Origin of the sequence: Legionella cincinnatiensis (assembly GCF_900452415.1) — a bacterium.
Classification (GTDB): domain Bacteria; phylum Pseudomonadota; class Gammaproteobacteria; order Legionellales; family Legionellaceae; genus Legionella; species Legionella cincinnatiensis.
The window spans coordinates 749728-806231 of record NZ_UGNX01000001.1; the positions used below are offsets into that span (position 1 = coordinate 749728).

Genomic DNA, 56504 nt, shown 5'->3' on the forward strand with positions numbered 1-56504 from the left:
TGCTCTCCACTATAGTGGCTCTAATTTTAGCGAATTCTCCTTGGTCTGAATCTTTTTTATCTATTTGGAAAATATCTTTAGGAATTCACCTGGGGAGTTTTGAGTTTGCTCGTCCAATCCATGGCTGGATAAATGATGGACTAATGACCTTATTTTTCTTTTTTGTGTCTTTAGAATTAAAAAGAGAATTGGTGTTAGGTGAACTACGAAATCCTAGAATGGCAGCACTTTCCATTATCGCGGCTATTGGTGGGATGATTGTCCCAGCCTTATTTTACTTCCTGCTCCAACTAGGTGAACCAGGACAAAATGGCTGGGGTACAGTTATGGCAACGGATACCGCTTTTGTGATTGGATGCTTGGCTTTATTGGGTAAACACATTCCTCAAAGTCTGCGAATATTCATGTTGTCATTAGCTATTATTGATGACATTGGCGCAATCCTAATTGTTGCTATTGGTTATAGCCAGGGGGTTTCTTGGATGGCTCTTGCAATATCAATATTAGGGTTTACTCTCGTGTACCTGATGAAAAAAATAGGAATTCGCAGCATAACTGTATTTTTTTGTATTGGAGTCCTGACATGGATTTCAATTGATGCATCTGGTATTCAACCCACCATTACTGGCGTTATTCTTGGATTAATGACCCCAACTGGTGCATGGGTAAATGATACACGATTACATAAAATTTTAGAGCATATGGTTTCTTATCCTCCAGGAGAGCATTGGAGTGGAGATACCAATGATCGCAAAGCATTACACATTGCTGAAGTAGCTGTTCGTGAAACCCTTTCCCCAGTTGAGCGACTGGAAATCCTATTGCACCCATGGATTGGTTATCTAATATTACCCTTGTTTGCACTAGCTAATGCAGGAGTGTTGATATCATTTTCAGATTTTAATGGAGTTACTCTATCTGTATTTTTAGGATTCATTCTGGGTAAACCTATAGGGGTTTTCGGTTTTAGTTTTATCGCTGAATTTCTTGGGTTAGCGAAGAGACCTAGAACTCTTAACTGGATATTATTAGCGTGTGGCAGTATATTGACCGGAATCGGGTTTACAATGGCTATTTTCATAGCTAATTTAGCATTCAATGAAAATCTTAATAATTCCGCTCGGTTGGGTATATTGTTAGCAAGTATATTCTGCGCCCTAGTAGGTGTTTTTGCGCTTTTTATATACAAATTATTTTTTCAGTCAGAATTAAACGCTAATGCTTCTGAATAATTTTTTTATAGCTTTGCGACTCTTTGAAAAATCAAAATGGCTCGTTTAAGCTATACTGCATAGATAAGGTTTGTATAAACATTTTATTTTTATATCTTCGCAAAAAACATGTAATCACATTATACCTTATCTTGTTCGCATTGATAGCGCATCTTATTTTTTCTTAGGGAGAACGATATGTTTACTTACACTGCTCAATTATATTTTGATAATATAAAGATAAATAATCGTTCTGGAAATGATTTAGACTCTCTATTTGTTTGGATGCTAACCCAAGCGCAGGGAAAGCTCGGTAACTTAAACGGTAAAATTACGAATAACAAAACACATTTTCTCGAAAAAGAATTTAGAACTTGTGCTTATGACTAACTCATTTATGTAAATTTTGCACGGAGTTGCGTCCGAACAATCAATTGTTAACTTCTGTGCTACAGTTAATGTGTGGATGTAATTTCAAGGAGGACATAATGCTTAGTACAATATTACTTGTGGTTTTAATACTGATTTTAATTGGTGCCTTGCCAACATGGGGACATAGTAGAGAGTGGGGGTATGCACCATCAGGAATTATAGGGACCATTTTAATAATTTTTTTAATATTATATTTGCTAGGTCGTGTATAGGTTAGGTTCTTATTCTCTATACTGAGTCAGGTTTCATATGAGTCTCGATTTGAGAGCGCTTTCATATTTTTTCCCTGGTTATTAACCATTATATTTCAAATTATAGTTTTAACTTTGAGACCAGCATCTTTTATGCAGAAAATTTTAACCTAAAAAACAGTTAATCTCTTTGCGAGAATGATAATTAGCGCTAACCTACCTATTAATTAAAATAGCCATTTAATAAATCAGTTACAAAATCATTAGGCCAATCACCACTGCTATAACTCATATTGTTTTTTAATAGAACTCTTTTCTATGGTTATCCATACTTGCGCACCGACAATTTGGTTTGGATCATAACTTGAGCCATTCTCTATCGTTATTTTTAAATTCATTAGCATAAAACCCATTCCTATTTAGAATGTTTCTAAAATCTTCTTTTATTACATCCTTTTCACCATACATTATTTATTTATTAAATTGTAACTTAAAGGCAAGGCACCATCTCACCAGCATCAACATAATATCCTGTTTAAAATGTTTTCACTTGAAGTTGAGCATTGACTGAGACACCTAAAAGGCAAAAGACTCTATCAAAATCCAACATTTTTTGCGACAAAGGCTAACATATTCAGACAGGTAATCAGTCTATTTTTGAGCAGTTTTATGGTCTCGCGGCATAAACTCGCCCAGAATTCCTACGGTTTACGTTACTAATAATTTTTGCGACAAAGCCACAATTCACCTATTTTATTTAAATAAGGGCATTATTATAGAAAGCCGAACATAGACTATAATTAAACTTAATGAATAGGAGAATTAAATGCTAAATATGGAACCTCAAAAAATACGAGCTATTCTTGAGCAAATAAAACACTTTCAAGAAAAAATAGATGAGTATCCTAAATTGACCAGGGAAAAGGATTCATCTCTCATTTTATCTGATCCAGAATACCAAAGCGTGCTTACTCTAATAAATAGACTCTCTCCGGACCAGCAAGCAACCTTAGTTGCTTTAGTGTATTTAGGTCATGGAGATTTTAAGAAGACCGAATGGAATGAGGCTTTTGGTGTCGCTCAAGAACAATTAACAAAACATATAGGTCAATACTTGTTATCGCAACCGAATATAATCAACAATATTGAAAAAGGTCTAAAAATTTTAGGTTTTACAAAGCACTAGTGGTCTATAAGAGGTTATCTGAAAAATACCATTCTACCTCATGAGTCCTATACTGAGGTAATGGACTTCCAATAATAATAGCAGAAATGGAACGGAAATCTTATCGCAGTGATTTAACTAACAAGCACTACTGATGCAGCGTGTTAAGCAATGCTTTCCAACTATATTTCAGGAAGATAACTGCCTAGCACTTCCTGACACAACAGTGACGAAAACGTGCCGTAACTATAACCGTTTGTAGTGTGTTTATGACAGTTTTCAGGCAGTTTTTCGGTCATTTGATGCATCGTAAGTTGTTGATTTATAATGTTTCCTATTATTGAGTATCAGGCTTCGAACCAAGGTGTCGGGGGTTCGAGTCCCTCCGAGCGCGCCATTTAATTCTTTTGAAATCATACGGTTAGCAATTATTTTTTTAAATCAGTTAATCACTCTAATTGCACCCTGTGGGAATTTTTCATTATAATTTGTATTGGTTGCATGTATTAAAATGGACCACAAGTGCCATTTATAACCATCTTTTCTCAAAGAATTAATCAACCTAAGTCTATGTAATTGGTTTTTGAATTGATATAGAGACTCTCCTGTTAAAAGAGACTTTGTTTGTGGCTGCAATTTAACTGAACCCCTTACATTGAATTTTTTAACTTCCATTTCAAAAATAGTTTTTACTATTTCTGAGTAATCTGAAGACTTACGATATTTTTGGAATAGTTGTGCAGGACTTCCGCTAGCTAATATTTTATATTCAATCTTGGTGTCTTGAGGATTAAAACTGATTAATTGATCAAAATATTCACGGACAGTTTTTTGCACGCTATTTTTAAAATCATTCAAATTGATATCGATTTTTCTTGGTTCAACAAGCAAATTAAATTCATTTTCAGTAAAATCGCATATTAAATAGTGTATGCTTTTACTTTTGGCATCCCAATAGAACGAAGTTCTTATGTCCATATTTTTCTCCAAGAGTTAAATATAATATAGAACAATAATTAATCACTTTGTTATTAAGTTAAGGAATTAAGCCACCAAAGAAAGGCTTAGTGATAAGAAAATAAAGGTAATCTCTAAATGTATCTTGAATCCAACCAAATTGTATTCTCACCATCAGATCTGACTCAGTTTATGGAAAGCCCCTTTGCATCATGGATGGAACATCTTTCAATAACTCATCCAAACTTGGTGCCTGCTCCTGATGAAAGTGATGAATTGTTGAGTGTTTTGCATGACATGGGAAATATACATGAGTTAGAAGTATTAGCTGCATTTGAAACTAAAGGATTAGTAGTTGCTAATTTGCGCCAACTGACTGATTCATATCAAGCAACTATTGATGCTATGAAAAATGGGGTAGATGTAATTTATCAAGCACACTTGGAATTGTTTCCGTTTAGAGGGTTCGCTGATTTTTTGATTAAAGTCCCAGGTAAAAGTATTTTTGGAGATTATTGCTATGAAATTTGGGATACTAAATTAGCCAAGTCTGTTAAGACTTATTTTTTAGTGCAATTATGTTGTTATGCTGAAATGCTTCATGTAATGCAGCAAACAACTGCTGAGCATATCACTATTGTTTTGGGTAATAAGGAAGAAAAGCGATTTAGGGTTAATGATTATTTTTATTTCTACCAAAATCTTAAACAAAAATTTTTGTCTCTGCATCAAGAATTTGATCCCGTTAAATGTCCTGATCCGGCCTCATCAAAAAGTTGGGGAAGATGGAGTAAGCATGCAGAGAATCTTCTATTAAAAGCAGATCATCTAATTCAAGTTGCTACCATTACTTCAGGACAAATCAAGAAATTGAATAAAGCGGGTATCAATACGATGACTGCTTTAGCTAATTCTGATTATAAAACTGTAAAAGGAATAAAACCTGAACTCTTTGAGCGGTTAAAAGCTCAAGCCAAAATTCAAAAAGAGAGTATTGGAAAAGATATTCCTGCTTATCAGTTAATTAATAATGAAAATGGAAAAAAGCAAGGATTGGCTCTGTTACCACCTAAATCAAAACATGATATTTTTTTTGATATTGAGGGATTTCCTTTAGAAGATGGAGGTTTGGAGTATCTTTGGGGTGTGACTTATTTTGATGATAATAATCAACGTCAATACATGGATTTTTGGGCGCATGACCAAGATCAGGAAAAAGAAAGTTTTAGATCATTTGTTGAATGGGCTTACCAAAGATGGCAGCAAGATCCGTCTATGCACATATACCATTATGCAAGTTATGAAATTACAGCGTGTCGCAAACTAATGAGTAGATATGGTGTATGCGAGTTCGAAGTGGATCAATTGTTACGCAATGAAGTATTTGTTGATTTATATAAAATTGTAAAAGGTGCGCTACTAATAGGCGAACCGCGCTATTCAATCAAAAATGTTGAGCATTTGTATCGTGCTAAACGAGATACAGAAGTTGGTTCGGGTGGAGATTCAGTGGTTGTTTATGAGAGGTGGCGAGAAAATCCTGATGGTGAAACGTGGCACACATCAAAAATATTAAACGACATTCGTGATTACAATATTGATGATTGTAACTCTACTCAGGAATTGGTTACCTGGTTAAGAGAACAACAGGAAGCTTATGGTATTTGTTTTCTTGGCAAAACAGAATTGATCGATCCTGAAGTTAAAGAAGAAATTAACGAGCGTATTAAACTTCGCGATAGATTGCTTGAACAAGCTTCACAATTACATATCGAAGGACAGGAACAGTTATCTAAAATTCATTCTGTTATGGCTTGGTCAATTGAATTTCACAGACGTGAATCAAAACCCGTGTTTTGGCGCTTGTTTGATAGATTAGGGGTAAGTCATGAAGAATTACTCGATGATATTGATTGCCTGGCTTTTTGCTATAGAACTGAAAAACCACCTTATAAACCAACTCCTAGATCCAATTTTGTTTTTGAATATTTGTTTGATCCGGATCAAGAGTTCAAGGGTAATGCAAAAGATTATTATTTGTTAGGCAATGAGACTCCTGATGGTAAAAACATAAAAGCTACTTACCATCCAGAAGATAGTAATTTGGAGCATGGGATTATTGCGTTAAAGTTAAAAGATGAACCTGATAGCCCTATTACTTTAATTCCAAATGAATACGTTAATCCTGATCCAATACCACAAGCAATTACAAAACAGGCAGAGGCATTTGCAAAAGGGATGCTTGAAAAAACTGCTATTGTGGATTTTTTAGGTAAATCTATCCCCAGAATCAATGGGCATGTTTCAGGTCAAGCAATAGCCCTGAGTCATGATCCGAAACAACGATTGAATGAGATTATTTGGGCAGTCATTAATCTGAATAATAGTTATTTAACTATCCAGGGTCCACCTGGTGCTGGAAAGACATATACAGGTAAACATTTGATTGCTGAGCTGATTAAAAAAGGCAAAAGAGTAGGTATCTCCTCTAATAGTCATAAAGCCATCAATAATTTATTGATTAACACTGCCAAATACTGTCATAAAGAAGGAATTGCTGGACATTTTGCTTGTACACGCAATACTGACCCAGTCATTGACGAATTGAATATTAATGTACTGGAAAATAAAGATATTGCAGGTTTCATGCAAGCAGGATGTGTCGTAGGAACAACCGCTTGGGGCTTTTCCAGAGATGACCTGGAAAAAGCTTTTGATTATCTTTTTATCGATGAGGCTGGACAAGTTAGTGTAGCAAATCTGATTGCCATGAGCAGATCAACAGCCAATATCATTTTAATGGGCGATCAAATGCAACTAGGTCAACCTTCCCAAGGTAGTCATCCAGAGGACAGCGGATTATCCATATTGGATTATCTATTACATTCAACCCCAACTATTCCAGATTCAATGGGAGTATTTTTGGGAACAACCTATCGTATGCACTCGGCAGTAAATCAATTTATTAGCGAGGCAGTGTATGAGGGAAAACTTGAAACAGTTCCTGAAAATGATGAGCAATCGATAACTATTCCTCCTGGTTATCATGGTATTTTGAACAAGGAGGCCGGAATAATCACTGTACCAGTGATGCACGAAGGAAATACTCAAGCCAGTGATGAAGAAGTCGAGCAAATTGTTTCTTTAGCCCATGAATTACTAGGGCGGACTTTTAATGCCAAAGACGGGAAACAAAAAACAATTGATTGGAATGATATGCTTTTTGTTGCCCCTTATAATTATCAGGTTAATAAATTGAAGGCAGCTCTTGGAGACAAAGCACGAGTAGGTAGTGTTGATAAATTCCAGGGGCAAGAAGCTCCAGTTGTATTTTTAAGTATGTGTGCAAGTAGCGCTAATGAATCGCCTCGTGGTTTAAATTTTCTTTTCGATAAGAATCGACTTAATGTCGCCGTATCAAGAGCACAATGTATGGCTGTTATTGTGTATTCTCCAGCATTACTAGAATCAGTACCAACCAATATTGAACAAATCACCATGATGAACATGTTTTGCCAATTAGTGAAAAAATGAGAATTAATATGATCTAAATAAAAACAAAATACGAGATAAATAATCATTTTGTGATCTTATAAAGATCATGGTGTAAAAAATGTCTCCTTGTCTTGATTGCCTTGATGAAACAATGAATCTATAATCTGAACCTGCTTTACAAGGTGTTGAATAAGGAGATGTTATGAAAGAATATTATTTTAATAGAATTGATACGGATGAAGATAAGGATGAATATATGCCTTGGTAATCAGGGGAGATCAATGCATCTCCTTTGATAGTTCTACTATTATGAAATTAGTTTTAAACAATGATGTTTTGGCAGTCATTGATGACTTCTTAGAACCATCAGCTTTTGAACAAATTTGGAATTTTATTCAAACTGAACAATTCAAGTTTGTTCATTCTTCTCGATGGGTAAATGCTTTTAGTCTTGAGGATGGCTCTCCTTTGTGGGGAAATGTTGCTATTTCTCATCCTAGGCCAGAGCCCTGTACCACAGAGCAAGTTTACCCTACAAACACAACCATTGATTTATTTATACAGGAACTAATCACAACCTCATCGGAGTTTTCTCATTTAATAGGACATAAAGACAGAGATTGGGACTTTTTCTATTCTAGACCCTACCTTTATCCAAGAGGTTCAGGACTTTCTTGGCATACGGATGGTAAATACAAAATCTCAGGTGCCTATGTTTATTACTGCCATCCTATTTGGGAGATAAGTTGGGGGGCTGAATTACTGATTAATCCGACACCGCAACTTGACTTCGATTACCTTGAAGTGACCTTAATCAATAATATGAAGAAAAAGGTAGGATACCATCTTAATAGTGCTGCATTGAATAAGTATGCTGATGATGGAATTGGATATTACATTGTACCTAAACCCAATAGGTTGGTTATTTTTAAAAATAATATTTTGCACTGTATTAAAAAAGTAGAAAATGCAGCAGGAAATCATGTAAGGGCATCAATAACAGGTTTCTTTATGAGTAATGACAAAATACATGAAACGAAAGAGGCAGAAAAAGAACATTCAACCTAACAATGATTTGAATTAGTTTAGTCCCGTCAAATTATCGATAACTATCAACTCTTAATATGCTGGAATTTATAAAATGAATTTAGTGCATGAAATCACACCTTCACTAGCTCAGGAAAAAGTAAATTTTGTTATCTTGATACCCAACTCTGACGAGGCGGCTTTATCTAACTTTATACTTAGAGAAGAGGATGTTCCTTATAACGAACAACCAAGTCATTATCAATTTAAAAAATGGTCTACTTGGTGTTCCGCTCATTTTTCTTCTTATTCCTTCTTTATTAAATACAAGGATGCTCTCTTAAGATGTAAGCAGTTTTTGTATGACTTTGGACCTTTATCAACATTAGATCACGCTGCTTTATACGATCATTGGGTTTGGGAAATGAAGCCCTATGTAGTGTGTGAGGAAAACATATGTTGGATTGGTTATGATTATTCAAAATCGAAAACATTAAGTTTTTTTTCCTATGGGACTAATATTGAACTTCGTCTACTTGAAGGCAGTTTGACAGATGATGAGTTCATCGAACTTTGTAAATTTTTTTCTCCTATTGCGTCGTCAAATGAAATCTTAAAAAAGAATTTTTTTGAACTATCCTATTGGTCACGTCATAGCAACTGTTTGGAAAATGCGTGTATTAATAGAAATGAATATAAACCACCTTCTAGTTTATGGAATTTAAGATGGCCAATGCATAATATTCTTAATGCCGGAAACCCAGAGCAATATTTAAATTATTTAAGCAGTTTAAACTTGGATTTTATTCCAGATTGCCAAATTATTTATGGTGATAAAGATCAAATAGCTGAAACACAACTAGTAATGCTTCCGAAAAATGGAAAGAAAAATCAAATTGCATGGTTTCGCGTTTTCAATAAAGATTCTTTTCCAATAAAAAAACCAGCACTTTCTAGGTTGCCTAGTATGAATTCATATAGTGGATATAGTAATTTTAGTTTAACTGTCCTAAACCCGAAGAGTGCTCTGATTTCGAGCAATATATACATTGCCAGTTTTAATAATTGTTATGGACCACATGATGCTCTTTGGTGGGATAATGAAAATGCTTACTTACTTCAGATAAGCGCTGGTGCAAATAATTCTATAGAGTATTTTAAGGGAATTTTTTGCCAACTTAGGGATGAGAAATGATTATTCTATTGATAGCAACTTAGGTAAATAGATTATGAGTTATCCTCTTCAATTTTAATCCCCTTATTATATTATAAATTTTGCCGGGGTTTTTACTACAAATAGCTTACTGTGTCGTACGATATCGTAGTCAATTACGACGATCTCCCGAAGAGCTAACTTAGTATAGGTTTGGTTCAAAAATGATAGAACATGAATCTGTGGTCATTGTATAATGCGCTTTTGTTAACTCAAGGTTTAGTATGGCTGGTGATCCTATACAAATATTTATTTCTTACTCTCATGATACTCATGACCACAAAGTTAAAGTTAGGGAGCTTGCTGATACATTACGTATAAAATATGGCATAGATGTTATTGGTGATTTTTATGAAGAAGACAATCCTACTGGTGGTCAATTACCTGACCTGATGGAGAAGATCAGGATATGTGATAAAGTAATTTGTATTTTGACTCCATTATATAAATTAAAAGCTGATGAAGCGCGAGGTGGCGTTGGATATGAAAAGACAATTATTACAAGTGAATTATATGAGAATGTAGGATCATCTAAATTTATCCCAGTTATTCTTGATGAAAATTTAGATTTTAATGACTGTATTCCAAATTTCCTCACTAAAACAAGAAAAACGATAGTCCGCTCTACTTTTAACTCTAATGATGATTTTATCGATGAAATTGGGAGGGTTATTTATCAAAGGCCAAAAAATCCAAAGCCACCCCTAGGTAGAAATATCCTAGATCAAATGCCAGAAGTAGCAATTCCTATAGAGCAAATTGATATTGTGCAGGTTATAAAAGAAAACAACCATCAAGTGGTATTTGATACAGCTCTTTTTTATGCAAAACAAAATGATGAGCATAGTTATAGGGCACTTGCAAAGAAAGTTAAAAAAGAAGTTATAAAAGAGCTTTTGGTACTAAGAGATCAATATGCAATATCAGTAACTGAAGATAAGCTATTTGAAGTTGCAGATAAGTTTATCAATACTGCGGCACCGTTATATTTGGTGGCTTTTGCTGGGTATTTATCATTTAATGAGAAATTTAGTAAGCAAGAAGGTTTATTAGTTGACTTATTAGCAATTGAGGGTTGGAAAGAGTACAGTGGTAGAACGATTGTTTACCACATACCAGAATTACTGGGATATATGTACCATCATATTTATGGGGCTCTCCAAATAGATAATGACGATGTAAGTCGAGTCCTAGATATTTTTGAACAAAAAATACCTTTAAATTCCTCCAACTATGATTACTTATATAAGGTTAAATCTGTTACTGGATGGATTGATTCGCTTGGCAAAGATTGTTTTAAATCCTTCGATTATCTTATTAACTCGTATGAAAAATGGTCGTGGCTAAGATTGATTTTTGCAGATGTTGGTGATTTCAGAAAAGCATTATTAACTTATCAAATAATGATAAATTTGTTAGATTATTTCAATCTTATAAAAGCGGATTGTTTGTTTGAGGATAATAGTCAAATTAGTTATTGTCATATTCCCCCGAGTGCTGCAATTGGAGATAGGCAAGACAAGGAATATGCCTTAAATTATTTGGTTAAAAATGATAAATTTTTTAAGAATTATATTCAGCAATTAGGTATTTCAAAGGATAAGCTCAAAAGTAGATGGAAGTTATGGCTCAAAGAAATATCAAAGTTCAATCGCATGGATGGTACATATCTTTATATTTATGAAGAAAAATTTATTGATAATTTGCTTGATTAATGGAAGGTAAGGCCCCAGTAAAAGGGGCCTATATTATAGAAAAAACATGCGTCTGCCCACCGATATCTACTGAACAATAATCACTGATAAAAAGATCCCGAGCAAATGCCTCAAAATCAAAGTAGCAGATTAAACTATCCGGCATTTGATGAGCATAACAGTCATCAAATAACTGCCTGGCAAAATCAATCTCTGAATCATAACTACCCTGGTAGTACTCCTCCAACATAGTTTGTGCATCATCTACCGGATAATCACAGAGAAGGGCTAAGCCTAGCTCGCCCTGTTCTTGAATAAATGAGGCATACTCCACAATATTGCTTATTCCTTCGTACTCATGGATTTTGATGCTGCCGAATCCTTCATAATCATGTATGGCGTATTCTTCAGCATTGGGTTCAGGGCTGTTATCCAGCATTTCCCATATTTCTTCCATGATGTCATCTTCGCTTTGTGTGGCATCTATCCAGACACCATGTAGAATGGCGTTGTTGTAAGAAGCTAAACAGGCGACGTAGATTGAAGGGGGGGTCATGAGATTATCTCCTTATGTAAATGGAGCAATCTCACACGGGAGCTTGCTCCCGTGGTAGGGTATGATTAAAACGGAATTTCTTCTGAATCGGGTTGCAACATTTCACGCATTTGAGCCATGTGCTGTTCTGCGGTTTTGTTGCTTGATTCATCAGCTGATTTAGGCGAGCTAAGTAGCTGAATATGACTGACAACAATGCTTAATGCTTGACGAATTTTGCCTTCGTTGTCTGTCCATTGATTAGAACGTAGTTTACCTTCTAGGTATACTTGCGAACCTTTCTGTAAATACTCTGCGACTTTTGTTAGCTTTCCAAATAGTATCAGCTGATGCCATTCCACTCTGGCTTGCCATTCATCATTCTGTTTAAATGACTCATTGGTAGCCAAAGTGGCAGTGACAAAAGATTGTCCGTCTTTTCCGATGATGCTTTTAGGATCAGCACCAAGATTACCGATTAATTGAATGCGGTTTAAAGATGCAGTCATTGTATTCTCCTGTTATTGTTAAATGTGAGCCGCATAACAGAAAAACATCCGCATAGGCAGGTAGTTTTCTGTTATGCGGATAAGACTTATTTACTTCAATTAACAAGCAATCTTTTGAGTATCGAACTGTTTAACAAAGGAAATTAGGGATTCCAATTTGTGCAAACTTAACTCTGCTTGCTGAATGTCATGGGTGTTGATTTGAAGTCGGTGACGGCTTAAATCATTCACACAACAATTCAGCTCAAAGAGCAAATGTTCAATCTCAAGTTGTACTGGTTCCTGTTGTTGCATGGTAGCTCCTTGGGGTAGGGAGGATTAGCCCCAAAAAGGACTGTTCATCCCAATTGGGTTATGCAAAAAAAGATCACCGAAACATCGGTTGATTTACCTGGTTATTAATGATGATGTGCTTAAAGCACTCCTCGGGCGTAAAGCCGTAAAGACATCTCCTGATGGGTTTTCCCCGCTAAACGCTTTGCCATGGAATTAGGGAACAAGATGGCATATCACAAGACCTGGTGGTTTCGTCAGAATCTCGCTGACTCTTCAGTTGTGTTCCTTTCAGGTTATCAAGCCAGTATTGGAAATCAAGATTTTTTTCTTGTTGATATTAAATGAACGCAAATGAACTTATTGTGCTCATTTTATGCGATATGTGTTTCGGTAGTCGGTGATTCATCGGCAGGATGTTGTCTTTATCAACTCTTACAATGATTACCAAACCGTTGTGTTAAATATGCCTGATGCTCAACATCAGTTTCGTGTGTTAATGCCAAGCGTATATACTCTAATCGCCCAACGCAAAACTGAACACGATTTAAGCTTAAGGCCCCATCGGGGTATTGCTCGATTGCAGGGATTAATTCTTCTATATAAAAAACATTATGAGGTTTGGCACATTTAAATACGGCTTCACTACTAAAAACCACGATATTATGGATATACTGTGGTTCTATGAAATCAAGAGTCTTTTGAATGGCTTTAACGTGTTTATAATTCTGATGGATGGGATTTTGAAATCTGAATTTATCGTAATAGAGCGATTGAGACCAGCTTTTTGAGTTTGCTTTAGCGAATATCCAGCCCTTGTAATGCTTTGTTTCTATAATAAATATGCCTTTTGTTGTAATTAGAATATGATCGATTTGAGTTGTGGAACCATCCTCTAAACGTAAAGTAATATTGCTCATAACATGAGCATCTTTGTTTTGGCAATACTTTGCTAAAGCGTGCCTGACTCGAGCTTCACCGCAATTTTCAGCTGCCCGTTTACGATATCGTCCGGCAATATAACCAAATACTATACCTAAAAAAATTAATGAGACTAAACTAACGATTTCAAGATCAACCATACATCTTACCTCCAACAAGCGCATTATTTTAACAGTGCCAGTCGGTATTTGCCAATTTGGTGAAACCCAATAGCTTGGTATGCGCATATAGCGGAATTATCATTGGTGAACAAAATGGCTCTTTTGACTTGTCGGTCGGCAGCTTGTTTTAGGCAAAGATACACAGCAATTCTGGCAAAACCTTTATTTCTTAATGAAGGCGGGGTATAAACGGGGCCGATCTGTACAATATCAGGTAGATTGGCATTAAAGCCACATAAGGAAACAGGGGTGTTATTTACAAATAAAACCCATCGATTTTGGCTAAGCTGCGTATCTTGAATTTCATCAATAATGGATTGTTCCAGTGTGGGATTATTAGCATCGTCCCCTAGGGCTTCAATATGATAAGCGATAAGCCATTCTTTGATGATATCCATGTCACAATCTTGTACTGGTTTGAGCGTGCAGCTATAGGAATGAATCGCTTGAGGTATAGTCATTTTGTCGAGATTAAGTAAAAATAACTTTTCCTGATAATTAATGGCAAATAGGGACGTTTCTATGTTTAGCTGATCAATGACAAAACCAGCTTGGGTGTCTTCGCCAAGTATTCCGGCAATTGGTCTTGTTCTTTTAATCTCAAATTCTTCTACTAAAGCTGATAATGCAGAAAAATTTTCAGTTTGCATCATCACATTACCATTCCAATAATGTGCTAAAACACCATTAATTTTATTGTTTTCAAAGGAGCCGAAATATTCTCCGTGAAATGGCGCATCTTGGTAGGTAATTCCCGAGTGGTATAAATTGTTCCTAATGAACATGGTCGTTTCTTGGTAATGATTGAGATAGGATGACAATTCATCTATATGCAATTGGTCTAGCCTTTTTATCGCAATCATTTTTTCCTCGGCATGATGAATATTTTTAATACACTTTTAAGACATATGCTAAGATATCTCAATCTTGGTTATTATTAAATACAAAATCTCAGAATATGATTACCTTACTTCCCCATAATTCTGCATGGCAAGCTGCATTTGAGCTAGAGAACAAACAGTTATTGCAATTGGATATCAAGAATATAATCCAAGTTGAGCATATTGGCAGCACAGCTATTTCTGGTATTCATGCAAAACCAGTGATTGATATTTTAATTGGTGTTAAGTGTTTGCATGAATTTACTTCTGAGGATATCCAAAAAATTGAATCATTAGATTATCGATATAACCAGGTTTTTGAATCAGTTTTTCCACATCGGCGTTATTTCCAAAAAGACAATGAACATGGTGAGCGAACGCACCAGATTCATTTGGTTAATTATCCATCTTCTTGGTATGCGAAGCATCTGTTGTTTCGCGATTATTTGCGTCTTTATCCCAATATTGCTAACGAATATGAAGAACTTAAGCTCAACTTGAGCGAACTCTATGATAATACGATTGATTATGCCAATGCCAAGAATGAATTTTGTCAGCTTATAGATAAGAAAGCCTTTTTACATTTTGAGGTTAATAAACCATTCATTGAAACACCGCGTCTTATTGCATTTATTCCCCAGGTAGCCTGTCACGAAGACTATGCAATAATGCTTTCAAATCCTGAGTTTATTCAATGTTATGGTGTTTCATACAATGAGGACCAGGCTTTAAATCGTTTGGAATCGGATATGACGCATTACAACCAATATGGTTTTGCTCCCTGGATGTGGTATGACAAAGAAACCCACAACTACGTTGGGCGAGGGGGATTAAAGACTTTTGTATTAAATGAAAAAGAGGAAGTTGAGTTAACTTATCAAATAGCTCAAAGCTACTGGGGAAAAGGTTTAGCATTTGAAATGGGGCAAGCATCCTTGGAGTATGCTGAAGAGCACTTGGATTTGGCTAGCACTATTTGTTTTACCGCATACAATAATTATCCATCATTGCGCGTTATGGAAAAATTAGGTTTTAAATTTGAGTTTGATTTTGAGCATGCAGGAATTTCGCATAAATTTCACAGAAAACCTACAATAAAGAAACAAAAGAGGTCTTAATGGATAAAGTAAAAATTGACACCCACTTAGTCCAAAAGCTAATTGCTGAGCAATTTCCACAATGGCAATCACTACCGATACATCCAGTTGCCCAAAGTGGTTGGGATAATCGAACGTTTCATTTAGGTGAAGAAATGGTAATTCGTTTGCCTAGTGATAGGGAGTATGAGCCACAAATAAATAAAGAATATCAATGGTTGCCATGGCTCTCGAAACAACTCTCATTTCAAATTACGCAACCGATCGCGCTTGGAAAACCATCACCAGATTATCCATTGCATTGGAGTATCAATCTTTGGATTGAAGGGGAGACTGCTTCAGTACAGAATATTCATGATAAAAAAGAGTTTGCGGAAGCATTGGGGAAGTGCTTAAAAGAATTTCAATCTTTAGATGCTACAGATGGACCTTTGGCTGGCGCACATAATTTTTATCGAGGCAGTTCATTAAAGGCTTATGATCATGAAATGCAACTTGCGATTCCTAAAATTAAAAACGTTCAGGAGCAAAGTCTTGCTGCATCATTATGGCAACAGGCACTTTCTTCTGAATGGCGATTAAAGCCTGTCTGGGTTCATGGAGACATATCCGTAGGAAATATTTTAGTTCGTGATGGAAGGCTGTGTGCTATTATCGACTTCGGCCAACTTGCTGTGGGTGATCCTGCCTGTGATTTGGTAATAGCGTGGAATTTTTTTTCTAGCGAAGAACGAGAAGTATTTAAAAATGCAGTTCAGCTGGATAATGATACTTGGATACGAGCTTTAGGATGGGCATTTTGGAAAACCTTATGTTGGCCAATTACAGGTACTGATGTAAAAGAGGTTTTGCATGAAATTTATACGGATTATGATGCGATTAAATAAAATGTCAGATGTATTCAATGTTTAAGATTTGGTTATAAAGAACTACAAACCAATATTTTATCCTAGCACATGAGATCAATTATGAACATGAATAATAAGAACCGATTTCATTTTAAACCAGTGAATAAAACACAAGAAGACTTTATTCTTGACTGGATTAGTCAGCCACATATTAATGAATGGCTTCATGGTGAAGGTTTAAGTAATACAATTAAAGACATTCATGAATTTGTAAACAATGGAGAACCGTGGGCAACTCATTGGATAGCATATGATAATGAAACTCCATTTGCTTATTTAATTACTTCTGAAATAGAGAAATCAGAAGAATATCCTGATGGTGCAGTTACACTAGATTTATTCATTTGCAGGTTGGATTATATTGGGAAGGGATTATCAGTACAGATGATACATGAATTTATCTTAAGCCAATTTTCTGATGCCAAAATCGTGCTTATTGATCCTGAAATCTCTAATGAGCGAGCGGTCCATGTTTATAAAAAAGCTGGTTTTGAAATCATTGGGGAATTTATAGCTTCATGGCACCCAGTGCCACACTATAAAATGAAACTGTATATTGAAAATTTAATAAAGCAAAGATTGTCAGCCTAAGTAGATCTTTGTAATACTCAATCTTGAATGCCCAAGCGACTGGCTAATAATTTCCCTTGCTGTTCTATCCCAATATTTTTCAAGGGGATTAAGTTCTTTATATGTCCTACCCCCTTGTATCGGACAAATAAGACCTTTGCCAGTTTTATCATAGGACTTTGTAATTTCAAGATATCTTCTCTGGGCATAAGCATGACGAAGTCCATGGCATTTGCTTAACCCCATTTTTTCTATTACTTCATGATATTGAGCTAGATGATTTTTATAGGTCTTTTCTTTAGGAATGAGAGATTGTCCATCTGGAACTTGTTTTATAGCATTGAGTAGCCATTGCCGTTGTTGTTCATTGGTGAGTTTAAGATCGCGTCCGATGCCGCCTTTAGTCCAGCTGGGCTTTATAACCAGTTTATTTCCTTGCCAGGCATCACTGAGTACAATCTTCATGGATTCCTCACGGCGGAGACCAAAGAGGGATTGGGCTTCCAGGGATAAACGGATCATCGGCTCTGAGCATTTGGAAAAATCGACGTTATTGATTGCTTTATTATACTGAGGGGCATAATTACGTTTATTGATTTGATAGGTGTCGTTGCCTTGCTTAACCAGTTCTGGCCTGTTTAGCACTGAGGCCACTTTTCGAAGTTTAGCCATGTAATTTTTTATTGTTGCAGGGTTTTTATTCTGGGTTTTCCAGTGTTCAACCAGGATGTGTATGTGTTTTGGTTTTAATCCTTTGATGTGCGTGACCATATAGCCTAGCTCGTGCAAATCTTTCACACAGCGGTTTAACATGTGTTTCATATCTGCTCTGCTGGCATGAGAGTAGTTTTGGATTTTCTTTATACATTCATTGATGGAATACTGAGCATTTTTAAGTTTGGACTTACTCATTGAGATACCTCCATAAAGAATCACGAGATTTTATGCCCATTTCGCTGCGAATAAGCCAATAGGTTTCATACCTTCCTAATATGGGCAAAAGATACTGAGCCATCTGTTTAGCGTAGAGGTAGCGGTATGCTTTATTAATAGGTAGAGCATGTTTTTTTAAAGCCTTTCGCCAAGCAATTCTGGTGTCTTCATAATCGTTAAATTCAGCAATAGGCTTACCATTAGTTATCTTTTTGATTTCATCCAGAATGATTTTTTGCATTTCAAATCTGATAGGAATCGTCCTGTCTAATGAATTAAAAGCAATGTTTCTGGTTATCCAAATGCTGTCAGCCTGGATGTTAATTTCAGGTTTTATATAAATGGCTTCTTGAAAGGTAAGACCAAATTCAGTTTGTAATGCCATGATGAGGCGGGGGATTGAATTATCCCATAATTGCCAATGGTTATGCTGGATTTTGAGTTTTCTTTTGCGTTTCTTGCTTGTTTTGCTAAGTTGCAGCGATTTATTGTCTATATCGGGAATAGGGCAATCTATGCTGAGCAGGTAATGTCGGACGATAGTCATATGATTCATAATCGTGCTGGAACGTAGTTTACTCTTTTTCCAATGTGCTACCAGTTGATGAATATGATTTGATTGAATATTTTTCCACGAAGATGGCACATCCCCAATGGTATAGAAATCATCAATCATTTTACGAATAACGTATGCTCGTTGTTTTTTGATTTTGTAGCTGCCTTGATTACCGAGCTTTAAATATTGATTAGCAGTTTGTCTTAAGCTGTATTTTCTCATCATCCCATCCGATAAAATTTATTTGCCCTGTCTTTGGTTTAGTGTTGAACGAGCGGCTCACTCAAAGATGAAACCTGGCCAAAGCCATAAAGCTCGAAGTAGGGGGCAAATCAATCGTTATAAGGCAAACGATCTCGCCGATTTACAACAGTTTTTGGGTGTGTGTTTCCTCCTTGTTTTGATGATTAATAAAAACGACAAGACAATGGCTCTTGTCATACAAGTCCATGGTCAAATTGAAATAAATTGACTTAAACTCCCGAGAGAGTTGCCCTGTCGGATGACAGAGATTCCTAGATGGTTTTCCCGACTGAACGTCCAGCCACAAAGTTAGGGAATGAAGTGGCTTAGCATAAGACGTCGGTTGACGTTTCGCCGGAATTTCACCAGCTCATCAGTCATGCTTGATTCCAAATTAGCAAAGCAGTGCTTGCTTCGCAAGGGATTTTGGAAAGAATTTTGTCCAATCCCGATTGGCGGGATCGGACAAAATGACGAAATGAGTTGATTTTACGCGGTAAAAACAAGATGTTTTTTCTGCGTCACTGCTGGGAAATTTGCAGTGACGTAGAATTACCAAGATTGTTATTTATCTCTAGTTGAGTATATAAAGCTATGTAGTTCATTTTGAAAATCATCATAAGTAAGATCCGAATCATCGAAAAAATCATATATATCTTTATATTTTATGAATAAACGAATGATTCGTTCTTTTTCTTGTTCAATATTTTCAATAGCTCTAGATAGCCCAAGGCATCTTGATAAATTTGGTTTACCATTGAATGATTTGTTTGGATAAGGATAGATTATTAATGGAAAACATCCCCCTGTATGGTCTATGACAACAAAACCGCATTTATTTTGCATAGGCACTGGATATATTTCTAGATAAATCTTTGTATTGCCTATGCCTAATAATCGAAACTCTTGTTTATCTTTGAGTGAGTTAATAAGCTCATCTATTTTTAGCCTAAGTGTTTCTTCGCACTCATTAAATGTGTAGTATTCTAAAAATGCAGCACATATTACAGTTCTATAACAGGGTGCATTTTTTAGGTATTCTGATTTAGCAAAGTTATCATCTACAACATATTTAAAATTTCTCATTAAAAATCCTCTTATAAAAACAAAGAAAAAACAGTACTCATTCAATCAAATGAATACATTCTTTAGTTTTAAGAGCTTTGTCGAAAAAAATCGCACCTAATAATTGACTTTTTGAACAACATTTTCTAGAATACACTTGTCAAAGAAAATCCTAGTAGCTCTTAAAGCTAAGACCAATAACAGGTCCACCTTTCAGTATAGCACATAAATTGTACTTATCCAGTTTATTTACTTTTTCCTAACAATTAAGTCAAAAAATGAACAGATATTAGTTACATCTACGGTGAGTTGGTACACGTATCTTAAAAACGTCTTCTCCATAAGCTAAAATAAAAGCCTATCCCTTAGGCAAAAAGAAAGACCTGAACCTATATATATGATCCATATTTAATTTGAAGGTTTCATTACCAACTTGTGCTTGAGCAGACAAAAATTTACCAGAACTTGATGCTTTCAATGAATATTCATTCTCTAGTTGAAAATAATGTTTCTAACAATGATTTTAGAAACGCTTCTTCTGACCGAATATATTTTATACAAGATATCATTTTTTCTTCGATAATTTCGCGTCCTTTTAATATTTCAGCTTCATCAGAAGAAATCTCGCCAAGCATGCGATGTATGTTAAATTCAGTCCATGCCAATACACAATGTCCTAGCCATCCTGTAAATGCTTGATGGGGAGATGTTATCCATGGTTTAGAAGTATGTTGATGGTATGTGGTGATCAGTTTCTTCAAAAAGGGGGTATTTACTTTCTGATATAAAATAATGCCACTCCATTCCAACCCATATCCTATTATTTCTAACATAGGATTCATTAAGCCTGCGCTTTCCCAGTCAATAATATGTGGTTTACTGTGACTATCCCAAAGCACATTCTGAATGTGCATGTCTCTATGTGTAATAACTGACTCTTGTTTGAGGGTTGGGATTGCCTGAAAATAGACTTGATTCCAATCTAAAATGACTGGCAATAACGCCATCAAATCAGAATGTTTGGCGCGCTCAATCAATTTTACCCAATGCGTATCTTCAAAGTAATCGTACTGGGCTTCATCCGTTCCAGTATGATGAACATCTGCCAAATGCATTAACGAATACAGTTCGCCGATAGCAGTAGCATGCTCAAGCGTTAACTTAGGCTCATCAAGTAAATGACCGGTTATGTAGGGGTAAATTATATAATGTTCTTTATCGACGTTGATGACATACTCATCATTAAAAGCTAAAGCATTAACCGCAGGTATTGCATTTTTAGCCATCTCATTGGCAATTTGCTCGGAGTGTTCATAGGTCGTTTTAAAATGACTTTTAGCGGTAATATGTGGATTTAACCGTTTAATAGCATAGGTACCTTTGCTGGTTTCTATTTTAATCATGGTATGCAGAGCACCGCCTTTGAGCAATTCAGGCTGTGCTTTTAACTCACCTAGTTGCACTTTTTCTATCAATGGTTGCATTTTCATTAAATGCGTTCTCAAAATATCTTTTGGTTACAATGAATGTATTTGCCTAACAAAAACATCATCGCAAATTTTTGCGTAAAAAATAAAATGTTGAATTGTTATCAAAGCCTTTTCTTTCAAACTCAACGTAGTACCCAAGTTTTTTATAGAAATCCAGTGCTTCCCAGTCAAATGTATTCACTGCTATAAAATTACATCCACTTTTTTCTGCAAGTTCTTCTGCTTTTTGCATCAGTTGTGTGCCATACCCCATGCCACGAAGTGTTTCTTTTACCCAAAGCTGCCCAACGAATAAGCCGCCGTACATATTATCTCCACCACATCCGCCAACTATAGTTCCATCCTCATTACGAATAAAAAACCCAAAGAAATCCAGTGCCTTCATCCCCTTTTTTTTTTGGCTATCGCTGTAATGGCATCATTTAATAATTGGATATCTTCTGATTTTGGGTTTGATTCATAACTTATTTCATACTTCATAGCGGGTTCCTTATTTAAATTCTTTACCTATGCATGAGACAACAGTGGAAACATCAACTGATTTTCATCGAATAACACAGTTTTTTTGCCTCAACAAAAAGCATTTCATCCCTCTCATGTTCATCGATAGGAATTATCTCATATGATGAACAATCCTTTGGGGCAAAACCAAGTCGCACAAAAGGGCTGTTTTCATCTAAAGTATGGGTTAATTCGATGAAGTGATAGGGAAATTTCATTTTATTATTTCACTTTTTTGGTAAACCATAATATCAAATCATCATCCAAACAAACCATTTTTCCTGGATCAACTGGTTTATAGTCATAAGTGACTCCCAACCCATCAGGAATATAGCCGCGCTTGATGTAGAGTCTTTGCGCCTGTCCATAGCCCCCATCTTGTCCACCATATAAGCCAACGCCAAGACCAACATTAGAGTGTTGACTTGCTGCTTTTTCTTCAGCGACTGTTAGTAAGGTACTTCCTATCCCAAATTTTCGAAAAGAAGGTAATACATTTAAGTCCATAATTTCTGGGATTTTTTTATGAGCAAAGGGTTCATAGAGTGATGCCCATTTTAGCGTAACATAGCCGGCGATTTGATCTTGAAAATAAGCCAACCATACGACTCGTTCAGCCTGTTGTTGTTCTTGGTAATACTTCTCAAATAACGACGCAGGTTTTTGCCAATTTGCTTTTTGAAAAGCATCGACCAGAAAGGGGATATCAGATAACGCCAGTGCTTTGATAACAATTGACTGTTGGTTTATTGCTAAAGGTTCAAGCTGTTTCATCATATACACCATATTCCACTCATATCCGGCGGGTTTTAAATCAAAAAGAGCTTTAAAACCAACCGACTGATAGAACAGATACGTTTTAAGATAATTCTCTTCTGATTCAGAAGGGCTTAGAGTTTCAACGGTTATAGTTTTAGCACCTTGCTTTATAGCAAAATGACAAGCCTCATCTATTAATTGCTTTCCAACACCTTGGCGGTGAAAATCACGTCTCACAGCCATCCAATATATGTTGGCATTATTTGAATAAGGAAAATCAATTGAAATAAGACCAACGTAGTTATCATTCCTTTTCGCGGCGAAATTTATACGTTTTGTTACGCCTATTGCATAATGCTCATTTGCTTCGGGTAATCCGAAGTACTCGGGTAACTCCGTTGTAATTGTTTGACATAAGGCTTTAGCTAGTTCACCCGTTATTTTTTCAATTTGAATCATGATATTTTCCCTGCTGCAGTATTTCGAGTATCTCCTTCATAGGATTTGATGGAAACGGAGTTGACTTATCTTTCTGAATTTCTTTATAAAATTCATGCATTTTTTCTGCAATAGGAGCATTTTTAGATAATATTTCATTTATTTTATCGGGCAGCTTAATTGAAAGTTTATTTGTTAAGTAATCGCCTAACGTTTTATCCCAATGTTCTTTTCCTGCATAGGCTGTTAGAACACCATGTAGCAGATTGACTGAATAACTACATCTATCATAATTTTCGTGGTCTTTTACAAAATTAAGTTCAGTCATTGATAAATCAAATTTCTTTGACAGTGCCAAACCAAAATCACTGAGGTAAATGTCATCCTCATCAGCTAAAATGTTATGAAAATGGGCGTCCATATGAAGAAAACTATTTTTATGCATAAATTCTAAAACCGTTCCAAATGATTTATTCAATTTTTCTAGATAATTGATTGAATCTAATTCAGCGATACTTGATGACAAAACTTCTTTTAAATGTTGGTGTAAATTTTTCGGGAAATGCTCAAGAAATAATAAAACACTGGTGTTGGTACTATTTAGACCATGTATACGCTCTTTGATATGTTTGTTATTTTCCCAATAATCTAAATATTTTTCTGTAGATTCCCAATAGGAAAGGTCTGTTTTACTTAAAGAATTCGGGATAATTCGCCAGCTATACATAATTGGGAAATTGGGGCATTTACCACTCATCACCCAGTTGGTTGTCATGATGTGTGCTGCAAGCTCACGCCAAGCGCTAAAACCAGCTGAGCCAATACCATATTGATAGCACATTGGTAATTTAAAAATATTAGCCGTCGACATGAAGTTATCTGGTTTTAGTTCAAGTTCAGTAATTGGAACCCTTTTTACAAAAACGGGGATATTTTCGATGTCTATTTGAACAGTGGTGCCTCCAATACCAGCATGCATCTCTTTTCCGGTAGACAGGACTGCTTGTAATTGTTGATTGCTCATACACGATAATGTGTTAGAGACAATAGTATATTTTTCAGTTCGCTTAGATAAGGTTTTCATTTTTGTACTTGTCGGTTATAGCTTTAGATCTAAATTCCCATCAGATGATTGAAATTTAGTAATTAGAATAAATTGTATCATAATGCGCGATTGAATTAGGTGTTGAATATCGGCATAGGTGTTTTTGCCTGTTTTTTGCAACTTAAAGGTAAAGGAATTCGAATTTTGTAAACTTCTCCACCATTTACTATCATAAAAGCCTGTCCTTTAGGTAAAGACACAATATCATCTACCCCAATCATTGGCACTGAGGAAGTCTGAACTCGATCCTCATTTGTCGTATTAAAATAAACCCCATCATCCCCATGTGGCGTATCATTAACCATAGAAACTTGGGTATGTCCAACTACTCCTACTTGAGGAAGAACTTTAACCAACAGATTAGCTGTTTCTTCATTTTTAACTCGTAACATAATAAGTGTATTAAAATTACCCTCAGAAACTTCAGCCTTAGCCCTAGATCCAAGAGCAACTTCCATATCCTGAATGGTCTGAGCATAAGCAGTAACTTGAAACCCAGCTCCACCCGCTTTATTGAGAATTTTCACAAACGAATCCTGGATAATTTCAGAAAGCTCATCACAATGAAGATTCAAGGTATATCGGGCATTAGGTTCCTTGTAGATTTTACCGGCTGTGGATACTAGATCTGATAAGAAGGCTTTACCCACTGCCTGAGCGATATTGGGATTAGTCAGACTATCCAAGCCAATATAGAGTACCTTTTTATTTTTAATGACATCCATCAATTCAATATCTCCTGGCTCAGCTTTGGATGACAGAACTTTAGAAGCATTACTTTTATTGATTTCCGATAATACTGGACCAACACTGGCTGTTATTTTGTCATAATAGTGTTTATCCATAATGGCTGCATCGTAGAGATCGATTAGGATTTGGTCGTGCAGTGCTTCTGCATTGTTATTTTTGATGGTTCTGTTGATGTGTTCCTTCACATATTGAGTAACTGCCTGATGGCGTTCCATAGGAGACTTGGTTTTATTGTTCTTACCAATTTTACTGTCGTGCTCCTCGATAATTTCTTCTATGTTTTGATGATAGTTGGGATAGTGATTTGGCAGGATGGTATCTGCATAGGTCATAAGTAGCTGGTCGAGTCTACTAATATAGAAAGCAATTGATTGGTAAGTGATGGGTTGTTTCATTTCTTCCAAGCAAATAGCTACAATATTGACGTATTTCCATGCAAAGGCTGCAAACTGTTTTCCTTCACCTTCAGCAGAGATCGCATCAGTGATGCGTGTTGCAACTTCGCTGATTTGATCATAGTTTTTGAGTGGGTTGTATCGTGCTGATTGATTAGGAAAGCCTAAATGGACGATTTTAAAATCATCCACTCTTCCTGATACTTCGCATGCTGCAATCATGTCTCGCACTAAGTCTTGGTCACCTTTAGGATCTACAACAATGACCGCATCTCCATTTCTAATATCCTGATTAATGAGGATGCTGGCTAATCTTGTTTTACCTACTCTGGTGGTACCAACAACAAAAGTATGGCCGACGCGGACATCTTGAGGAATATAGATAAGTTTATCTTCTTCACCGACACCATGTAAGAATGGACTTCCGCCAACTGGTGGATCCGGTCTAAATGGATTGAGTTTTGAACGTTTGTTTAACCATTTGGCTAATCGAATATGCTCATGGTTTTGACAAAAACGCCGTACTGCTTGATAACAAGATCCTCTTTGCATGAATTTTTCATTTTTGACTTGTTTGATTTGATGAAGCTTTTGCGTATGGCTTGGTCGCCAACGAAATCCTTTGCCAAGAAATAGCCAGTTTTTGGATAATGGAATTTCTGATGTAGAAAGGGCATAAGTGGGCATTGCCAATAGTCGATGGTGGTAGCGTTTTACTCTTATTGCTTGCCATGCTCTATAGAGACCTGGAATGGCTAAAGTAATGAAAGCATAGGAACTCATGCTTTGAGTGAGCAAGAATAAATGAGGTTGGCTGTAAGTCAGAAATGCTAATGAAAAACAAGTAATCGCAGACCATGCTTCTGTCGGTTCTCGTAGTAAATTATTAATTGGATAGTTCGTCATAGTGACTTCCATAACATAAGTGCATCAATAAACAGAAAGAGTACTAATAAGTACCATCGTACTTTAAGTGCAGTTTTATATTGTTCCGTATTTATTGGGTTTTGTTTATGTATGCGTTGTACTAGCTTTGGCCATAGCAGGATGAGACTTGTGTAAAAGAGTGTACGTAATACAATAAACCAGGGTTGAAATACTGGTTGTTGTAAATAGTTTATTACCTTGGTATTGATGAGCAATGGTGCCAGGATGAGTAAAGCTGTGATTGGTAAAAGAATTTGAAGTATGACTATAATGGTTGAACGCATGTAGTTTTTTATCATAGGGAAGGCTCCAAATGAGAAAGGTATTTCGATTTTTGGTTGTAGTGCTTAATGCAATTGTTGGTGTTGCGGAAGATAAACCTAACAATCGCTACATGAGTGTTTCTGAGGCTCGAAGGAAATATGAGGCTGGTTTGATTAGTATGCGTGCATATAACGAAGCCTTTGAACGCAAGGATGTGTTTTAAGCAAATCATAATGCCCCCTTGGAGGCAATTTTTACTCCTGTTTTGGCTACATGCATTCCTGATTGAGTTATGCTTTCACTATTTCGCTCAGAGCCATCGATTAAATCCATTAATCCTGCTCCTGCTTCTCCGCCAAAGTGACTGGAGAGTTTAAGCAACAATACAGGTGCTACAAAATAAAACATTACTGCCATATTTTTCATGGCGGCAACTGCATCATTTTCACCTAATGGATCTAGAACCGAACGCTCAATAAAGCCCACCAGATGCCAGAGGTATTGCAGAAAAATCGCCATCACAAATAAAGCACACAAACTGCCTAATGCTCTTGGACTATAACAACTTAGTGACAGAACTAACGGCGTTAAGATAATTAAAAAGAACATGAAAAATGCCTGCATCACCGGTAAGGTTTGCATGATTGATTCACGTTTGAGTGGCGTTGTGGTCCATGATTTGATCCATTGACCGGAGTTAACCAGTGTATGAGTAATGGCTGATCCAATTTTTCCATTGTTGTTGTCCATCAAATTTTTAACTGAGTTCGTTTGCATGTCTTTGCTCTCACTGAGTAGCATTTTGGCAATGAACTCTTCGGCACTAATATCTGCTTTCCAAGCTTTGGGATGTTTGGCTTTGTATTGGCGTACTCGTTCAAGCATGGCATAGTAGTTCAGATGTCGATTATAAAAACTTGCTTTGTTGGATACTTCGACCAGATCACCACGTATTTTATTCCACCATTGCTGACAGGATGGATAACCTTCTTCTGGCAATTGTTCTAGTGGTATATCACCACGGTTGGCTGCTTTTTCAAGATTAGGATTGGGTGCCTGATTAAAGGTAAATCCTGGAACTGGTTTACGCGCATGGAGTTTGCTGTAATACATTTTTTGCAGAATCTTTGAACCCATCCAATTTAAATCGTCTTCACCTCCATAGCGCTTGAGCATAGGATCCAATTCGCTTGCTTCATGTTTCTCGCTATTAAATTGAGTTTTGGCTTCAATAAAGCATTGCCGGTGAAATTCTAAAGCCTGTTTTCGTATATCCTGAGGCAAATAGGTGGACACTAGATCGCCTTGAATGGATTGCAAACTGTCTGTGCAGCCAGTCACTTTCATCAAGCTGTAAGTGAAACTGGACATGAAGTTTTGGATGATGGCAAAACCAATGGGAATTTTTACTTGATTGGTTAACAGATCGGCAAAAGCTTCATCATAGGTAGTCCCACTGTCTCCAATCACAGCAGTTGTAGGACTTTTCATACCACATAGAGGTTTAAATTGAAGTGCTTTAGTTTCTAATGGCACACAAGGATAGACAAACAAACTGCAAATCAGAAAAGTAATCGCCAGCTCATAAAGAAAATGATTTAAAGCATGTTCTACCGCAAAGAATGCTCCAGCAGGATTAAGTACATTTTTTAAGAAACGATATCCAATAGCTAAAAAACCAAGATACAAAAGTCCTGTTTGCCACAATGCATTAAAGAGCACTTCATATTGTTGCCAACCAAGATAGGTGGTATAGAGCGATAAAGGATTAAAGACAATCATGATGAGACTCTTTTATTTTTCTTGAACATAAATGGCACCATTTTTCACTGCCGGTTGTTCATGATCTTGACCAGGGATATTTTTGTTTTGATCTTGATGACGAATTTGCATAATTGTTCCCAGTGTTTCCGTCATCATTTTTTTACGAACATCATTTTCAAAAGACAGGGAATGAATATCATCGTCCAGTTTTTTCAGAGCAAAAAGCACCATTTTCATAGCAGGTTTTAAGTTTTGTACTTCTTGAACTTGTAATCCAGCTTGTAAAATTCTCCGCATCATCAAAGCATTATCCAGCATATTTTGTACGGCGATTTCTTCGGCTAATTTGGAGACAGTGAGTAATTGTTCTTCTCTTGGTAGATGTTGAATGGTGATGATGATTTCATCGGTAATCAGGAGATTTGAAGCACTAACCTTACGTAGATTGTCTTCGGTAAGAGTCCAAGAGCCATTCACGAGTTTCCATAGTGCTTTGGCAATATTCTGACTGCAAGTATTGGCATTAGCACAACTTTGCAACAAGGAAGACAAGCCAATACCTGCTTTAGCATCATGGTTTAGTTTGCTTTCACTGGTACTGACTTGAATATCTCCCAAAACTTTAACAGCCCAATTAGCGGCATCTGTAGGAGTAGGCCAACTTTGAGTCATTGGTGTTTTGATATTCGGTTTATCAAGTGAATCCAGCGGTTTTCTTTCTAAGAGAATGTTATAACCAGCAATCACAACATCATTAATTACTTTAATAGGTCGTTGGTATTTGCCACCGGCATTTCCTTTTTCATGACCAATCCAAGGCAGGCCATAATCATCCCGTTTTTGAGCAATACTTTTAGCGGTTTCGGTGACATCAACATTTTCTTTCTTTGCCCGTTTTGCAGCTTCTAACCAGCCTTGACTGTCCGATACGGACAAAATACCTTCCATTGGTGATTGATTTTGTTCTAATGATTGTTTTACTTCCTGACAATCTTTGACTCTGATATTGAACTCATTTTGGGCACTGTTCGCAGCATTTTGTATTACATTATAAAGAGCTGGCATGGACTGTTGCAGTTTGTAAAGCGGATATCCTGCGATCGATCCTTTAAGATTATCAATGACACCTCCAGGGATGTTAATAGCTGATTTTTTCAGATCCTGAAACGTATTAGTAATTGAAACCACAGGATTAAAACCGCTACAGGAAAATCCCAGGCGACCATCAACATCAGCACCAATCCGAATGGTTTGATCTTTATTGACTGGAGGTATAAACAAATTGGATGTACCTCCAAGTTCATAGTAATAATCGGATTGACTGGGCATAAAACCATCAGCACATGCAAAAGAGGGAATAAGGAAAGTTAAAATCAAAGATCGTTTCATAGAATAGCCTTATCGTTTTTTAGTTTTTCCCACTTTGGGGAAGGTTAAAAGATTCACAAGTTTGCCCTTTTTTTGGATGCAGCCTCGGTATTTTCGCCACAGGACAAAGACATAATTTCCATTACCTGCCTTTTCATCTTTTGTGCCGAAATCATTGGCATCACCAGGATGGATGGTGCGATTTAGCGGATACACTTCTTGCCAAATCACTTTAGTGTTCTTAGGGTCATAAATTACATTAGCGACGGCACAGTTTTTTCCACAAGAATTGCTAGTTGATTTGGTCACATGCAAAGAATTTTTATTCGTGACAATATCGACAGCATGCATGGCTGCAACAACAGAAGCTCTAAAGTTATACGGCTGGGTAACACGCATCAATCTTGGAATTTCTGAACCCCAATGTTGAGTGACTGTACCAATATCATGGTTGATAAGTAGGTGAGGATGAGTAGCCATATATAAAATTTCTGCTGCTTCTGTCCGGTCCATCACAGCATCAGCTTCTGCAAGATAATAAGGGATGCCAAATCCTGTCTCGGCTTTATGGGAAAGATAAGGTAAGCGGTAAAATCCAGCTGGGCTACCTATGACATCAACTATGCGAGTTCGTTCATCATTGATATGTAGATCTGTAGTTTGGCCAGTGTCATTGCCAAACCCAAGTTCAAATCCAGTTGCGGCTTTATAAGCCTTTTGATACAGAGATCTGCTGGCTGAATTTTCATATAGTGTTCTGGCTTCAATCCAGGGATTTTCTTCTGGCTTATTGCTGACTGTGATCACTAAATCAGGTAAGAATTGCTCAACAGCAGGTGTTACAACTAATTTAGGTGGTAAATAACCTACGGACCAGGTGCAAGATCCAATAACTTTATAGTGGCTGTTGTGAAAAATCTTTTGCAACACTCGAGCAGCAATGGTGAATGTATTCACAGGACTAGGTGGGCTTGTGCTTTCTTTTGCATATAAGATATTAGTCATAAAAATAAGCCCGATTATTAGAAGCCACTTTGGGTTGCTCCAATTTTTTAGCCATGATTTCAGCAGCAGCAAGTACATCATGTTCTTTCTCCAATTCATTGCGCGCGGCTTTTTCATTTTTTTCAGTCATTAATAAAGCCAACAGATAGCGTGGTGGAATGACACGAAATAATCCCTGATAACGAGAACCAAGGAGGACTGCTTCTGAGTACAAACCTTTTTGTGAGTCGATATCGCGAATAAGCGCTTCTTGTTGTGGGGTAAGCGTTTTGAATTTTTTAATGTTGGTGAGCTCATTTTCATCCAAACCCAGTGCAATCCAGGTTTCGATCAGTGAAAGAATTTTGGTTGCTTTAGCAGAACTCATGTCCGCAATATTTTGCGTTAAAGGAATGAGCCAAAGTCCTAATTTACGAGCCACTTTGGCAATCAGCGTGGCATAAGAAACAATGACATCAATCTCAAATTGCAAATGGGCTTCGTCAATGATGAGAAACATGGGGCGAATTTCATTCTGAGTCTGTTCTGCCATAGCCAGAATTCTTGGTAGCAGCGAGACCATAACCAACGCCAATTTACCTCGATCATCTTTAATGGCGGAGATATCAATATGAAAAATATCGAAGTCATCTAATGGTTCAGTAGCAACATTAAAAAAACGTGCCTTGGCTGTATTAATGACATAACTTCTCAACCGATCAGCCATATCATGCAATCGCTCCTTTTTACGGGGGATTGTTTCTGAAGTAATACGTCGCTCAAAAGCGCTTAATACATGTTCAGTGAGCATTTGTGGAATATTTTTTTGTGCTGAGTCATATATAGCGTCACTCAAAATTTCAATGAGCAAAGTTTCATCTGCTAAAGTAAAGTTTTCTTCTTCACGAACGTTTGCTTCAGTGATCATCGTTCGCAAAGCCAGTGCCAGCTCAGCCAAATAAGATCGTGATTCATTTTGACAGTCTAATTCTTCCTCTGATGCGGGCAAGCATTGCTCTGCTTTAAGTTTTTGTAGCGCTAAAGCGATGTTTTCAGATTGCTCGCTGATTTCAGGAAGGGCTTTGTAAGCATCACAAAATGGATTGAGCGGTATTGCTTTATCTTTCTGGTTTGATAATAGTAATTGTCTGGCTTGCAAACCATGTTTTTGGCAATGCATTAACATGCGATCAAAGGAGTTACCCATTTCAAACAGTACTACACGCGCGTTTTTCATAGCTAATAGAGATTGAATCATCCATCCAATGAGCACTGATTTGCCTCCACCAGAGTTGGCAAAAATAGCACAATGGGAATTTTGGCTGATAAAGTCATGATGCAGTAAATCAAAGAAAACAGGCTCTCCTAACCGATTGAAAAATGAAAAGCAGGGAAGATGCCTTGCTCCTTGATTGCGGCCATAGACTGGTAGTAAAGCAGCCAATTCAGAGGCATACATTAAGCGGTCAAAACATAAGTATTTGCGCGCATAATGCGGATCAAAATTAAAAGGCAGCATGTTGAGATAGGAATTTAGCGGATGAATATCATAACTTGAGTGAATCAGCGGCATTTTTGCTTCGCTAAATATAATGTGCAGCTGCTTTTCTATATTGTATGCATCTTGTTCATTTTTGGCCTGATAAAACACCGCTTGATTGACCCAATAAAGGCGATTGCCAGTACTTAATTCATTGCGAGCAGTTTTAATGTCATCTCTTACTTCCTGGGGCTTTAAACTGGTACCAACAATCCCTTTTTCCAGTCGGGTTAAGTGTGCATCAAGTGTTGCATCATGGCTGAATACAACTTGAATGGTATAAATGCTTCCTGAAGGCAATGTATCGAGTAAAGCATAGCGATGCTTGGGATTAGCTTGTCGTCGTTCACGGGATACCAGACCAATGATTGGAGTCTCTTTTAGTCCATCGACATACAAAATTTTTTGTTTTACTCCTTCAAAAATAAATCCTTGGTCGTCGCTTTCAGGTGGGGTAAATAAAACATTTTGTGATAAATTAAATCCTGCAGGAATCAGTTCAGGGTAGGGGTATTGAGTTAATATTTGATCTGCAGATTTAGGATTAAACCATCTGACCCACCATTGATAATAATCCTTACCTGAGAGGCGTTTTAACTCAATTCCTGGTGAACGCAATTTGCTTTCAATTTGGCTTATTACTTCTTGATGTTCTTGTAATACCAATTCACGAGATAGATTACATTGAGTGCGCTTGCGATAAAAAAGTACACGAATACGACGTCTACGACCACGATAAGGAGAGCCTGTTTTAGGATCAAGGAATAATCCCTCTGGGCGGGTCATTTTTTTGTATAAATCCCCAAGTCGCTTTAAATAGTCTTTGGTCAACGAGCTGTTGAGGAGATTCTCAGGTATTTGTTTTTTAATGTGGTCAAGGACAAACTCAAGGCAATATTCATCTTGAACAAACATTTGCATAACCCAGGGATCAATGGGATGTAATGGAACTACAGAAGCAAAGGTCTCACGTATTTTATCAAATACTGCTTGCAGATATTCTGGAGCTGCTGCCTCAGCGGGTATATCACCCAACTCAAATCCTGAACCCAAACTTTTACCATCAGCAAATAAAAAAACTTGTTCTTGTTCATTGAAATCAACAACAGCAAGTTTGTCTGCAAAAGAAGGTAATGGATTTGCATAACTCTTTTTAACTTCTTTTTCCTTGATGGCTTGAGGGTTGGTTTCACCCAATAACCAATCGCTAACAGGTTTTAATAATAACTTCATGCGTTCTCACTAATACAGTTCTGATGCCAGGGCATACTGGTTTTGTTTATAAAGAAAAAAGCGCGTTGTGTAGGCAGGTTTGATTATTTGCTCATCTCCAAGTTGCGCTACATGGGCAAATACATGAATCGGCACTTCTGGATTGGGAAGTTGCTTAAACTCTTCGCCAGATGTTTCCAGTTTTACCTGATGTGATATTGGCCTCTGGATAGTTTGTTGCATGCTTTGTTGATAAAGCTGACTAACCGTTAAACCCTGATCAGGAATAGGGTTCTGAGTCATTTTTGCTGTCGAACAGGCACTTAATGCCAGACTAGCGCAAAGCATTATCAAAGTTTTTTTGTTGATGGTAACCATAATCTAATACTCTCCCTTGGTGTTCTTTATCAATGGCAATGGTTTGACTGAAATGAAGACTGAGTTGGTTTGGAATAAATCCTGAGTTGGCTTTAATGCTGGCAGGAACAAAAACCATATCGAAACTGCCTTGAATTCTTTTCTCAAGCCATTCGGTTACTTTTTGACTGCCCTCACTGATGGCTCCACCAGCTGCAAAATGAGTGATTTCTCCAGTAGGTGTGGCAATGGCTTCACCACCTTCAGCTTGATAGCTCATTTGCCATTTGGATAAAGCGGTCCCTGCGCCCTGGATTCCACCAGCAATCATTAATGAAGTTAGAACTCTTGGGGCATTGGTGATGTATTGACCTTTAATGCACGGATTACCGTATTGATTGGTGAGATAGCCTATGCTGTCATTGTTAACGAGTTCAGCTGAACTTTTCATTTGTTCCTGACCTACGCTGACAAAGTGACCATCATCAAAGACAAATAAGGCTGAAGTAACATAGGCTCGTACACAACTGATGTTATCCAAAAAGGAACCAACACCTATGGCATAACCACTGATTTTCATTCCAGTAATTTCGTCAGGTAGTTGCATTCCATTGGCAGTCATTAAATCGCCACGACTGACTATGGCATTGAAAGGAAATAACGGTTGCATCAATTTTCCTTCAACTGGGACTTCACCAATTAGGGCGGATAATAGAGTCACTTTACTAAAATCACTGCCTGCTGGAATGGTATAAAATGGGGTTTTATTTGGTCCTTCCTCTTTTGCAGAAGACTCACTGGTATCTGACAATTTGTTTTCAGGTGGGATTTTATCGAGCAATGTATCCAGATCTTTGATTTGGCCAGATATCTTGGGTGTATTTTCTTCCATAGGGTAGGCTTGGGATTGATTTTGTGTCAGTGAAGTAATTTGCTCTTTAAGTGACATTAATTCATCGCGTAATCCATGGCTGGATTCTGTCTTAGGTTGTTTTAATTGTTTTTGTAGTGATTTATTTTCTTGATGCATTTGCTCCAATTTTTTTTCTGTTTCTAATAAACGAGCAGAAACATCTCTAATGTTATCGTTGAATTGGCTGGCAATGGCCTCACCAAAGTTGTTGGGATTAGATATAGCGTCATTGATAGGAATAGTTTGGCGGCTGTTAATGAGAATAAGAAGTACCACAACCACTACGGAACCAGCCAAAATTTTAATGCCATTATTTTTATTCATCGATTGAATCTCCCTTGTTGCATTAGAGCTGCGGTAAAGGGTTGATCTGAAACTAGGAACACCGTGGTACTTTCATGTTGATTACGTGCAGGCAATATGTTTCTGGGATAAAAACTAGCGGTTTGCCAATGTCCCATTAGGTTTGAAAATTGCAAGTGAAGCGGCTTGTTCAGCATATTTTTAAGATCAATTGCAGTGATATAGAGATTACTTCCTTGCCATGAAGCAAGAGGATGGGCTTCAATGCTGGCTCCATAAAACAGTGGAATCGTTTTATGGGTTTGCATTGGCGTACGATAAATGCCTTCAGGGATTTCACGGACACGTTCTGGAGAGTACAAGGCTTGAATCGCAAATCGAGTCAATTGGATGGCATTGTATTCATATTGACTTGAGGCAGAGTGATGATTTGTTTTGGGATCATCAAGGAGTATTTCTATGGGTGTGGTGTTCGTCATTTGAGAATCTGCTTTGAGATTGAGAATGATGACTTCACCTTCTGGTAAAAGCTGAACAATCAGACGATTGTCCTTAAAGGAATCCTTTGCCTTCAGATAAAGACTACTTTTCACTTTTAAAACATCAATGTTAGGATTTAATTGCTGATCAATAATCTTGATTGCTTGAGGAAATTGAATCAGCCGCTCTTGATTAATTGGCAATTCAATATTCAAAGGCACTTTTTCCCAAACCAGATGTTCACTCTGTAAGGCATAACTTAAGTTCATAACACTCAGTCCTATAATGAGAAAAATGATTTTAATTCTTTTCATGGTGTTCCTCCGTATCGAGCAGTAAATCCTGTAATCGTTCTTCAGGATGGGTGTAGCCATCCAGTGCTAATTGAAATGGATTGTGCAATCGAGAAAGATTGAGTTTGACTACGCGAAGACTATAGGCAACTACCTTGTCGGCAATGACCATGGCACTGTTATCTTTCAATCTCTGAGTAATGCGTAGTACCATCTTGACCTCCCAGGTATCAGGACCAATTTTTTGAATGTCTTGCGGTTCCATAAAACGATAAAGACTTGCAATTTGTGTACGATCAAAGAGCTGGGCGTTTTTATATGCGGCCAGGGTGCCACGCATTAATTGTTCATGACGCGGTGTGAAGTAATAATGAAATGCCTTGATGTTGCGATTAAATTCTTCCTTGCCTTGATTTGACCAGCTGTAAAGAGTAGGCATCAGTGAAGTGACAAAACCTTGAACGTATTCATTAGGAATTTCACTGGCTTTCATTAAACCACCATTAGCAGACATATTGGGACTAAGCCAAAATTCATAACGTTTGGGTATGGTCATCAAGGTGATGACTAAAGCAATGACAATGATCGATAAAACACCGACAAAAGCCAGCAATAAGCGGTTATGGTGATGAAGGCTGTCGATTTTTCTCCAGTATTCAAACATGAGGTGCTCCTACAGACTTATTTTTTTGCCAACGTGCCTGGTAATGAATCCAGGGAGATTGTTTGAGCCTTAATCGCACCATCCAATTGATTGTTTTCTTCATCACATAACCATAAGGCTTGCCCTCCTTAATACGGGCAATACCTTTAGGCCATATGGTAATAGACAGAATGAATCCAACTACAAACCCAATACAGCCAGAAGCCAGTGGAAACCCTGCCATGTATCCCAAAAGGACAAAAAAGACAGTAGTTACTGGTGTCGTGGTGATGACAATCCAAAACAGTTCACGCAAACTCAAACCTTTCCAGGCAGGGTAGTCGTGTGATAGATGACGCGAAGAAGGCTGACTCATAAGCTTCACCTCCTATATTTTGAACTTGGTAATCATGGTGTAACCCACATAGCCTGATGCAATGCTAATGGCTAAATAGGTGATACCCATTACAGCAAAAGTACCGAAGGCCACCATTGAACCTTCGTTCTTTTTTGATTCTTCAATACCGTGTTGTACTGTGGTAATGAATTTAATAAAGGTCACGACCGCAGTGATGAACAGCAATAAACCCAGACCTTGTTTGACGTAGTTACCAGTCACCGACATCATGCTTTTTGATCCATCGCCGATGTTGTCAGCATCAGAAATTTTAGGGAACCAGACATCAGCGAGTAATATTGGTGCATAAAATAGACTTACTACACCAAGATAGATTGAGCGAAGCTTTGTTTTCATATTGTCTCCTTAACAAATAACACTAAAATGAAGAGCATCAAGCCAATTACGAGCCTGATAAGTCGAGAACCAAGGCGCAGCAAGTAACCCTGTTGTTGTTTTTCCTCAGCGCCCATCATGTGGTTGACGGACCACATCACCGCGAGAATTACCAAGGCTATGGCAATAAAGCGGATACAGCTGGAAAAGACATGAGCCGAGATGTTATTGCTTGCTTGTTTAAAGGTAGTGGCAAACATTCTGGCGATTTCGTCTTTACTCATTAGGGTTTCCTCACAAAGTCCATTTCCAGAGACTTGATTTTGCGAGGTGCAATGATGGGTGTGTTGATGTAATCAATCAGACCATTGCGAATATTTAGCAAATCCTCTCTTAGCCCTGCATGGTGTTGGCCTTTCATATCTTCAAAGCCTTCAATCTGTAATTGAATACGGGCATTGGGTGTTATTTGTGCTTGCGCTTCATCAAGAAGTGGCATAATGGCGTTAATTTGATTAATGATCCGTACCAACGTTTCATTCAAATCGGGGTTATTCGCTGAGCATTGCAGGCTTATTATCATTAAGATCAGGCATAGTATTCGTTTCATGTTTTCTCCCTATAAGTACTTCTTAAAGCGACTTGCCGTCATGGCTACCATTAAACCCATCAATAAACTGACAGGCACAAAGACATAAGCAGGGGTGATGCTGACAGGTAGGGCAAGCCAGAGCATGAGTAAAATCACAAGTCCTCTTTTTAAATAATGATTAAGCCTGTGGAAGACATAAGAGGATTCACGACCTAAACAAGCAGTGCGTATTGCTCTTTGGTTTAGACCATCAACCAGACCTGCAATCATGGTGAGAGAAAATAATGGTACGGCAGCAAACAAAATAATGAGTTTGATTAATAGACATTGGCTACTTAATAAAATCAACTGTAAGAATTTTTGTGATTTTTCAATTAAGTCTTTGATAAGATCATTAACGGCCAATTTGTTTAAGTAGGGTATGGTTGTTAATGCCCATCTTGGTTCAGGATTTAAAGGAAGAGATGCCAGAAGTGAACCTTGATATACAGGAGTAATTGCTTCTCTTTGGGTGTTTATAAGGACATTCACTTTTTCAAAGGCATAGGGATAGCCATGCAGTAGCCATTGGCTTATCGCCCAAATGATTATTGCTAACCAACCTAAAAAGAGCACTATAGTCAATTGCATGGTCAGTTTTCTGGAGTATTGCTTTACTGCCATACAGCCCCCTCAGCAATAATTAAGGGGTAATGTTGTTCATGGATGTAATCAAGCAGCGGATCAACATTGACGGGTAATAAGGGTAATTTGAATTTTTCTTGTAGAGCCACAATGGTTTCAAAGTCATTCACATTGGTGATGAGTCCTGTGGCTTGTATGGATTTTAATTGTTCTTGATGTTGTTCTAACCATTGAATGGACTCTTTATCTGCACCTATAACAAACAAGGCCATATTTAACAGATTGGTATCCAATGTTTTGCGGCTGATTTTGCCTGTGGTTGCTTTACTCTTGGCGGGTATGCCTATTGGGCTAGATAAATTTAATTTTAATGACGCATCACTTTGTGACAAGGTTAAAGGGATCTCATTCATACTATGAACATTCAAAGCGACCAACAGTAAGAGCAAAATCCTAATCATTAAAATCTCCCTAAATCGACGACTTGCGAGCCTTTGCCATTGGCGACTAACAATAATGGGGTTTGTTTCTGGGGTAGTGGTAAACCTTCAAACTGTTGGTTGCCAGGATTTAGCGTAATTTGCTGGCTCGTTACCATTTGAATAGGGATTTGATGTCTGTTTGCCCACAGTTGTATGGCATTGTTTTCCATATCAAGAAAAAGCAAGTTGAGCTTTGTGTTTGGTGTTTGATTAATCGCATCAATCAATAGCAATACAATGGTGGTGACCGCATCATCAGGCCTTATAAAGAAATAGAGTGTTTCACCTGCTTTTAATTGAATAGGTTGATGGGCATAGGGTGAATAGGGAGATGGATCGAAATCACCAACTACGGGTACATCTTTAAACAGTTCGTTATAGGCTTTGTAAAAGGCATTGTTCCAAGCTATGTTTTGCGCCACCTTTTGGGCTTCCTGGTGTGCTGCAAGTTTTGCAAAATGTTCCCGCTCATTATCATCTCTGGCATTAAGACCAAGGATATCAACGGGTGTCATATGCAGATTTTTGTAGTACATACCGCTTCTGTTTTGCATTAATTGCAGATAGCGTTTTTCTTCTGTTTCACTCAAACCCCAATTTTTGGCTTCTACTCTTTGATTGTCATTCAGTTGAAATTCTTTTTGTTCAATAATTTCATCATGAAACTCTGACACACCAGCTCTAGCCAATGCATTATTAGTCTGTTGAATGGGCGGGGTGACAATTCCAGGAATGTAGAAACCAGCTACGGCCTGCTGCCCTAGAAGTAGTCCTATAGTCAGAGTAAACAGCTTAACCATGGTTCACCTCTTGTTGTTTTAAGTGAACCAGTGCATGAGCTTTATCGGTATTTTCAAATTCTATAGTTTGCTTGGCATAGTTTATTTCAAAGACCATCCAGCCCGCTAAAGTATCTCCTTTTTCTATTGCTTGCGTTTTGTAGTGGTAGGCTATAGATGCAACAGGAACCTCCTGAATACTATCTATGCTCAATACCTTAAATGGCAGTTGGCTTGCCGGGAGCATTCTCACAGGTTGTTTTGCCTCATCCAAATGGCGTAATAAATCAGTAATGCCTTCAAGTTGTTTTTTTATTGCAACTTGTTCTGTAGTGAATAGCTCACCTAATTGATGATCGTCCTTATTTTGTAGTTGCTGAATGAATGTGTTTAATTGTTTGAGGTTTTGGGTTATTGGCGATAAATCAAGTTGTTCTACAGGCTGTTTTAATTGGGTTTGAATTGATGTGAGTTGCTTGCTAAATGTGTTTAGCTCATTATGATTTGTGGTCGATTGTTTGTTTACGCACACACAAACAATTAATAAAACATTTAAAGCAAGTAGGCTAACCCATTTAAAATCCAGATACTTTCTCACCCTACTCTCCTTGCAATCAGGCTAAAATTGACCTCTCTTAACAAATCGTTTTGTTTAAGATTGAATAGCTGTTTTCCGACTAATACAGTCAGGCCATGCTCAATCGTTAAAGGACCAAGATTTCTACTGACTTGTGGTAATGGTTGTTGAAATACTTGTTGCAGGCTTTCGCTTTGTTTTTCCTTGGGTGCAAGGTGATAGCCCGAATAACGTAACCAGTAATTTACGGCTTCTCCTATGGTTTGAATTACTACAGGAAAATGAATCTGCTGAACCGTTTTTAATGGATTAATTTGGGCAGCTAATGGTTGATTGTTGACTGTGGCATAGCGGCTTACTTGTGTGATATTGGCTGCATGAACTTGCAATCCACATAAAATGAGGCTGCATAGTATGGCTTTTCTAGGCATTTTTTCCTCCTGACTGTTCTGAACAATTATTTCTTAGAGCCTGTGCTAGAGCATGTTGTGCAACGGCTTTTCGGATAAAGACCTCCTTCCTCTCAACATCTATGTGCTTTGGGGCTTCTATACCAAGTTTGATAAGTCCTTCGTTCTCTGAGATTAAAAGCACTTTGATTCGTCCTTTATCAATGTAAATTTCCTCACCTATTCGGCGGATTAAAGTCAGCATGATTTTTCCTCCTTAGCCTCTTTAAAGAGGCTTTCTTTCATTTGGTTGATATGGAATTGAACGACTTTGGGATCGGTGCGTATATGTACTTCTTTTTTCTTTTTTAATGCTTCTTGGCGAGCCTGGATGCTCTTTTTGATCGTCAAGCAACATTCATAGAAAAGTGGCAGAGAAGGAGGATAATGTTCAGTTTTCTTGGTTTTTTCCAAAGCAAATTTCAGCACTTGATTGTCGAATTCTTGAAGACTATCTGACCATTCAAGTCTTGCAATTTCCAAAACTTTTGGATTGTTATATGCAGAGAGCCATAGGTAACCGTATATGGCATTAAAGCGTGCAAAAAGGGTATCAATTCGTTTATCGCTTACTGGTGGTTGCCCCGAATTGGATGACGTTACTTGCGACTTCTGGGATGGGGTCGTCTTCAAATTCGAAGCTGAAGCTTGCGTCTTTGCAGGATTCAGCGAGGATATCTGCTGCTGATTTTCTACGAGAACCTGTTTGATTGCTTGCATGAGTTTGCTCCTGAGTTCTTAAGGGTAGTAGTGCATCGTTCCAACATTGTTGCGCTATCCAGTTAGCGGGAAATTTCCACTTGGGAACCCACTCACCAGCGAGTTCCATTTCTTGACGGTTTTGAATTTGTTCTTGAAGAGCATCAAGGATTTGAGAAAATAAATTGTCATCAGGACGTAATTTAAAAAACTCCTGATACGCCCTGGTTTCATCCAGCTTCTGTGGATAAAGAGACCAAAATTTTTGAAATTGTTGGCGCACACACACATACATATCTTCTGAGTTATGAGGTATGTCGGGTTTTGTGTTTTTCACTGTGTTGGGTTTTCGGTAATCTTTATCGTAACCAAATGATTTAATATTATTTTTATCGTTCGGATTTGTGTTGGGTTGATGTGTCGGGTTTGTGTCGGGTTTATTTTGAACAGACAAATCCGAATTGGCTAACAGACATTTTAAAATGAGTTGTTTACCAATAGATTGAATCTCAATAAGACCAGCACGTTCAAGGGCATAAATGATACGACGTAATTGTTGACGGCTTGGACTACCAGAATGTTCATAACCTTGATGAGGTTCAACATAGAGGGCTTCAGAAAGCTGTTGATAGCTGATTTTACGTTTAACGCCAACTAGAAATGTCTCTCTATCCATATATGGACGAATCCCCAGCAAATAGGCTGATTGCTGAATATAAGGCAATCCCATTAGCGCGGATAATTCATCGGTGTTAACAAACAAAAATCCCATTTCTCTTTTTATCCTTTAAAAACACTATTACCAACAACGCTTGCACTATCAAATGACTTCATTTAATATCAATCAATTACACGAAACGTGTTGTTGATAAGCCATTGTAAATAAGCACTTTTTAGAGTCAATGGGGTATTTCTGATTGATAGCAAATGAACTTAAATGAACATAAAAAAAATTATTGGCAGTAGGATTACGCAAGCTAGAAAAGCAAATGGATTGACGATTAAGGTTCTGGCTGAAAGGACAGGATTAGGCGTTGCTAGAATTGGGAATTGGGAGCAGGGAACAAGGAGTCCTGGGCCAGCAGAGACAAAATTGTTGTCAGAAGTTTTAAATGTTGCAGGTGCTTGGCTACTATGTTTGACAGATGATCCGAGAGGTGAAAATGTTTGTCTTATAAAGCCTTTTGATAAATTGGATTGATAATTATGTTTAATACAAAAACGCTATTCATTCTTGGAGCTGGCGCTAGCGCACCTTATGACTATCCTATTGGTAAACAGCTAATTCATAACATCATTGAAGATATGGAAGATTATATTTTTATACCTAAATATCAATCAAAAAAAGTTCCCCCATATTGGAATGAAAACGATAAAAAAAATAATGTGCTATATGATTTCAGTCTGTGCATTGAAGGGTTTGAAGATATTGCATTATATGCAGATGAAAGTGAACAAAAGCATTATGAACAGTGCAGTGGTGATGGTCTTTTTAGGATTTATTATATATCTAAAAGTAACCCTGCAAACTATGCTCACCAGTTCTTTTTTAAAATTAAAATAAACCAAGTAGATGTATTCGCCGAGTTAAAAAATGCCTTAGAAATATTAGACCCAGTATCAATTGATGCCTTTTTAAGGGACAACCCCTCATATGCTCGGGCGGGTAAAATGATGATCCTGTACTCTCTGTTAAAAAGAGAAGATCCTTTGAAATTTAATATTAATCAAAGCGATGACAATTGGTATTCTTTTTTGCTAAATGACTTGGTTTCTGAATGCGCTGATAGGCCCGAAAAGTTAAGCGAAAATAAAATTAAATTTATTACTTTTAATTACGATGTTAGCCTCGATTATTTTCTTCATTCAAGACTTAGAAAGATTGAGAACTTTGTAAAAAGTGATGATAAATCGAATTCCCCAGCAGATTGCTTTCTCAATGAATTGGATATTGAGCATGTTTATGGACAATTGTATCCACTGGTTAATTCCGACCACTATGGAAAATATATAGATATAAGTGAAGGTAATAAACTTCCAAATATTCAAATTTCATGGGTAGGTGGTACAACCCAACAATCTTCATCTCAGCCTTTAACCTCCCTAAAACTGATACAAAACTTCAAACGATTTATTTTTAGTTTTGAACAGTACAACAACATAAAAACGATGTATGACGAAAGAAACAATCCCACAGAAAGAGATGAAATGATCGTTAAACATAAAGAGGCGATACAGTGGGCTGAAGAGATAATTTTCATTGGCTTTGGTTTTGACAGGGATAATCTCAATATGCTTGGCATACCAGATACTTTATCTGAATATACCCAAATGTTACCTGGGAAAACAATACGATACTTAAATTACAAAGGAATGATGAAGTCATTGTCATTTGAATTTGAAAATATTCAAAAGGAGCGTAATGCTCTACTGAACTCTAACTCACGTAAAGATAAAAGCAAAATTATTAATATAATTCAATCTACAGCAGATAAAATTAGTAGTGCTTATCAGAATGATTTTAAAAAATTCTTATTTAAATAAAAAATTACAGGGGTAATGATCCTAATGGCAATAAAAAAATCAGAATTATACTCATCACTTTGGGCAAGTTGTGATGAGCTTAGAGGTGGGATGGATGCTAGCCAATATAAAGATTATGTATTGGTATTATTATTTATCAAGTACATCAGCGATAAGTATGCTGGTAAGCCCTATGCGCCAATTATCATTCCCGAAGGAGCAGGCTTTCAGGATATGGTTGAATTAAAGGGCAAGCCAACCATTGGCGATGATATTAATAAGAAAATTATAGCACCCCTAGAAAATGCCAATAAATTAACAGGTATGCCTAACTTTAATGACCCTGAAAAATTAGGCAGTGGTAAGGAAATGGTTGAAAAGCTTACGAATTTAATCGCCATTTTTGAAAAACCAGAGCTTAATTTCAGTAAAAACCGAGCTGATGGAGATGATATTCTTGGGGATGCCTACGAGTATCTCATGCGGCATTTTGCAACCGAAAGTGGAAAAAGCAAGGGGCAATTCTATACGCCTTCAGAAGTCAGTCGAGTAATGGCCAAAATTATAGGTATTGATAAAGATCAAACTTCAGCAGCAACTACCGTATATGACCCAACTTGTGGCTCTGGTTCTTTGTTATTGAAAGTAGCTGATCATGCACCGACCAAAGTATCTCTTTATGGTCAAGAAAAGGATGCCACCACTGCTGGTTTAGCACGCATGAATATGATTCTTCATGATAATCCTACCGCAGAAATCAAACGTGAAAATACCTTGGCTAATCCCCTATTTAAAGATGGTGATGGATTAAAAACTTTTGATTATGTGGTTGCTAATCCACCGTTTAGTGATAAACGCTGGAGCAGTGGAGTCGATACAGAAAATGATCCTTATAAGCGATTTGATGATGGCGTCCCACCAGCAAAAAATGGAGATTATGCTTATCTTTTACATATTATCCGCTCTTTAAAAAGTCGAGGTAAAGGTGCATGTATTTTACCCCACGGTGTTTTATTTCGTGGTAATGCTGAGGCTGATATACGAGAGGCTTTGGTTCGTAAAGGTTTAATTAAAGGCATCGTAGGTCTTCCAGCTAACTTGTTCTATGGTACGGGTATTCCTGCATGCATCATCATTATTGATAAAGAAGGATCGGCTGATCGTAAAGGCATTTTTATGATAGATGCTGGCAAAGGATTTATTAAAGATGGAAATAAGAACCGTCTAAGAGAAATGGACATCCATAAAATTGTGGATGCATTTATCAAGCAATTTGAAATTGATGGTTACAGCCGATTCGTATCAATTAAAGAAATTGAAAAGAATGACTTTAATCTCAATATCCCACGCTATATTGACAGCAGCGAACCAGAAGACTTACAAGATATAGAAGCTCATTTATTAGGTGATATACCCAAAGCAGATATTGATGCTTTAGAAGACTACTGGCAAATCTTTCCTAACTTAAAGAACACACTATTTAAGAAGGCTACACGAAGCGATAAATATTATACGATCAATGTTGATAAGGCAGAGATAAAAGACACTATCTATCATCATAGTGAATTTACTCAATACATGGATGAGATGGCCAATGTATTTGATGACTGGAAGAAAAAAACAAGTGAGATTTTGAAGGCACTAGAAAAAGATTTTCATCCAAAAGAGCTTATCTATCAAATCAGCGAATCATTGCTAAATACCTATATCGGTAAACCGCTTATCAACCAATACAATGTGTATCAATATTTGATGAACTATTGGTATGAAGTTATGCAGGATGATTGTTATCTAATAGCTGCAGATGGCTGGAAAGCGCCTACTTATCGAATTATAGAAAAAAACAACAAAGGAAAGAAAGTCGATAAAGGATGGACTTGTGATTTAGTGCCAAAAAACTTGGTTATCGATCGATATTATCAAAAACAGCAACAAGCAATTGATGAGTTAAATACTGCATTGGAAACAGTACAGTCCCAAAAAACAGAAATGGAAGAAGAGCATAATGTTGATGAAGGTGCTTTCTCTGATTTAGATAAAATCAATAAAAGTACTGTTACCTCCAAACTGAAAGAATTGAAATTAGAGGCAGATACTCAAGAGGAACAAAATATCTTAAGCCAATATCTGGAACTTTTAGCACAAGAATCAAGTTTAAAAAAATCTATTAAAGAAGCTGATGCTAAGTTGGATGCGTTATTGCTAGATTTTTATCCTAACTTATCTGAAGCGCAAATTAAGGATTTGGTTATTGTAGATAAATGGTTATCAACTATTGAAAAGGATATCTACTCTGAAATGGATCGTATCAGCCAGTTACTAACACAAAGGATCAGAGAGTTAGCCGAGCGTTATGAATTGACATTGCCAAACTTAAATAGGCAAGTTAATGAATTAGAGCAAGCGGTGAATCAACATCTGGAAAAGATGGGGTTTGTATGGAACTAAATGAAGGGTATAAACAAACTGAAGTGGGCTTACTTCCGAAAGATTGGGATGTTGTTGCTATTAAAGATATTGCTTCAAGGAACAAAAAGTGGAGCTTCACAGGGGGGCCTTTTGGCTCAAACCTCAAGTCAACGGATTATACCAATTCTGGCATTCGTATTATTCAATTACAAAATATTGGAGATGGCAAGTTTTTGGATGATTATGCTATATATACTTCAATAGAAAAAGCCAATGAGTTATTGAGTTGCAACATTTATCCTGGAGATTTGATTTTATCAAAAATGGGTGATCCTGTAGCTAGGGCTTGCTTGGTACCAAATATTCATAGTCGATATTTGATGTGTTCAGATGGTATCCGGCTAGCTATAGATGGGACAGAGGCTTCTTTTTTTTATTACAACTTTATTAATTCACCTTCATTTAGAAAGCAAGCAGAGGAAGTTAGTACCGGATCCACGCGTAAAAGAATTGGCTTGACTCAATTAAAAAAACTTTTGTTACCTAAACCAAGTTTGGCTGAACAAACTGCCATAGCCAAAGCCTTAAGCGATGCGGATGCATGGATACAATCCCTTACCCAACTAATCGCCAAAAAACGCCAAATCAAACAAGGTGCTTTGCATAACTTATTATCTCCAAAAGATAATTGGTTTGAAATCAAACTCAAAGATGTTGCAATTTTAAAAGCCAGAATAGGCTGGCAAGGATTAACTACTTCAGAATATTTATCAAATGGTAATTATTATTTAGTAACAGGAACTGAATTCAAAGATGGATACATTGATTGGGCTAATTGTTACTACGTTGATGAAGAGAGATATAAACAGGATAAGAGTATTCAATTACAACAGGAGGATGTATTAGTTACCAAGGATGGGACGATAGGCAAAGTAGCATACATAAATGCTCTTGATAAACCGGCGACATTGAATAGCGGGGTTTTTGTAATTAGGCCCAAAAAAGAAGCTTTTGAGCCTTTGTTTTTTTACTATATTCTATGTTCTAAATATTTTTCTACATTTCTAAATCAATTAACAGCTGGCTCTACGATTAATCATTTATATCAGAAAGATTTCGTTGATTTTTCTTTTAAATCGCCACCATCACTTGAAGAGCAAAAGAGTATAGCGTTTGTTCTATCTGACATGGATAATGAAATTTCTGGATTGGAAAGAAAGTTAAAAAAAGCCAAACAAATCAAACAAGGCATGATGCAAAACCTATTAACCGGAAGGATACGATTGATATGAGTCAAACGGTAAATAAACCTGAACGTGCAACTCAACAACGCGTCGTAAACTTGTTTAGGGACAAACTAGGATATACCTATCTAGGCAATTTGATTGATAAAGCTGACAACAGCAATATCGAAGTGCCTTTACTAGCTAGCTATTTAACACAAAAAGGCTATAGCATCGATCATATTAATAAAGCACTCGATAAATTGCTGTCAACTGCTAATAGCCATGCTCATAATTTATATCACAATAATAAAAATGTTTATGAGTTATTGCGTTATGGCATACCTGTAAAAATTGAGGCTGGTTTACCAACAGATACTGTTCACCTAATCGACTGGCTGCATCCTGAAAATAATGATTTTTATGTGGCTGAAGAAGTCACAGTATTTGGTAATAAAGAAAAGCGCCCTGATGTAGTCTTATACGTTAATGGTATTGCTCTTGCCATACTTGAGCTCAAAAATAGCCGTGTTTCTATTGGAGATGGTATTCATCAATCTTTGGTAAATCAAAAACCTGAATTTATCGGCTCTTTCTTCTCAACAGTCCAGTTTATCTTGGCTGGGAACGATTCAGAAGGTTTGAAATATGGAACTATTGGAACCAGAGACAAGTATTTTCTTAAATGGAAAGAAGATGAAGCCGACAATAAAGGTTATAAATTAGACAAATATTTAGGCAAAATTTGTAATAGAAAGCGTTTTATTGAAATTATTTATGATTTTGTACTGTTTGATGGAGGGGTAAAAAAATTACCTAGAGTGCATCAATATTTTGGAATAAAAGCAGCTCAAGAACATATACGCCGAAAAGAAGGTGGAATCATCTGGCATACCCAAGGCAGTGGTAAAAGTATTGTTATGGTGCTTTTGGCAAAATGGATTTTAGAAAATAATCCCCATGCTCGGGTCGCCATCATTACCGATCGTGATGAATTAGATAAACAAATTGAAACTGTTTTTACCGACGCTAATGAAAAAATCTATCGTACCAGTAGTGGTCGAGATTTGATGGAACACTTAGGGCAAGCAACCCCGCGCTTGTTATGTTCATTAATTCATAAGTTTGGTAAGCGTGATGTTGATAATTTTGAAAAGTTTATTAAAGAACTAGAGGCTCAACCTAGCCATGCTGTTGGTGAGATATTTGTTTTTGTGGATGAATGTCATCGAACACAAAGCGGTAAACTACATCGCGTCATGAAAGCAATGATGCCAGATGCTGTATTTATCGGTTTTACCGGAACACCCTTATTGAAAAAAGATAAAGCCACTTCATTAGAGGTATTTGGAAAATATATTCATACTTATAAGTTTAATGAAGCGGTTGAAGATAGTGTGGTCTTGGATCTCATCTACGAAGCGCGAGATATCGATCAACGTTTGAGTTCTCAACAGCGAGTTGATGATTGGTTTAGAGTTAAAACAAAAGGTTTGAATGAGTTTCAGCAGGCTGCCCTTAAAAAGAAATGGAGTACGATGCAAAATGTTTTAAGCAGTCGTCCTCGTATGGAAAAAGTTGTTGCTGATATTGTCTTTGATTTTAGTGTGAAACGTCGTTTAAATTCAGAACGAGGCAATGCCATTCTAGTTGCATCCAGCATTTATGAAGCCTGTCGATATTATGAAATGTTTCAAAACCCCAATACCGGATTGAGAGGAAAATGTGCCGTAGTGACCTCTTATAATCCCCAAAGCAAAGACATCACCACTGAAGAAACTGGTGCTAATACAGAAAGTGATAAACAGTACATTTTCAATACTTATGAAAAGTTACTTGAAAACGTTAAGCCAAGAGCGGGTAAAAGTAAAACTGAAACTTATGAAGATGATGTAAAGAAATTATTTAAAGATGAACCTGCCAATATGAAATTATTGATTGTTGTCGATAAACTTTTGACAGGTTTTGATGCCCCAAGTTGCACTTATCTTTATATTGACAAATCGATGCAAGACCATGGTTTATTTCAAGCTATTTGTCGAGTCAATCGATTAGATGGCAGCGATAAGGATTATGGTTACATTGTTGATTATAAGGATTTATTTCCCAAAGTTGAAAATGCAATTTCTGTATATACTTCTGAACTTGAATACGATGGGTTTGAGTCAGAAGACTGTGATATCTTATTAAAAGAGCGGCTAAAAGTTGGAAGAGAAAAGCTTGATACCTCTTTAGAGTCATTAGAAATGCTGTGTGAGGATGTAAAACCTCCTAAAAGTGACCTTGATTATATTCATTATTTTTGTGGCAATACTGAAATTCCCGAAGATTTAAAATCTCGCGAACCGCTCCGATCCGCTTTATATAAGGCAACGGTCTCATTTATTAGAGCTTATGCCAATATTGCCGATCAGTTAGAAGAAGCAGGTTATAGTGAAAATGAAATCCAACATATAAAACAGCGCATAGATTTTTATGTCAAACTACGTGAAGTGATTCGTAGAGCAAGTAATGAAACACTGGATTTAAAATCTTATGAAGCTGATATGCGCCATCTTTTGGATTGTTATATCCAAGCTGAAGACTCAGTTGTGATCTCACCATTTGGCGATACACCTTTAATTGATATTATAGTCAAAGCAGGTATTGATGAAGCGGTTGATTCTATTCCTGAAGGGCTTAAGGGAAATAAAGATGCTATTGCAGAAGTCATCGAAAATAATGTACGTAGTATAATTACAAGGGAACATCTGCTCGATCCTGCCTATTTTGAACGAATGTCAAAACTACTTGATGAGTTAATAAAGCTAAGACGTGAAAAGGCCATTGCTTATAAAAAATATTTAGAAGAAATAGCAGAACTAGCAAGAAAAGTAGCAACAGGTCAGGCAGATAATACTCCTTCAAGTATGGATACTCCCGCTAAAAGAGCCTTATACAACAACCTTGATAACGATGAGTTACTTGCTCTTCAAATTGATGCTGCTGTCAGAGTTAGTAAAAGTGATGGCTGGCGTGACAATATAGCTAAAGAAAATGAAATTAAAACAGCTATTTGGAAAATAGTACAAGATGAGGATGAAGTTGAAAGGATATTCAAAATAATCTTTGAACAGGAAGAATATTAAATGACGGATTTGATAATAAACGATATGGATGTTGAAGTGGTTCAGAAGAATATTAAAAATGTTCATTTAAGTGTAAATCCCCCCATTGGACATGTTCGGGTCTCTGCTCCAGACCAGATGCCTCTTGATGCAATTAAAGCTTACGTACTTTCTAAACTAAAGTGGATTAGAAAGCAGCAAAATAAATATCAATCACAAAAACGTGAGACTCGAAGAGAATATATTGAAAAGGAAACCCATTACTATAATGGCAAGAGTTATCTACTAAAAGTTACCGAGTTGGATTCTTCTCCGAAAGTAAAATTGCACCATTCTCAGATTGAGTTACAAGTTCGCCCCGGCTCAAGCAGAGAAATGAGACAAGAGATTTTAGAGAGGTGGTACAGGCAGCAATTAAAATTAAAACTTTCCGAACTCATACCTTTGTGGGAAAAAAAACTTAATGTTTCAGTTTCATCATTCATTGTTCGTAAGATGAAGACAAAATGGGGAAGTTGCTCACCTCAAAAAGGTACTATTAGAATCAATCTCGAGCTAGCAAAAAAACCAGTTGAATGCCTCGAATATATTGTTGTTCATGAGATGGTTCATCTAATAGAGCGATCTCATAACAATCATTTTATAAATTTGATGGACAACTACTTGCCCAAATGGCGGTTTTTCCGGGATGAGCTTAACCAACTTCCAACTTGTTATGTAGACTGGAAAAGTTAATCAAAATCTTTAGGTGTTTTTTTATTATCCACTCACTCACACGCAACCTTAGTTTGATGCATTTTTAAATAGTAATGCAGAGGTTGCGGAGTTTCTTTTTATAAACATACAACCTATGGCTGCGAAGACAAGAATAAATACTAGCCATGATGGTGATGAAGCAACGCTTGTTTTTTTGACCAAAACCAACGAAAGCAATGGAGCTAATCCAGCTGATAAACTAGCGGCTGTGGAGTATAAAATTGACAAAACAGTACAGCGTAATTTAATTGGAAACATCTCCGATAATATTACTGGAACTGTCGCATAATAAGCTCCTGCAGGAATTGCAATTAATGCTTGTCCTAGTAAAAGATTAAAAATATCCTGATTAGACAGTGCATAAAAGAATGGCTGAGAAAGAACTAAGAAACCAAAACTAGCAAAGATAACAATTTTCTCTCGATTCATTTTATCAGACAGTTTTCCGACTAAAGGAAATACAGCAAGTAAGACAATTAATGAGAGTATATTCGACAGGATTATTTCATGATCCTGAAAATGACCATATAAATGTGCTTGCATTGGTCCATAAATATAAATTTGGAACGTAGTAGTAACACCCAAACAACTTAATATGAATACATAAAGCGATTGTATCTTGTTGTTTTTTATATAACTGACTGACTCAGAAAGTAGACTTTTAAATTTAGGCTTTGGCCTATCCGCATAGTACATGATGTACTCCATGCTCTCAGGAATACACAAACGGATGTATAAGCCTATGGATGAACCTAATAACGCAAGGACAAAAGGCACGCGCCAGATTAGCCAATCTTGCTCAGGATAGTGGTTAGTAAAGTAAGTAACTACTAATGCCACCAATGACGCTACCAGCATCCCTGACATAGCGCCAAAGGAAGCCCAGCTGCCCGAGTAGCCTTTTTTTGCTGCCTCGGCATTTTCAACCAGATAAGCTGAGGAATTCAGATATTCTGCACCACAGGAAAAGCTCTGGATAATTCTCAATACTAATAAAGTCACAACTGAAAATATACCTATAGTACTTTGCGGAGGGATGAAGCCAATTAGAGTGGTTGATACACCCATTGCTAGTATTGATCCTGCTAAAATAATTTTCCTGCCATAGATATCAGATAGCAATCCCATTATCATAGCCCCAATAGGCCTAGCTAGGTATCCAGCAAAAAAAGTTAGAAAAACAAGAAACAAACCCTTGGATGCATCACCGATCAGGAATTTAGCAATATAGACTGAGAGTAGGCCGCAAATAGCCATGTCAAAGGATTCAATTAAATTGCCTAGTGTGCCTGCCAAAATAATTCGGGTTTGGTGCTTCATCATATTATCCTTTATTTTGCAGTTCCGATAATGTGGTTATTGAGTCTTGATCCTCTACTCGGTCTAAAAATAAAAAACCATCCAGGTGATCAATTTCATGTTGCAGAATTCGGGCTTCTAACCCAGAAGCTTTTTTGGTAATTCTATTTCCATCTATGTCAAAGCCGGAATATTCAATATCCATAGCTCTTGGAACCTCTCCCATTAATTCCCCGCAATTCAGGCAACCCTCGTAACTAGTTTGAATTTCCTGGGAGAGAATCTTTAATGAAGGATTGATTAAGGCTGTATCAGGAATTGGGTATTCTGGTTTTCTCCGTTTGGTGTAATTAGTTCCAAATACAATAACGCGTTTGCTTATACCAATTTGAGGAGCAGCTACACCTACAGCACTTTTGTCAGCCATAATGTCGAACATAGTTTTAATCAGTTCTTTTAACCATTTGCTGCCAAATTCTGATTCTGCAATTGGCTCAGCGGTTTGTTTTAAAATAGGGTCGTTTTTATCCAGGAGTGTGTTCATAGTTCACCTGATTGTTAATGATTAATTTAAGTTTGGGTTTCGTTGTTATGCAGGGCTGCTGGTCGGGAAAAGTTAAGTACTCTTGAATTCGCCTTAATGCAAACTTGCCCATGGCTGATAGTTTGTCGCAATGAATGGAGCTTTTATTCTGGATATAGGGATTGAGCCGTTTTAATCCAAATGAAAAGATTGCCCGATAAGAATCATATTCAGTAGGAATGGAAATACCCGTAATCAACCCTGGATCTATTTGTTTGTATTTTTTAATTGCTTCTATACAGCCTATATGAAGCAGTTCGCTCCATAATTTGGGTTGATCTTGGTTGATAAAGCTTAGTTGAAAACAACCGTCAAAAAGCCACAGACTTTTCTCAATTAAATTTTGTTCTATAGATGGATTCGAGGACATAAAAAAGATCTGTCCTTCATGATTAATAAGGGCAATAGAAGCATAGTCTGTTTCTACTTGTCCTAGTACATCAGAGAACACTTTACGCATGATGACAAAATGTTCAAAAAGAAATTCTTTGGCTTTAGGGTGAAGCCTTACTTCAACAGCTGTTACATCCATATCTACAAACTTCTTAAACTGCATGACTGTGCTTTTTTCTTTTTTCTTCGTATGAAGAAATAGAGCCTATGGCCAAGTCAATGATTTTTAGTAAATTATTTTCCGAAGTGTCAATAGAACGCACTTCCTTGATCAATCCTAACACAAAATCAGCGTAATCGTCATTACTCCCTTGAGAAATGGGGTATAAATGGTGGCTTTGTTTCAAGATGTAGTGAAGCAGTGTTTCATCGACTTCATTTTTCTTAGGTGCAGAATGTCCTTCCTCACCGAAGAGTAACCATCCTGGGTTTACTTGCAGATGTTGAGCTAGCTGTTTGACTTTTTCATAGTCAGGTAAAGCAATACCCCGTATATAACGTCGGCAAATTTGCTCAGATGCACCAGTAAACTCAGCGAGAGTTTTAATGCAGATGCCATTTGGGGAGCGAGAGGCAGTGTGTCCTCTATCTTTGAGCGTGTTAATCAATCGCGTTGCAAAGGATTGATAAGGTCCATTACTCATAAAATTATCCTTGTAATTTAACGTCGTAAAAAAATTATCATATAAAATAATATCATTCAATATCATATCGTATATTAATTAAAATATTTTAAAAATAACTATTGATAACAAAATTAATATCGTTTTAATATTGGTTTCGCCAGATGATACTGAATGTTAATTTGGCGCGAATTATTTTTTTGTATAGTTGTTTTACAGGAGTATGTCGAAATGTTTCATGATCAGAAGCTCACCATCTATAAAGAGATCATTCAGTATTTACTGGATTCTACCAATTTTTCTCTACAACGAATTGCCAATTTAGCTAATTTGTCAGTGGCTCATTTACAGTTGATTCATCACTTTGATCGGTTACCCAAGGAAAGCAAAGTTGAACTAAATTTACTGAAGCTATTTACCATGGTAATTGATGTAGAGCACAAAGGTAAATGGAAAGTGGGTTTGCTGCTTAAGTAACAAATCGATTTGGAGAGTCAAGAATGCAACCTGCAAATGAATTATTTACACAACAAGTTTTGTTTATTAACGATGTCGAATCCATTATTGGCAAAGATCGTTTGACCTTACGCCGTTGGTGGATGGATGGGAGATTTCCTAAGCCTGTTAAATTACATGGCACAACACTGGCTTGGCATAAAGACGTAATTGATAATTGGATTAATCAATATATAAAGTAAAATCTACCTCATTGTTCAAAGTGGCTGATAGCTACTTTGAGCAATTTACCCGTTATAAGTAATACTTATCATCTCCTTTCTCTAAAATAACCTTAAAACCACAGGAGTGGGAGATATTTAAAAAGTTACTTAGTTTTACATCGTCTTGCTCACCTGAGCGAATTTTTTGAATCACAGTAGGAGAGAGGCCTGCTTTTTCCGCAAGTTTTCTCACAGTCATTTTGCCATTTTTCATCAGTGCTTTGATGATTTCAGATAATAGAAATTCATCATACTCTTTTTCAAACTGCTCACGAAAAAGAGGATCCTGCATTTCTCTTTCAAAAGTAGATAATTGTTTCTCACTCATAATAATCACCCGATTTTACTCTATTGGTATACTCCTCCATAACCTTTAAAGCCTTGGCTTTTTCGGTTAAGGGCAACTTATCCTGCTTTTTTCTGAAGGCATTAGTTAGAATAATTTTCTTGTCTTCAAAAAAGAAACATAAAAATCTATCCGGTTTAGGCTTGAAAGCATAAATTTTATCTCCTTCGTGCCTAAACTTGGTCTTATCGTGAATGATACCGGCATCACCCATTCTCTTTAAAAGCTTTAATAACTGAATACGTTCATCTTTATCTAAAGCGTAATAATATTCTTGAGATTGGCTATACTCTTTTTCATCAAAGTACCATTCAATCGTAAATTTATCACCCCGATAGGCGATATACTCAATATTTTTATTCATTATAAGTGTACCACTATAGTTGCACAAATTCAAATGTGTGAATTAGTTAATTCTTCGATTAGGTTACTCCATTTATCTAAAGCTTCTTTGCGTTGATACAGCATTTCGTCTTTATTATAAGTAGCCATGATTTTAGGCATTTTATGCCCAAGACATTTTTCTATAACAACAGGATCGATTCTTAAGGTTTCTCCAAGCTGAGTAGCAAAAGTACGTCGCAGGTCATGTGCTGTCCATTGAGGAATTCCAACACGGTTTTGAATGCGTTGGATTGCTTTAGCAATCGACTTATCAGCTAGTGGAACATCATCATTGGCTCCAGTTAAAACAAAATTAGATAGGGTGATTTCTTTTATTTCCAGCAGGAGCTTTTTAGTAAGATTACTGAGATGAATTTTCATATTCATCCCAATTTTATGATTTTCTGCAGGGATGATCCAAAGAGACTTCTCAAAATTGAATTCAGACCATTTGGCTAGTCTTAACTCGCCTGTTCTTGCTCCGGTTAATAAAATGATTTTAATGGCATTTCTAATTTGAATGGACATAGAATGATTATCACTGTCCAAAAACAACCATAATTGTTTAATTTCATCGAGATCAAGGTTGCGATCTCGAGACTTTTCTAATCCCCCTATGTCTCTTGCTCGAATGTTTGTGGCTGGATTAATTGCCATTTCG

At 36.9% G+C, this 56504-nt stretch carries 63 protein-coding genes (2 of these 63 only partly in view); 20 read left to right on the top strand and 43 right to left on the bottom strand.

The window, feature by feature from the left end; genetic code table 11:
- The 4 genes from nhaA to DYH34_RS03335 all read left to right on the top strand — a co-directional run.
- A protein-coding gene (nhaA, locus tag DYH34_RS03315; protein WP_065240084.1) for a Na+/H+ antiporter NhaA crosses the window boundary here: on the top strand, positions 1 to 1232 show its 3' portion. It extends 100 nt beyond the left edge of the window; only the last 1232 of its 1332 coding nucleotides appear in the window; its start codon lies off the left edge, out of view; its stop codon occupies positions 1230 to 1232.
- Between the two features lie 177 nt (positions 1233 to 1409).
- The gene (locus DYH34_RS03320; protein WP_058463426.1) at positions 1410 to 1601 is read left to right on the top strand and encodes a hypothetical protein; all 192 of its coding nucleotides are present in this window, start codon (positions 1410 to 1412) and stop codon (positions 1599 to 1601) included.
- 98 nt (positions 1602 to 1699) lie between these two features.
- Positions 1700 to 1855, top strand: a complete 156-nt coding sequence (locus DYH34_RS03325; RefSeq protein WP_182393494.1) for a DUF3309 family protein — start codon at positions 1700 to 1702, stop codon at positions 1853 to 1855.
- Positions 1856 to 2660: 805 nt separating this feature from the next.
- Complete coding sequence (locus tag DYH34_RS03335) at positions 2661 to 3020, top strand: DUF3775 domain-containing protein (RefSeq protein ID WP_058463424.1); 360 nt, start codon at positions 2661 to 2663, stop codon at positions 3018 to 3020.
- Between the two features lie 420 nt (positions 3021 to 3440).
- Here DYH34_RS03335 and DYH34_RS03340 read toward each other — a convergent pair whose 3' ends face one another.
- A complete protein-coding gene (locus tag DYH34_RS03340; protein WP_238589410.1) occupies positions 3441 to 3977 on the bottom strand; it encodes a hypothetical protein in 537 nt (178 codons plus the stop codon).
- A 117-nt stretch (positions 3978 to 4094) separates the two neighbouring features.
- Here DYH34_RS03340 and DYH34_RS03345 point away from each other — a divergent pair, with 117 nt between their 5' ends.
- The 4 genes from DYH34_RS03345 to DYH34_RS03360 all read left to right on the top strand — a co-directional run bounded on the left by DYH34_RS03345 (position 4095) and on the right by DYH34_RS03360 (position 11405).
- Positions 4095 to 7490 carry a TM0106 family RecB-like putative nuclease gene (locus tag DYH34_RS03345; RefSeq protein WP_058463423.1) on the top strand — a complete coding sequence of 1132 codons (3396 nt, stop codon included), beginning with the start codon at positions 4095 to 4097 and terminating at the stop codon, positions 7488 to 7490.
- Between the two features lie 270 nt (positions 7491 to 7760).
- Positions 7761 to 8519, top strand: coding sequence for a 2OG-Fe(II) oxygenase (locus tag DYH34_RS03350; protein WP_058463422.1), 759 nt, complete (start codon positions 7761 to 7763; stop codon positions 8517 to 8519).
- 73 nt (positions 8520 to 8592) lie between these two features.
- On the top strand, positions 8593 to 9672 hold the full coding sequence (locus DYH34_RS03355) for a hypothetical protein (RefSeq protein WP_058463421.1): 1080 nt from the start codon (positions 8593 to 8595) through the stop codon (positions 9670 to 9672).
- A gap of 242 nt (positions 9673 to 9914) precedes the next feature.
- On the top strand, positions 9915 to 11405 hold the full coding sequence (locus tag DYH34_RS03360) for a toll/interleukin-1 receptor domain-containing protein (RefSeq protein ID WP_058463420.1): 1491 nt from the start codon (positions 9915 to 9917) through the stop codon (positions 11403 to 11405).
- Between the two features lie 28 nt (positions 11406 to 11433).
- Here DYH34_RS03360 and DYH34_RS03365 read toward each other — a convergent pair whose 3' ends face one another.
- The 5 genes from DYH34_RS03365 to DYH34_RS03390 form a co-directional block, all read right to left on the bottom strand.
- A complete protein-coding gene (locus DYH34_RS03365) occupies positions 11434 to 11940 on the bottom strand; it encodes an antirestriction protein ArdA (RefSeq protein ID WP_058463419.1) in 507 nt (168 codons plus the stop codon).
- Positions 11941 to 12005: 65 nt separating this feature from the next.
- Positions 12006 to 12428 carry a single-stranded DNA-binding protein gene (locus tag DYH34_RS03370; protein ID WP_058463418.1) on the bottom strand — a complete coding sequence of 141 codons (423 nt, stop codon included), beginning with the start codon at positions 12426 to 12428 and terminating at the stop codon, positions 12006 to 12008.
- Between the two features lie 99 nt (positions 12429 to 12527).
- Positions 12528 to 12722 carry a hypothetical protein gene (locus DYH34_RS03380; protein WP_058463417.1) on the bottom strand — a complete coding sequence of 65 codons (195 nt, stop codon included), beginning with the start codon at positions 12720 to 12722 and terminating at the stop codon, positions 12528 to 12530.
- Positions 12723 to 13129: 407 nt separating this feature from the next.
- The gene (locus tag DYH34_RS03385; RefSeq protein ID WP_058463416.1) at positions 13130 to 13783 is read right to left on the bottom strand and encodes a nuclease-related domain-containing protein; all 654 of its coding nucleotides are present in this window, start codon (positions 13781 to 13783) and stop codon (positions 13130 to 13132) included.
- Positions 13784 to 13806: 23 nt separating this feature from the next.
- On the bottom strand, positions 13807 to 14667 hold the full coding sequence (locus DYH34_RS03390) for a GNAT family N-acetyltransferase (protein ID WP_058463415.1): 861 nt from the start codon (positions 14665 to 14667) through the stop codon (positions 13807 to 13809).
- 95 nt (positions 14668 to 14762) lie between these two features.
- Here DYH34_RS03390 and DYH34_RS03395 point away from each other — a divergent pair, with 95 nt between their 5' ends.
- The 3 genes from DYH34_RS03395 (at position 14763) to DYH34_RS03405 (ending at position 17281) form a co-directional block, all read left to right on the top strand.
- Complete coding sequence (locus DYH34_RS03395) at positions 14763 to 15803, top strand: bifunctional GrpB family protein/GNAT family N-acetyltransferase (RefSeq protein ID WP_058463414.1); 1041 nt, start codon at positions 14763 to 14765, stop codon at positions 15801 to 15803.
- Complete coding sequence (locus DYH34_RS03400) at positions 15803 to 16669, top strand: aminoglycoside phosphotransferase family protein (protein WP_058463413.1); 867 nt, start codon at positions 15803 to 15805, stop codon at positions 16667 to 16669. The genes DYH34_RS03395 and DYH34_RS03400 overlap by 1 nt, the downstream gene beginning before the upstream one ends.
- An 81-nt stretch (positions 16670 to 16750) precedes the next feature.
- Positions 16751 to 17281 carry a GNAT family N-acetyltransferase gene (locus tag DYH34_RS03405; protein ID WP_058463412.1) on the top strand — a complete coding sequence of 177 codons (531 nt, stop codon included), beginning with the start codon at positions 16751 to 16753 and terminating at the stop codon, positions 17279 to 17281.
- Here the strand turns inward: DYH34_RS03405 and DYH34_RS03410 are convergent.
- The 10 genes from DYH34_RS03410 to DYH34_RS03465 all read right to left on the bottom strand — a co-directional run bounded on the left by DYH34_RS03410 (position 17273) and on the right by DYH34_RS03465 (position 26721).
- Positions 17273 to 18172, bottom strand: coding sequence for a phage integrase N-terminal domain-containing protein (locus DYH34_RS03410; RefSeq protein ID WP_058463411.1), 900 nt, complete (start codon positions 18170 to 18172; stop codon positions 17273 to 17275). The genes DYH34_RS03405 and DYH34_RS03410 overlap by 9 nt on opposite strands.
- Positions 18165 to 18971 carry a phage integrase N-terminal domain-containing protein gene (locus tag DYH34_RS03415; protein ID WP_058463410.1) on the bottom strand — a complete coding sequence of 269 codons (807 nt, stop codon included), beginning with the start codon at positions 18969 to 18971 and terminating at the stop codon, positions 18165 to 18167. The genes DYH34_RS03410 and DYH34_RS03415 overlap by 8 nt, the downstream gene beginning before the upstream one ends.
- A gap of 585 nt (positions 18972 to 19556) precedes the next feature.
- Complete coding sequence (locus DYH34_RS03430; protein ID WP_058463408.1) at positions 19557 to 20078, bottom strand: hypothetical protein; 522 nt, start codon at positions 20076 to 20078, stop codon at positions 19557 to 19559.
- 464 nt (positions 20079 to 20542) lie between these two features.
- The gene (locus DYH34_RS03435; protein ID WP_083502694.1) at positions 20543 to 21547 is read right to left on the bottom strand and encodes a phosphotransferase; all 1005 of its coding nucleotides are present in this window, start codon (positions 21545 to 21547) and stop codon (positions 20543 to 20545) included.
- Between the two features lie 58 nt (positions 21548 to 21605).
- Positions 21606 to 21932, bottom strand: coding sequence for a GNAT family N-acetyltransferase (locus tag DYH34_RS03440; RefSeq protein WP_058463407.1), 327 nt, complete (start codon positions 21930 to 21932; stop codon positions 21606 to 21608).
- 148 nt (positions 21933 to 22080) lie between these two features.
- Positions 22081 to 22266: a hypothetical protein gene (locus DYH34_RS03445; RefSeq protein WP_058463406.1), complete on the bottom strand. Its 186-nt coding sequence runs from the start codon at positions 22264 to 22266 to the stop codon at positions 22081 to 22083.
- Positions 22267 to 22270: 4 nt separating this feature from the next.
- A complete protein-coding gene (locus DYH34_RS03450; protein WP_083502693.1) occupies positions 22271 to 23266 on the bottom strand; it encodes a GNAT family N-acetyltransferase in 996 nt (331 codons plus the stop codon).
- On the bottom strand, positions 23253 to 24329 hold the full coding sequence (locus DYH34_RS03455; RefSeq protein ID WP_058463405.1) for a BUD32 family EKC/KEOPS complex subunit: 1077 nt from the start codon (positions 24327 to 24329) through the stop codon (positions 23253 to 23255). The genes DYH34_RS03450 and DYH34_RS03455 overlap by 14 nt, the downstream gene beginning before the upstream one ends.
- Positions 24330 to 24424: 95 nt before the next feature.
- Positions 24425 to 26401 (bottom strand): type IV conjugative transfer system coupling protein TraD, encoded by a 1977-nt coding sequence (gene traD / locus DYH34_RS03460; RefSeq protein ID WP_058463404.1) that lies wholly within the window; start codon positions 26399 to 26401, stop codon positions 24425 to 24427.
- Positions 26398 to 26721: a hypothetical protein gene (locus DYH34_RS03465; RefSeq protein WP_058463403.1), complete on the bottom strand. Its 324-nt coding sequence runs from the start codon at positions 26719 to 26721 to the stop codon at positions 26398 to 26400. Before DYH34_RS03465 ends, traD begins: the two co-directional genes overlap by 4 nt.
- A gap of 14 nt (positions 26722 to 26735) precedes the next feature.
- On the opposite strand from DYH34_RS03465, the gene DYH34_RS17945 reads away from it, so the two are divergent.
- Positions 26736 to 26909, top strand: a complete 174-nt coding sequence (locus DYH34_RS17945; protein WP_165481790.1) for a hypothetical protein — start codon at positions 26736 to 26738, stop codon at positions 26907 to 26909.
- A 5-nt stretch (positions 26910 to 26914) separates the two neighbouring features.
- Here the strand turns inward: DYH34_RS17945 and DYH34_RS03470 are convergent, their stop codons facing one another.
- The 20 genes from DYH34_RS03470 to DYH34_RS03565 are packed head-to-tail and all read right to left on the bottom strand — an operon-like array spanning position 26915 to position 42250.
- On the bottom strand, positions 26915 to 28468 hold the full coding sequence (locus DYH34_RS03470; protein WP_058463402.1) for a conjugal transfer protein TraG N-terminal domain-containing protein: 1554 nt from the start codon (positions 28466 to 28468) through the stop codon (positions 26915 to 26917).
- 12 nt (positions 28469 to 28480) lie between these two features.
- Positions 28481 to 29839: an integrating conjugative element protein gene (locus tag DYH34_RS03475; RefSeq protein ID WP_058463401.1), complete on the bottom strand. Its 1359-nt coding sequence runs from the start codon at positions 29837 to 29839 to the stop codon at positions 28481 to 28483.
- Between the two features lie 9 nt (positions 29840 to 29848).
- Complete coding sequence (locus tag DYH34_RS03480; RefSeq protein WP_058463400.1) at positions 29849 to 30823, bottom strand: TIGR03756 family integrating conjugative element protein; 975 nt, start codon at positions 30821 to 30823, stop codon at positions 29849 to 29851.
- Entirely contained in the window at positions 30816 to 33575 is a 2760-nt protein-coding gene (locus DYH34_RS03485) for a conjugative transfer ATPase (protein WP_058463399.1), read from the bottom strand. The genes DYH34_RS03480 and DYH34_RS03485 overlap by 8 nt, the downstream gene beginning before the upstream one ends.
- 9 nt (positions 33576 to 33584) lie before the next feature.
- A complete protein-coding gene (locus tag DYH34_RS03490) occupies positions 33585 to 33932 on the bottom strand; it encodes a TIGR03751 family conjugal transfer lipoprotein (protein ID WP_058463398.1) in 348 nt (115 codons plus the stop codon).
- Positions 33889 to 35148: a TIGR03752 family integrating conjugative element protein gene (locus tag DYH34_RS03495; RefSeq protein ID WP_058463397.1), complete on the bottom strand. Its 1260-nt coding sequence runs from the start codon at positions 35146 to 35148 to the stop codon at positions 33889 to 33891. Before DYH34_RS03495 ends, DYH34_RS03490 begins: the two co-directional genes overlap by 44 nt.
- Positions 35145 to 35921: a TIGR03749 family integrating conjugative element protein gene (locus DYH34_RS03500; RefSeq protein WP_058463396.1), complete on the bottom strand. Its 777-nt coding sequence runs from the start codon at positions 35919 to 35921 to the stop codon at positions 35145 to 35147. Before DYH34_RS03500 ends, DYH34_RS03495 begins: the two co-directional genes overlap by 4 nt.
- Positions 35908 to 36564 carry a DUF2895 family protein gene (locus tag DYH34_RS03505; RefSeq protein ID WP_058463395.1) on the bottom strand — a complete coding sequence of 219 codons (657 nt, stop codon included), beginning with the start codon at positions 36562 to 36564 and terminating at the stop codon, positions 35908 to 35910. The genes DYH34_RS03500 and DYH34_RS03505 overlap by 14 nt, the downstream gene beginning before the upstream one ends.
- The gene (locus tag DYH34_RS03510) at positions 36557 to 36919 is read right to left on the bottom strand and encodes a TIGR03750 family conjugal transfer protein (protein ID WP_058463394.1); all 363 of its coding nucleotides are present in this window, start codon (positions 36917 to 36919) and stop codon (positions 36557 to 36559) included. Before DYH34_RS03510 ends, DYH34_RS03505 begins: the two co-directional genes overlap by 8 nt.
- A gap of 12 nt (positions 36920 to 36931) precedes the next feature.
- Positions 36932 to 37297: a hypothetical protein gene (locus tag DYH34_RS03515; protein WP_058463393.1), complete on the bottom strand. Its 366-nt coding sequence runs from the start codon at positions 37295 to 37297 to the stop codon at positions 36932 to 36934.
- A complete protein-coding gene (locus tag DYH34_RS03520) occupies positions 37294 to 37560 on the bottom strand; it encodes a hypothetical protein (RefSeq protein ID WP_058463392.1) in 267 nt (88 codons plus the stop codon). The genes DYH34_RS03515 and DYH34_RS03520 overlap by 4 nt, the downstream gene beginning before the upstream one ends.
- Positions 37560 to 37886: an RAQPRD family integrative conjugative element protein gene (locus DYH34_RS03525; protein WP_058463391.1), complete on the bottom strand. Its 327-nt coding sequence runs from the start codon at positions 37884 to 37886 to the stop codon at positions 37560 to 37562. Before DYH34_RS03525 ends, DYH34_RS03520 begins: the two co-directional genes overlap by 1 nt.
- Positions 37887 to 37895: 9 nt before the next feature.
- Positions 37896 to 38531, bottom strand: a complete 636-nt coding sequence (locus tag DYH34_RS03530; protein WP_058463390.1) for a TIGR03747 family integrating conjugative element membrane protein — start codon at positions 38529 to 38531, stop codon at positions 37896 to 37898.
- Entirely contained in the window at positions 38522 to 38953 is a 432-nt protein-coding gene (locus tag DYH34_RS03535) for an integrating conjugative element protein (RefSeq protein WP_058463389.1), read from the bottom strand. The genes DYH34_RS03530 and DYH34_RS03535 overlap by 10 nt, the downstream gene beginning before the upstream one ends.
- The gene (locus DYH34_RS03540; protein ID WP_058463388.1) at positions 38953 to 39774 is read right to left on the bottom strand and encodes a TIGR03759 family integrating conjugative element protein; all 822 of its coding nucleotides are present in this window, start codon (positions 39772 to 39774) and stop codon (positions 38953 to 38955) included. The genes DYH34_RS03535 and DYH34_RS03540 overlap by 1 nt, the downstream gene beginning before the upstream one ends.
- Entirely contained in the window at positions 39767 to 40351 is a 585-nt protein-coding gene (locus DYH34_RS03545; protein ID WP_058463387.1) for a hypothetical protein, read from the bottom strand. Before DYH34_RS03545 ends, DYH34_RS03540 begins: the two co-directional genes overlap by 8 nt.
- Complete coding sequence (gene pilL2, locus DYH34_RS03550) at positions 40348 to 40761, bottom strand: PFGI-1 class ICE element type IV pilus protein PilL2 (RefSeq protein ID WP_058463386.1); 414 nt, start codon at positions 40759 to 40761, stop codon at positions 40348 to 40350. The genes DYH34_RS03545 and pilL2 overlap by 4 nt, the downstream gene beginning before the upstream one ends.
- Positions 40754 to 40984: a carbon storage regulator gene (locus tag DYH34_RS03555; RefSeq protein ID WP_058463385.1), complete on the bottom strand. Its 231-nt coding sequence runs from the start codon at positions 40982 to 40984 to the stop codon at positions 40754 to 40756. The genes pilL2 and DYH34_RS03555 overlap by 8 nt, the downstream gene beginning before the upstream one ends.
- Entirely contained in the window at positions 40978 to 41457 is a 480-nt protein-coding gene (locus tag DYH34_RS03560; protein WP_242606199.1) for a hypothetical protein, read from the bottom strand. The genes DYH34_RS03555 and DYH34_RS03560 overlap by 7 nt, the downstream gene beginning before the upstream one ends.
- Positions 41342 to 42250 (bottom strand): hypothetical protein, encoded by a 909-nt coding sequence (locus tag DYH34_RS03565; protein WP_058463384.1) that lies wholly within the window; start codon positions 42248 to 42250, stop codon positions 41342 to 41344. The genes DYH34_RS03560 and DYH34_RS03565 overlap by 116 nt, the downstream gene beginning before the upstream one ends.
- A 165-nt stretch (positions 42251 to 42415) precedes the next feature.
- On the opposite strand from DYH34_RS03565, the gene DYH34_RS03570 reads away from it, so the two are divergent.
- The 6 genes from DYH34_RS03570 to DYH34_RS03595 are packed head-to-tail and all read left to right on the top strand — an operon-like array spanning position 42416 to position 51475.
- Positions 42416 to 42679, top strand: coding sequence for a helix-turn-helix domain-containing protein (locus tag DYH34_RS03570; protein WP_058463383.1), 264 nt, complete (start codon positions 42416 to 42418; stop codon positions 42677 to 42679).
- Positions 42680 to 42684: 5 nt separating this feature from the next.
- Entirely contained in the window at positions 42685 to 44022 is a 1338-nt protein-coding gene (locus tag DYH34_RS03575; protein WP_058463382.1) for a hypothetical protein, read from the top strand.
- 24 nt (positions 44023 to 44046) lie between these two features.
- A complete protein-coding gene (locus DYH34_RS03580) occupies positions 44047 to 46449 on the top strand; it encodes a type I restriction-modification system subunit M (RefSeq protein WP_058463381.1) in 2403 nt (800 codons plus the stop codon).
- Entirely contained in the window at positions 46440 to 47702 is a 1263-nt protein-coding gene (locus DYH34_RS03585; protein WP_058463380.1) for a restriction endonuclease subunit S, read from the top strand. The genes DYH34_RS03580 and DYH34_RS03585 overlap by 10 nt, the downstream gene beginning before the upstream one ends.
- Positions 47699 to 50761, top strand: a complete 3063-nt coding sequence (locus DYH34_RS03590; protein ID WP_058463379.1) for a type I restriction endonuclease subunit R — start codon at positions 47699 to 47701, stop codon at positions 50759 to 50761. The genes DYH34_RS03585 and DYH34_RS03590 overlap by 4 nt, the downstream gene beginning before the upstream one ends.
- Positions 50762 to 51475, top strand: coding sequence for a M48 family metallopeptidase (locus tag DYH34_RS03595; RefSeq protein ID WP_058463378.1), 714 nt, complete (start codon positions 50762 to 50764; stop codon positions 51473 to 51475).
- Between the two features lie 48 nt (positions 51476 to 51523).
- Here the strand turns inward: DYH34_RS03595 and DYH34_RS03600 are convergent, their stop codons facing one another.
- Genes DYH34_RS03600 through DYH34_RS03615 form a run of 4 tightly spaced genes read right to left on the bottom strand, consistent with a single transcriptional unit; the run spans position 51524 to position 54415 of the window.
- Positions 51524 to 52816 (bottom strand): MFS transporter, encoded by a 1293-nt coding sequence (locus DYH34_RS03600; RefSeq protein WP_058463377.1) that lies wholly within the window; start codon positions 52814 to 52816, stop codon positions 51524 to 51526.
- A 4-nt stretch (positions 52817 to 52820) separates the two neighbouring features.
- A complete protein-coding gene (gene def, locus DYH34_RS03605) occupies positions 52821 to 53339 on the bottom strand; it encodes a peptide deformylase (protein WP_058463376.1) in 519 nt (172 codons plus the stop codon).
- On the bottom strand, positions 53320 to 53934 hold the full coding sequence (locus tag DYH34_RS03610) for a flagellar biosynthesis protein FlgJ (RefSeq protein WP_172465398.1): 615 nt from the start codon (positions 53932 to 53934) through the stop codon (positions 53320 to 53322). The genes def and DYH34_RS03610 overlap by 20 nt, the downstream gene beginning before the upstream one ends.
- Positions 53924 to 54415 (bottom strand): helix-turn-helix domain-containing protein, encoded by a 492-nt coding sequence (locus tag DYH34_RS03615; protein WP_058463375.1) that lies wholly within the window; start codon positions 54413 to 54415, stop codon positions 53924 to 53926. The genes DYH34_RS03610 and DYH34_RS03615 overlap by 11 nt, the downstream gene beginning before the upstream one ends.
- 210 nt (positions 54416 to 54625) lie before the next feature.
- Here DYH34_RS03615 and DYH34_RS03620 point away from each other — a divergent pair, with 210 nt between their 5' ends.
- Both DYH34_RS03620 and DYH34_RS03625 read left to right on the top strand, forming a co-directional pair.
- Positions 54626 to 54871: a hypothetical protein gene (locus DYH34_RS03620; RefSeq protein ID WP_058463463.1), complete on the top strand. Its 246-nt coding sequence runs from the start codon at positions 54626 to 54628 to the stop codon at positions 54869 to 54871.
- A gap of 23 nt (positions 54872 to 54894) precedes the next feature.
- Positions 54895 to 55092 carry a helix-turn-helix transcriptional regulator gene (locus DYH34_RS03625; protein WP_058463374.1) on the top strand — a complete coding sequence of 66 codons (198 nt, stop codon included), beginning with the start codon at positions 54895 to 54897 and terminating at the stop codon, positions 55090 to 55092.
- A gap of 52 nt (positions 55093 to 55144) precedes the next feature.
- Here the strand turns inward: DYH34_RS03625 and DYH34_RS03630 are convergent, their stop codons facing one another.
- The 3 genes in view from DYH34_RS03630 to DYH34_RS03640 are tightly spaced (at most 29 nt apart) and all read right to left on the bottom strand, a layout consistent with a single transcriptional unit that may run on beyond the window.
- Positions 55145 to 55441: an AsnC family protein gene (locus DYH34_RS03630; protein ID WP_058463373.1), complete on the bottom strand. Its 297-nt coding sequence runs from the start codon at positions 55439 to 55441 to the stop codon at positions 55145 to 55147.
- A complete protein-coding gene (locus DYH34_RS03635; RefSeq protein WP_058463372.1) occupies positions 55434 to 55823 on the bottom strand; it encodes a type II toxin-antitoxin system RelE/ParE family toxin in 390 nt (129 codons plus the stop codon). The genes DYH34_RS03630 and DYH34_RS03635 overlap by 8 nt, the downstream gene beginning before the upstream one ends.
- Positions 55824 to 55852: 29 nt before the next feature.
- Positions 55853 to 56504, bottom strand: the 3' portion of a protein-coding gene (locus DYH34_RS03640) for a tyrosine-type recombinase/integrase (RefSeq protein WP_115342553.1). The gene runs 533 nt beyond the window's last position; only the last 652 of its 1185 coding nucleotides appear in the window; the start codon falls outside the window, past its right edge; the stop codon is at positions 55853 to 55855.

Excerpts from the sequence above, each read along its gene's own strand:
- DYH34_RS03320 (WP_058463426.1), top strand. The coding sequence starts at position 1,410 with ATGTTTACTTACACTGCTCAATTATATTTTGATAATATAAAGATAAAT.
- DYH34_RS03325 (WP_182393494.1), top strand. The coding sequence starts at position 1,700 with ATGCTTAGTACAATATTACTTGTGGTTTTAATACTGATTTTAATTGGT.
- DYH34_RS03335 (WP_058463424.1), top strand. The coding sequence starts at position 2,661 with ATGCTAAATATGGAACCTCAAAAAATACGAGCTATTCTTGAGCAAATA.
- DYH34_RS03340 (WP_238589410.1), bottom strand. The coding sequence starts at position 3,977 with ATGGACATAAGAACTTCGTTCTATTGGGATGCCAAAAGTAAAAGCATA.
- DYH34_RS03345 (WP_058463423.1), top strand. The coding sequence starts at position 4,095 with ATGTATCTTGAATCCAACCAAATTGTATTCTCACCATCAGATCTGACT.
- DYH34_RS03350 (WP_058463422.1), top strand. The coding sequence starts at position 7,761 with ATGAAATTAGTTTTAAACAATGATGTTTTGGCAGTCATTGATGACTTC.
- DYH34_RS03355 (WP_058463421.1), top strand. The coding sequence starts at position 8,593 with ATGAATTTAGTGCATGAAATCACACCTTCACTAGCTCAGGAAAAAGTA.
- DYH34_RS03360 (WP_058463420.1), top strand. The coding sequence starts at position 9,915 with ATGGCTGGTGATCCTATACAAATATTTATTTCTTACTCTCATGATACT.
- DYH34_RS03365 (WP_058463419.1), bottom strand. The coding sequence starts at position 11,940 with ATGACCCCCCCTTCAATCTACGTCGCCTGTTTAGCTTCTTACAACAAC.
- DYH34_RS03370 (WP_058463418.1), bottom strand. The coding sequence starts at position 12,428 with ATGACTGCATCTTTAAACCGCATTCAATTAATCGGTAATCTTGGTGCT.
- DYH34_RS03380 (WP_058463417.1), bottom strand. The coding sequence starts at position 12,722 with ATGCAACAACAGGAACCAGTACAACTTGAGATTGAACATTTGCTCTTT.
- DYH34_RS03385 (WP_058463416.1), bottom strand. The coding sequence starts at position 13,783 with ATGGTTGATCTTGAAATCGTTAGTTTAGTCTCATTAATTTTTTTAGGT.
- DYH34_RS03390 (WP_058463415.1), bottom strand. The coding sequence starts at position 14,667 with ATGATTGCGATAAAAAGGCTAGACCAATTGCATATAGATGAATTGTCA.
- DYH34_RS03395 (WP_058463414.1), top strand. The coding sequence starts at position 14,763 with ATGATTACCTTACTTCCCCATAATTCTGCATGGCAAGCTGCATTTGAG.
- DYH34_RS03400 (WP_058463413.1), top strand. The coding sequence starts at position 15,803 with ATGGATAAAGTAAAAATTGACACCCACTTAGTCCAAAAGCTAATTGCT.
- DYH34_RS03405 (WP_058463412.1), top strand. The coding sequence starts at position 16,751 with ATGAACATGAATAATAAGAACCGATTTCATTTTAAACCAGTGAATAAA.
- DYH34_RS03410 (WP_058463411.1), bottom strand. The coding sequence starts at position 18,172 with ATGAGTAAGTCCAAACTTAAAAATGCTCAGTATTCCATCAATGAATGT.
- DYH34_RS03415 (WP_058463410.1), bottom strand. The coding sequence starts at position 18,971 with ATGAGAAAATACAGCTTAAGACAAACTGCTAATCAATATTTAAAGCTC.
- DYH34_RS03430 (WP_058463408.1), bottom strand. The coding sequence starts at position 20,078 with ATGAGAAATTTTAAATATGTTGTAGATGATAACTTTGCTAAATCAGAA.
- DYH34_RS03435 (WP_083502694.1), bottom strand. The coding sequence starts at position 21,547 with ATGAAAATGCAACCATTGATAGAAAAAGTGCAACTAGGTGAGTTAAAA.
- DYH34_RS03440 (WP_058463407.1), bottom strand. The coding sequence starts at position 21,932 with ATGAAGGCACTGGATTTCTTTGGGTTTTTTATTCGTAATGAGGATGGA.
- DYH34_RS03445 (WP_058463406.1), bottom strand. The coding sequence starts at position 22,266 with ATGAAATTTCCCTATCACTTCATCGAATTAACCCATACTTTAGATGAA.
- DYH34_RS03450 (WP_083502693.1), bottom strand. The coding sequence starts at position 23,266 with ATGATTCAAATTGAAAAAATAACGGGTGAACTAGCTAAAGCCTTATGT.
- DYH34_RS03455 (WP_058463405.1), bottom strand. The coding sequence starts at position 24,329 with ATGAAAACCTTATCTAAGCGAACTGAAAAATATACTATTGTCTCTAAC.
- traD (WP_058463404.1), bottom strand. The coding sequence starts at position 26,401 with ATGACGAACTATCCAATTAATAATTTACTACGAGAACCGACAGAAGCA.
- DYH34_RS03465 (WP_058463403.1), bottom strand. The coding sequence starts at position 26,721 with ATGATAAAAAACTACATGCGTTCAACCATTATAGTCATACTTCAAATT.
- DYH34_RS17945 (WP_165481790.1), top strand. The coding sequence starts at position 26,736 with ATGAGAAAGGTATTTCGATTTTTGGTTGTAGTGCTTAATGCAATTGTT.
- DYH34_RS03470 (WP_058463402.1), bottom strand. The coding sequence starts at position 28,468 with ATGATTGTCTTTAATCCTTTATCGCTCTATACCACCTATCTTGGTTGG.
- DYH34_RS03475 (WP_058463401.1), bottom strand. The coding sequence starts at position 29,839 with ATGAAACGATCTTTGATTTTAACTTTCCTTATTCCCTCTTTTGCATGT.
- DYH34_RS03480 (WP_058463400.1), bottom strand. The coding sequence starts at position 30,823 with ATGACTAATATCTTATATGCAAAAGAAAGCACAAGCCCACCTAGTCCT.
- DYH34_RS03485 (WP_058463399.1), bottom strand. The coding sequence starts at position 33,575 with ATGAAGTTATTATTAAAACCTGTTAGCGATTGGTTATTGGGTGAAACC.
- DYH34_RS03490 (WP_058463398.1), bottom strand. The coding sequence starts at position 33,932 with ATGGTTACCATCAACAAAAAAACTTTGATAATGCTTTGCGCTAGTCTG.
- DYH34_RS03495 (WP_058463397.1), bottom strand. The coding sequence starts at position 35,148 with ATGAATAAAAATAATGGCATTAAAATTTTGGCTGGTTCCGTAGTGGTT.
- DYH34_RS03500 (WP_058463396.1), bottom strand. The coding sequence starts at position 35,921 with ATGAAAAGAATTAAAATCATTTTTCTCATTATAGGACTGAGTGTTATG.
- DYH34_RS03505 (WP_058463395.1), bottom strand. The coding sequence starts at position 36,564 with ATGTTTGAATACTGGAGAAAAATCGACAGCCTTCATCACCATAACCGC.
- DYH34_RS03510 (WP_058463394.1), bottom strand. The coding sequence starts at position 36,919 with ATGAGTCAGCCTTCTTCGCGTCATCTATCACACGACTACCCTGCCTGG.
- DYH34_RS03515 (WP_058463393.1), bottom strand. The coding sequence starts at position 37,297 with ATGAAAACAAAGCTTCGCTCAATCTATCTTGGTGTAGTAAGTCTATTT.
- DYH34_RS03520 (WP_058463392.1), bottom strand. The coding sequence starts at position 37,560 with ATGAGTAAAGACGAAATCGCCAGAATGTTTGCCACTACCTTTAAACAA.
- DYH34_RS03525 (WP_058463391.1), bottom strand. The coding sequence starts at position 37,886 with ATGAAACGAATACTATGCCTGATCTTAATGATAATAAGCCTGCAATGC.
- DYH34_RS03530 (WP_058463390.1), bottom strand. The coding sequence starts at position 38,531 with ATGGCAGTAAAGCAATACTCCAGAAAACTGACCATGCAATTGACTATA.
- DYH34_RS03535 (WP_058463389.1), bottom strand. The coding sequence starts at position 38,953 with ATGATTAGGATTTTGCTCTTACTGTTGGTCGCTTTGAATGTTCATAGT.
- DYH34_RS03540 (WP_058463388.1), bottom strand. The coding sequence starts at position 39,774 with ATGGTTAAGCTGTTTACTCTGACTATAGGACTACTTCTAGGGCAGCAG.
- pilL2 (WP_058463386.1), bottom strand. The coding sequence starts at position 40,761 with ATGCCTAGAAAAGCCATACTATGCAGCCTCATTTTATGTGGATTGCAA.
- DYH34_RS03555 (WP_058463385.1), bottom strand. The coding sequence starts at position 40,984 with ATGCTGACTTTAATCCGCCGAATAGGTGAGGAAATTTACATTGATAAA.
- DYH34_RS03565 (WP_058463384.1), bottom strand. The coding sequence starts at position 42,250 with ATGGGATTTTTGTTTGTTAACACCGATGAATTATCCGCGCTAATGGGA.
- DYH34_RS03570 (WP_058463383.1), top strand. The coding sequence starts at position 42,416 with ATGAACATAAAAAAAATTATTGGCAGTAGGATTACGCAAGCTAGAAAA.
- DYH34_RS03575 (WP_058463382.1), top strand. The coding sequence starts at position 42,685 with ATGTTTAATACAAAAACGCTATTCATTCTTGGAGCTGGCGCTAGCGCA.
- DYH34_RS03580 (WP_058463381.1), top strand. The coding sequence starts at position 44,047 with ATGGCAATAAAAAAATCAGAATTATACTCATCACTTTGGGCAAGTTGT.
- DYH34_RS03585 (WP_058463380.1), top strand. The coding sequence starts at position 46,440 with ATGGAACTAAATGAAGGGTATAAACAAACTGAAGTGGGCTTACTTCCG.
- DYH34_RS03590 (WP_058463379.1), top strand. The coding sequence starts at position 47,699 with ATGAGTCAAACGGTAAATAAACCTGAACGTGCAACTCAACAACGCGTC.
- DYH34_RS03595 (WP_058463378.1), top strand. The coding sequence starts at position 50,762 with ATGACGGATTTGATAATAAACGATATGGATGTTGAAGTGGTTCAGAAG.
- DYH34_RS03600 (WP_058463377.1), bottom strand. The coding sequence starts at position 52,816 with ATGAAGCACCAAACCCGAATTATTTTGGCAGGCACACTAGGCAATTTA.
- def (WP_058463376.1), bottom strand. The coding sequence starts at position 53,339 with ATGAACACACTCCTGGATAAAAACGACCCTATTTTAAAACAAACCGCT.
- DYH34_RS03610 (WP_172465398.1), bottom strand. The coding sequence starts at position 53,934 with ATGCAGTTTAAGAAGTTTGTAGATATGGATGTAACAGCTGTTGAAGTA.
- DYH34_RS03615 (WP_058463375.1), bottom strand. The coding sequence starts at position 54,415 with ATGAGTAATGGACCTTATCAATCCTTTGCAACGCGATTGATTAACACG.
- DYH34_RS03620 (WP_058463463.1), top strand. The coding sequence starts at position 54,626 with ATGTTTCATGATCAGAAGCTCACCATCTATAAAGAGATCATTCAGTAT.
- DYH34_RS03625 (WP_058463374.1), top strand. The coding sequence starts at position 54,895 with ATGCAACCTGCAAATGAATTATTTACACAACAAGTTTTGTTTATTAAC.
- DYH34_RS03630 (WP_058463373.1), bottom strand. The coding sequence starts at position 55,441 with ATGAGTGAGAAACAATTATCTACTTTTGAAAGAGAAATGCAGGATCCT.
- DYH34_RS03635 (WP_058463372.1), bottom strand. The coding sequence starts at position 55,823 with ATGAATAAAAATATTGAGTATATCGCCTATCGGGGTGATAAATTTACG.